The following is a 51,351-nucleotide window of genomic DNA, read 5'->3' on the forward strand; positions in this document are numbered from 1 at the left end:
GAGTTCTCCGCGCTGGAGACCAGCTGCATGGCGATCTCCTTCTTCGCCGGATCGTCGAGCCCGGCTTCCGGTCCGCCCCTGGCGGACCCGGCCGCCGAGCATCCGGAGAGCAGGGCGACGGCCGTGAGAGCGGCGGTGGCAGCGATGAGCAGCGGGCGAGGAGCGGTGATCATCCCTCAACCCTGCCAGGCCGCGGGTGAAAGGTCTTGGTTCATTCGGCTGTAGCGTCATGGGTATGGAAGATCAGTCTGTTGTGGATGTCGGCGATGTGCGGCTGGCGTATCGGACCTGGGGCGACCCCTTCGGCTCGCCCGTGGTCCTGCTGCACGGCCTCGGCGATTGTGCCGCGAGCTGGGAGGCGGCCGGGAGTCTGCTCGGCGAACAGTGGCGGGTGTACGCCATCGACCTGCGTGGTCACGGCGAGAGCGACTGGCCGGACGAGTACTCCGTCGAGCTGATGCGGGACGACGTCCTCGGCTTCCTCGACGAGTGCGAGCTCGACCGGGTGGGCCTGGTCGGCCACTCGATGGGCGGTGTCGTCGCCCATCTGCTCGCCCAGGAGCACGCGGACCGGGTGGAGCGGCTGGTGCTGGTGGAGACCCCGCCGCCGTTCCCGAGCGAGATGAAGCCGGCCCCCGAACCGGAGGGACCGGTGGACTACGACTGGGCCGTCGTCGCTCCCATCCGGGCCGAGGTGGCCGACCCCGACCCCGAGTGGGCGGCCGGCCTCGGCGAGATCGTCGCGCCGACGCTGATGATCGCCGGCGGCCCGGAGTCCACCATGCCCCAGGGGCGCCTGCAGGACATGGCCTCGCTGATCCCGGACTGCCGGCTGATCACGCTCGGGGGCGGTCACCGGGTGCATGAGATCCACCCCGACCAGGTCGCCCAGCAGATCACGGAGTTCTTCACCAGCTGACCGCGAAGGCTTGCGGCCCAGGACCTGGCAGCCGTGTGCTGCCCCTGGGGGCCGCGCACGGCCGGGAGCTGCGCCGGCCGTTCACCCGTGCCGCACGGGCGGCGACCGCATCGGCGATGCGGCCCGGCCGCTGGTCCCCGCGCTGGAGACTCTTGTCACCCTCGGCTCCGCCGCCCTCACCGAAGACCACCGCCGCCTGACGGCTCCTGCCGAACAGGATCTCCGGCTGACGGCCTCGGGCCTGGAATCGGGGATGGTCCCGGCCGACGAGCGACTGCGCGAGCAGGCACATGAGGCGGCGCGCATGCTGACCCGACCCGACCCGACCCGACCCGACCCGACCCGACCCGACCCGGCCCGGCCCGGATCCGGTCACCGGCCGTCCCGGCCCAGGGCCTCGGGCTGCTCCGGCCCCAGCCGCCCACCGCTCAGTCGCCGGCTGCTCAGTCGCCCGGCTGCCAGTCCGGGCGGCGGCCGCTCATGGCGACGGCCCGGTCGACCAGGGGTGCGTCGGCCGGAACCGGAACCGGCGGACCGAAGATGCGCTCGGACCGGGGGATGGTGTCGCTGGGGGTCAGCATGGCCAGCGAGACGCGAAGGCTCGCCTCGTCCGCCTCGTACTTCTGGCGCCAACGGACCACTGGTGTACACGGCACGCCGCCGAGGGCCGCCTACGCACGATCGCCTGCGCGATGAAGATCCGCGCAAAGCTGCCCGACGGCAAGTGGGGTGACTTCTCCGCCCGGCGCACGGTCGTCCTCGGCGGCTGACGGACCCACGGGCACGGCGTGCGGGGGATCGCACGGTAGGGTCCACCGATCCCGGAAACCTCACGTACGGGCACCACGAGGAGCAGGGGTTGTGCAATGGGCATCGGTTTCCAGGGGCGACACGCTGATGGACGGGCTCAAGGCGGATCCGGAGCGGCTCACGGCCATCCCGGCCGTCACGTGACCCCGACCATCGCTGCGGCCGGGTCCGGCCGGCTCACCGACGGTGCTGCCCACATGCGCGGCTCGGGATCACGACTCTGCTGCTGAGAGGCGGACGGCGAGGCCGAGTGGGACGATGGGGAGGATTGTTCCCGGCCTGTAGGGGGAGGAGCAGAGATGGAGATCAAGCCGCAGGCGGCCGTCATCCCCAAGGAGACCGACCATCTCGAGCAGGGGAAGTACGGCCCTGTTTTCCCGAAGACACCGGCGTGTTACGGGTTCACCATCATCGCGAAGGTCAAGCCGGGCCGGGCAGAGGCGGTGCGGGAGTACGGCTACGCCCTGGCCAGGGCGCTGGAGAGTAATCCTTATCTTCTCGCGCCGCTGAAGTTGCACTACTTGCGCTGGGTGCTCTTCGACGACGACACGCGCTTCATGTATCAGGGGATCTTCGACACGGATTTCGACAAGTACACCGAAGACGCCATCGCGCTTTTCAGTAAGGCGGGGGTGAGCACGGCGTTCGAGAACCTTGAAGGGTTCCCCGAGGACTGGAAGACCAACCCCGAGGCGTTCATCAGGTTCGTGCGTGAGCACCACTGCCCGAGCTTCATCGAGTACGGCGAGTATCCGTACGTCACCGCCGATGAGATCAAGAAGGCTCTGCGGATCAAGGGCGCCCTGTCGGAGATGCTCGACCAGCTGCAGTGAGGGCCCGCAGCCTGCAATGAGCAGGAGGCATTGCGCGTGCATGTGCCACTGCGGATCGGAGACGAGATGAGCGAGGTCAGGACCGCACGCACCTACAACCAGAACCATGCCCCGCGCGCATACACCCCTGGTCGACGGCGTGTGAGCATCTACGTCTCGTGGAGTTATCCGGCCGAGGCAGGCCGGAACCCGGCCGAGCTCGACAACCGGTTCTCCACCATGACCGAGGTCAGGCGAGCGGCCTGGCCTGCCTACGAGGACCCGAAGTGGTCCGACCCACTGCAGTTCCAGCAGGGCATCGCGGGTTCACTGGAGTTGTTCTTCTGGGCCTGGGTGCCGTTTCAGCAGTTCGTCGAGGAGACCACTGGGCACGCCGTCCCCGTATATCAGCGTATCGACCAGGCCGGTTTCCGTACCCCGCTCGACGAGCGGGTACTGGCCGACACCGACACCTTGTTCGTGTTCGGGCTGGATCACATGATCACCGGGCAGGGGGCCGAGCCCGGGGAGGTCGAGGCGCTGCGGGCCTTCCTCGGCCGGGAGGACGCTTGCCTGGTCCTCGGGCCCCACCACGACGTCGGGGCATCGGACGATCTCGCGGTGCGGGATATGGAGTACCGCCATCATGGCGATCCCCTGGTTCCCCGGCAGCAGCGGTTCGCCACCCACGTCCGGGACTTGATGCAGGGCCTCGGGGTGCCGGTCGAGAACCGCTACGGACTGCGTCCCGCCGTGCAGGAGTCGAACAAGATAGCCCCGTTGTCCACAGTCAGGGACCTGGACGCGAAAGGGTGGCTGGACGGGGTGACGAACTTCAACTTCCATATGCACCTACCGCACTACGCCGTGACGACGGACGAGCCGGATGCCATTCATGTGCTGGCCAGGCAGCCGATCGACACCGCCAGGCCGCATCCGTTCACCGAGGCCGGCAACACCGAGTTCAACATGTTCCTGTGGATGCCCCCCAGAGGTGAGCGGGCCGGCGACGTGCTGCTGGCGGACTCCACGATCTTCAGTTCGTTGTTCGGCGGCGACGAGAGTCTGCGGAACTTCTGGCGGAACCTGGTCACGAAGTAATGCCGCAGAGAGCCGGAAGGAGGCGAGAGGCGTGAGCGGGCACGCACGAGCCGCACTGGAGCTCGACGACATACAGCGCGGGGTTCTCAGTCCCCGGCCGACTCCCTATGCGGCGACGTACCTTGTGTTCCGCGTCGATGACCGGGCGCACGGGCGGGAGCTGATGCGGCGAGCGAGCGCGGTGGTGACTTCTGCCGCCGACCCGGACAGTCCCCTGGGGGAGACGTGGGTGAGTGTTGCGGTCACCCGCCACGGGATGGAGGCGCTGGGTGTGCCGCACGCGTCGCTGAAGACGTTCGCCTGGGAGTTCCGGCAGGGGATGACCGCCCGGGCCAGGGCGCTGGGCGACGTCGCCGAGAGCAGCCCCGAGCACTGGGAAGCGCCGCTGGGCACGGCGGATGTCCACGTGGTCCTCACGGCGGTCGCACCTGACGCCCCGCAGTTGGAGGCGGCCCTCGACCGAGCACGCCCCGCCTACGAACGCCTTCCCGGTGTGACCGCGATTTGGCGGCAGGACTGCTACGCGCTGGCCACCGAGAAGGAGCATTTCGGCTATCGCGACGGCGTCAGCCACCCCGCCGTCGCGGGCAGCGGCATCGCCGGGTCCAACCAGCTGGAGAAGCCTTTGAAGGCCGGCGAGTTCGTGCTCGGCTACCGGGACGAGATCGGTGGCATCCAGACTCCGCAGCCGGAGGTGCTGGGACGCAACGGCGGCTACGCGGTCTTCCGTAAACTTCACCAGCACGTCGCCGCATTCCGGCGCTACCTGCGGGACAACGCCACCGGCCCCGAGGACGAGGAACTGCTGGCAGCCAAGATCATGGGCCGGTGGCGCAGCGGAGCCCCGCTGGCGCTCAGCCCGGACCAGGACGACCCCGCTCTGGGCGCCGATGCGCAGCGCCGCAACACATTCCTGTACGAGCGTGATGATCCAGCCGGATTCATCACGCCCGGCGGGTGTCACATCCGCCGGGCCAACCCTCGTGACGCGTCGGTGGCGGGGGAAGTGCGTCTGCACCGCATGATCAGACGCGGCGCCGTCTACGGTGCGCCGCTGCCCGAGGGAGTCCTGGAGGACGACGGGGTGGACCGCGGCCTCATGTTCTCTTTCATCGGAGCCCATCTGGGGCGGCAGTTCGAGTTCGTCCAGTCCGAGTGGATGAACGACGGCGTCTTCTTCGGAGCGGGCAGTGCCAAAGACCCCGTCACCGGGTCCCACGACGGCGCCAGTGGCTTCACCATTCCCCGGCGGCCGCTGCGACGGCGCCTGCCCCCGTTGCCGCGGTTTGTTGTCACGCGCGGCGGTGAGTACTGCTTCCTGCCGGGCCTGCGTGCCCTGCGCTGGCTCGGTGACCTCCGGGACTGATCGTGCGATGAGGCCGCGCCGAGGCGCCGCACCGGGGCGCCACGCCCGCCCGAGGGGATCACCTCATGGACACCCTGCATCTGCTGTTCAACGCCGTCACCGTGATCTTCATCGCTGCCACCATGTTCGCCGCCGGTCTGGGGGCCACCGTCGAGGCGCTGCGGGGCGTCTTCACCGATGTCCCGCTGCTTGTGCTGGCCCTGCTCGCCAATACGGTGGTCGTCCCGCTGCTCGGCTGGGGAGTCGGTGCGTTGTTCGGCCTGCCTGCCGCGCCGTTCGTCGCGCTCGTCCTGATCGCCTCCTCCCCGGGCGGGCCCTTCGGGGCGAAGCTGGCCATGGTGCAGGACGGCGACGTCGTCGCGGGCGCGGCGATGCAGGTGCTGCTCGCCACCATCGGAAGCCTCACCTTCGCCCCGACTGTCAACGGCATTCTCACCGCCGCGAACGTTGGCAACAGCGTCTCCCTCGATGTGGCGGCGCTGGTGTGGACCGTGGCCCTGCTGCAGCTCGTACCATTCGCCATCGGCCTGCTGCTGCGCCGCTACGCGACACCCACCGCACGAGAGTGGCACCCCACTGCGGACGCGGTCTCGAACGTGACGTTCCTGATCGTGCTGGCGGGCATGCTCCTGGGCAGCTGGCGTGACGTCCTCGCGCTGCTCGGCTCGCTCGCCCTCCTGGCCGGTTTCGTGCTCGCAGTCGCAGCCTTCGCCGTCGGCACACTGCTGGCCACGGGTCCGCCGGTGCGCCGCACCACCATGGGAAGCGTCGCCGCAGTGCGCAACGTGGGGCCCGCTTTGGCCGCGATCGGCATCGCCTTCGACAACCAACCCGCCATCCTCGGCGCGCTCGCCGCAGTCCTGCTCAGCGGCCTGGCAGCAGCCCTCCCGATCGCTACGGTGTTCAGCCGCCGGAGAAACCGCCCCCCGCGAACCGGTGAGACGCGCTGACGAGGGGTACACACGGTTCAAGAGCATCGCGTCGCTGGAACACTCTCGGATCGGCCAGGCCAGGGGCGGATGTGCCGCCGCGTTGCACATCGTGGTCCACGTTTGCGTATACGCCCGGGCATCTCGATCACGTTGGTGCGAGCGTTCGCTCGGTCCAGATGGTCTTGCAGTCGGTCGAGCAGTGGGTCCCCCGGCCCGAGCGGGGTCGAAGGCGGCGCGAGTGGTCACGGCTTCAGGGCGCGGCCACCGAACCCGCCGTCGGCTGCGGCCCGTTGCCACCACGCGTCCAGCGTCGGCCCGTCCATCGAGCCCCAGTCCGGGGTGGCCTCCACCAGGGCGTGGCCCAGCCGCCGCCCCAGCCGCACCATGGCCCGGCCGGCCGCGGTGCGTTCGGAGTCGTACGCACGGAGCGCACCGGTCCAGTCGGATGTGGACCTGAGGGCGGACTCCAGTGCCGTCGCGTCCTGGAGCGCCTTGACCGCGCCCGCACCGGTGTGCGGGCGGGCCACGGTCGCGGCGTCGCCGGCCAGCAGCAGCCGGCCGATGGCATAGCGCGGCGCCGTGAAGTCGTACAGAGGCTGGACGAACAGCTCGTCCGGCGTGGTCAGGCCCACCAGGCGGCCCCAGTATCCCGGCAGCGACTGGGCGGCCACAGCGGCGATATGGGAGTGCAGGGCATCGGTGAGCGTGCCGGGCGGGAGACTCGTCGGAGTGTCCAGGGACAGTTCGAGGTCCGGGGGAGGGGCGGTGTAGAGCACCCAGTTCACCCGGTGACCGCCGGTGGAGCCCGGGATGCGGTAGACGATCACATGGCCGCCGGGGAAGACGATGTACGCACACTCCTCGACGTCCCACAGACGCTGGTCGGCGGCGGTCATCCTGGATAAGGGAAAGGCTCCGCGCCAAGCCAGATAGCCGGCGTACTCGGGACGCGGTGCGGCGGCGAGCCCGGCGCAGACCTCGGTGCGGACGAGGGAACGGTAGCCGTCCGCGCCGATGGCGAGATCGAACACCTCGGTGCGGTTGCTGCCGCCGACGCCCGTGGTACGCAGCTCGACCCCGTCCGCGCCGTGCTGCAAGGCGTCGACGGTGGTGCCGGTACGGAACTCGACCGCACCCGGAATCCGTCTGCGGAGCTCCTTCCAGAGCGGTCCCCAGTTGTACGAACGGAACGGGAAGGGCATCTCGCCGATCACCCGGCCGAGCCCTGCGCCGCCCTCGTCGCGTACGTACCAGCGCCGGCGTGTCAGCTGGATCCAGGGCATTTGCGAGTCCAGGTATCCGACCGACCGCAGCTCGTCGTAACGCTCGTTGTGCACCGCGAGTCCGACGCCCCGCTCCGCCAGTTGTCCCGGCGTACGCTCCAGGACCACGATCTCACCGGCGCCGCCCCGGTGCGCGGCGAGTGCGGCGGCGCACCCGGCGACGCTGCCGCCCACGACGACGACCCGGTCTCCACGCATCTGATGTCCCCCTCGTGTGCAAGCTGAGAGTGTCCCACAGGCCGCACCCTCAATTCCGCGCATTACGGCCTTCTTGCAAAACAACAGACCCGTATATCAACGGATATGACGAAGACTCAGTTAATTGGTCTGTACCTCTTGACGGCTGGGTCCGGACCATTTGGTTTCCCGTGTGCTCCATGGCGCCAGAACGCCGACTCCCCCTCAGGATCAGGCGTACCTGGATGAGCAGCGCGCCAAGCACGGGCTCTCGGCCGAGGACCTCAGGGCGTGACGGCCGGAGAAGAAGACTCGCGGCCGGGCGAAGAAGGCCGGCTGGGTCCCGCGTACAAGCGTGTACAAGAGGACGCCCCGCCGCCAGAACGCTCGGTGGCGGGGCGTTGCCGTCCGTGGGGCGGGTCAGCCCTGCGCGGCGAACTCCACGAAGGCCGCCCAGCCGCCAGGGGCGACAGAAAGGATCGGCCCCGCCTTGTCCTTCGAGTCGCGGACGTGGACGGTACCGGGGCAAGCCGCGACCTCGACGCACTCGCCGCCCGAGCCAGTGCTGTAGCTGCTCTTGAACCAGGCTCGCTTGGACACAGCCCGCCTGGGCTCTTCGACGTTCATGCTTCTCCTAGCAACTTTTCGACAAAGGCCAGCGATTCGCGCGGGGTGAGAGCCTGAGCTCGGAGGATCCCGTATTGCTCCTCAAGCTCCCTGACCGACGCCCGGTCTGTGTAGAGGCGGCTGTCCTTGTACGCCTCCACGTACGCGATCCTCTGTCCTTCCTTCGTCTCGATCAAGGTGAAGGGGGCTTCCAGCCCAGCATGCTCCTCCAGCTCGATCGGCATCACCTGGATTTCGAGATTGCGCCGCTGCCCGAGCGCCAGGATCTGCTCCAGCTGTCCTCTCATCACGGAGCGCCCGCCCAAAGGACGGCGCAACACGAACTCCTCGATGACGAAGCTGATCGTGGGCAACGGCTTGCGGGAGAGGATGGTCTGGCGCGCGATGCGCGCGGTCACACGTTGCCCGATCTCCTCTTCCGCCAATAGCGGTCGCCCCATGGAGAACACCGCTCGCGCGTACTCCTCCGTCTGCAACAGCCCTGGTACGGCCTTCGTCGCGTACACGTGCAGCTCAACAGCCTGCACCTCCAGCCGCGCCGCGTCCCGGAAGAACGCCGGATACTGCGCCCGAGAGACCTCCTCCTTGCTGGCCTTCAACACCCCGCCCGCATCCAGCAGTTCGTCCGCCTGGTCGATGAACTTCGGCTGTGGGATTCGGCGCCCCTGCTCGAACGACGCGATGGACGACGCCGCGTACCCCGTCATTGCTCCGAACTCCGCCCGTTCCAGACCGGCCCGTACCCGGAACAGCTTCAAGTGCTGCCCGAACACGTGCAAGATGCCCGACCCGACCTCGTACTCGTGCTCCGGCTGCTGTCGCTGATCGTCCACGTCCCACGCCTCCCGTACCATCCCGCGTAGCCCTGCCTGCCCCGAACGCCCGCACCTCTGAATCGGGCAACGCGGCCGACCGGAGCCGGTCACGCCCCGTGCCGCGTACAGCCCGCGTGCCGACGCGTACACGCGAAGTCGTCGGCGCGTATCTCTCTGGTCAACGGTAGGCACGGGCCCAGATCGTTTTCCGGATGAACCGTTCAGTTCCCCTGGACGTGCGAGCCCGCAGCCGCCCGAAGAGGTGTACGAGGGGCGCATCGCACCACTCGCCCCCGTGCAGCCGCACCCAGCCATCCCGGGGTGTTGCCCATTCCGCGAGCGACCCCCGGGTCGGCCCCGAAGCGCTGCCTGATCCAGCTCGCGTCCTGACGGGCAACAGACCGCCCGTTCGCCGCCTGCGGGGGAGCGGGCGCCACCCCCGAGGTCGCATATGCGCCACAGCCGCCTACGCACCGCGCACGGAGCTGGCTAGGGTGATCATTTCTGGCGGACCGGGACGAGGGGGCGGGCCGTATGGCGGCGAGCAGTGAACGACGGCGCAGGGCGGACATCGTGCGCTACTGGCGCGCGGTGGAGATGTTCAGCCCGCAGAAGGTGGAGAAGCCATCGCCGCCGAAAGGCATGTATCCCGTGGAATCCGGGAGCCCTCTGCCGTGGGAAGAGGGGCATCCCGTACGGCGGCGGAGCCCGGGCCGGAACATGGTCAGGCAACACACCGTCTACTGCGGCGTGTACCCGGTCGCGTCCGTCCGCGATGTCCTGCTCGATGTCTTCGGCAGCAGCGAGGAGGACCACGACGGCCGCGTGGACGGTGACAGCGCCCTGCTGGCCTTCGAGGTCACGGATGAAGGGCTGCTGGTCCAGGACTCCATCACCTTCTCCGCGTGCGCCTGGGCGACGGGGCGCAGCCGTAAGCCCGGCCCCGGGGCTCAGGGCTGGCTCGACGGTTTCGAGGCGGAAGCCGACGAGTGCGAAAGTGTTGTGCTGGGTGTCGGCGACGGCAAGGTGACGATCGCGGACACCGCGCCAGGGCGGCGGCAGCGGCCTTTCGCGGGGTTGCTGTGCGAGATCACGGTCGGCGCGGTTGGCGGTGCCTTGAACGCCGCGCTCGGACCGGTGCTCGGTGACCTGGCGGTCGGTGCCCTCTCCGGCGCCGTCGACGCAGTGGCCGACGGCGGTGCCAGGCGCTCCGCCAGGCGCGAGGACGACGGGCCGCTGGACGAGAGCCCGTTGGACGAGGGCAACGCAGCCGATGCGGGGGACGGCGACGAGGCTCCGCCCCGGCTCGGGGAGAAGCCGCTGACCGTGCGTGACCTGTCGGCTGTCACCCGCTGGGTCGCAGAACAGTTCGGCGTCACCGAAGACCTGCGGCCGGAGATGATTCGCGTCCAGTGCAGATCTGTGTCAAGGCGGAAGGCCGGCCGGTCGGGAGGGTCGGATTTCCTGAACAGCTTCATCGCGGCGGACCTCGGCCTGGTCGCAGGCAGCCTCGGCAAGGACGAGCCGGGGCCGGCGCTACGGGACTACCTGACCGCCTCGACCGCGCTGCGCGGCCGTGCGCGCGTCGACCTCAAACACGAACCCGGTGCGGTACTCGACGGCGTGCAGCCGGCCCACTTCCCACTCGGACGATGGCCGGCGAAGACGGAGCACCCGCTGGTGCTGAGCCAGCAGTTCGCAGTGAACCGGATCGTGGAGCAGCTCGCCGACACCGACGGCCTGTACGCGGTGAACGGTCCGCCCGGTACGGGTAAGACCACACAGTTGCGGGACCTCATCGCCTCCGTGCTGGTCATGCGGGCAGAGCGACTGTCCGAACTCCGGCGTCCCGAAGACGCGTTCACCGGCCAGGCGTACCGCTGGAGTACCGGCACCTACCAGCGGTCTGTCGCGTCGCTCAAACCGGAGCTGGCAGGTTACGAGATGGTGATCGCGTCGGCCAACAACGGCGCCGTCGAGAACGTCTCCAACGAGATCCCCGCGCTCGAATCCGTCGCCGCGGAGTGGCGGGAGGAAGCGTCCTTCTTCCCGGAACAGGGACGCCTTGTTCTCGACGGCGTACCGGCGTGGGGAACCCTCGCCGCGAAGCTCGGCAACAAGGGAAACCGTTCGGATTTCCGCAGCAAGTACTGGTTCGGCCCTCCGCGCGAGGAGCGGGCCGAGCGTGGCGAGGGCATGCGGGACGTCCTGAAGGCGGCTGCTTCGCGCGGCGGCGACCTGATGTCGTGGCGGGAGTCCGTAGCCCGCTTCCGGAACGCACGGCAGACGGTGCAGGCCCTGAGGGACGAGCGTCAGCGAGCGTATGAGGCACTCCTGGACTTCAGCGGCTCGCACGCGGCCGTAGCCACCGCCCAGGAGGCGGTTCTCAACGCCGAGCAGGACCTGGCTGCACTTCAGCAACCGGCCGCGGAGGCCCGTGCGGCTCGCGGCAGGGCACAGAGGGACCTCGCAGGCCCTGCGGGTCGAAGGGCGGAGCACCGTCGGCACCGTCCCGGTCTGACCGCGGGCATCTTCACACTCGGTGCGGCGCAGCGCGACTGGCAGGCGGAGGACCAGGTGCTGGCCGAAGCCGAGCAGGCAGCTCGGGCCGCGTACGAGGAACACACGCAGGCGGCCGCCGCGTACGACCGGGCCGAAGCGGCCCACAGGGGTGTCCTGGACGAGGCCGGGCGGGCGCTCGATGCGGCGGCGGGACGGCACGCACAACTCCTGGCAACCTTGGAGGCAGCCCTTGAGCGCTGGGGCACCTGCATTCCAGGCCAAGAAGAGCGCGGCGAGAGAACAGAGGAGGATGCGAGGGAGCTCTCCTCGCCCTGGTCCGACCCGGAATTCACCCGGGCCCGCACCCGGCTCTTTCTCGCCGCGATGGACCTGCACCGCGCGTTCATCGAAGGCGCGGCCGACCGGATGCGCAAAAATCTCGACGCGGCGATGGACGTCCTCTGCGGCGACGCACCCAAGACCCTGAAGCCCGAAGTGGTGCTGGCGGCCTGGCAGAGCCTGTTCCTCGCTCTGCCCGTCGTCTCCACCACGTTCGCCTCCCTGGACCGGATGTTCGCGGGGCTGGGACCCCGGTCGCTGGGCTGGATGCTGATCGACGAGGCCGGCCAGGCGACCGCACAGATGCCGGTGGGCGCCCTGTGGAGGGCGCGCAGAGGAGTCATCGTGGGCGACCCGCTGCAACTGGAGCCGGTGGTCACGCTGCCGCACACGGGGCAGCAGGCTCTTCGCCGTAGTTTCGGGGTGGCCGAGGAGTGGGAACCGTCCCTCACGTCGGCGCAGCGCGTGGCCGACCGGCTGAACCGATACGGCACATGGCTTCCCGCGCCTCAGGGATCGGAGGACGACCGGGTGTGGGTGGGGTCACCTCTGCGCGTGCACCGGCGCTGCGACGATCCGATGTTCACGATCAGCAACGACATCGCCTACGACGGGCTCATGGTGCACGGCGTACACCGGAACGACGACTACGCGGTGGCCCGTCGCAGCGTGTGGTGGCCGGTGCGTGGCGGACGGGCACCACAGGGAAAGTGGTCTCCGGACGAGGGGGACTGCGCCAACGTCATCGTGCACCGGCTCGTCGACCAGGGCTTGGACCCCGAGCGGGAGCTGTTCGTCATCAGCCCCTTCCGTGACGTCGTGGCCGGGCTGCGTCGCGGACTGTGCACCGTGGTTCCGCGCGACAGGGTGGGCACCGTGCATACGACCCAGGGCAAGGAAGCCGATGTCGTGCTGCTGGTCCTCGGGGCGGGAGGGGAGAAGCGAGGCCCCCGGACCTGGGCGGCCACGGCACCGAATCTGCTGAATGTCGCGGTGAGTCGCGCCCGCAGGCGGCTGTTCGTCGTGGGCGACCACGACGCGTGGAGCGGCCACCGGTACTTCGACGTACTCGCAGGGCAGCTGCCGTGCATGTCGGAGACCGAGCAGGCAGCCATGCGGGAGTTGGCCCCGCCGAGGCTGGCCGAGGGGTGTCGCTGCCGATAGGCAAGGGCGCGGTCCCACGCGTACGACCGGAGACGGCTGTCCATGCGTGCCAACCGCAGCGAGCCGCCGCACACTTCGCCGAGGACGCGATCTTCCACTCAGTGCCGGCCCCGCCACCCATCCCAGGAGGCGGGTCGGGCAGCGAACCCCTCCGTGGCACCCCGGAGGGGGGACTCAGCTCGCGGTCCTGCGGAAACTGTCGACCGGGCCACCCCAGCCGCCCTTGGGTCCCGCCCAGTCGATGACTAGGGCGTCGTCGCCCTTCATGCCGACCGTACCGACACCTCGTCCGCCGTCGTTGCCGCCTTCGCAAGACAGGGTGAGCGTCGGCGCGTCCTCGCCGCTCTTCTCGCCCGGCTTCAGCGTGCCTGTACAGTCCAGCTTGTCGCCCTTGGCGACCACCTTTCCGCCGGCCGTGACGGTGAGGGTCTGCAGGCCGTCGGCGGACTTCGCTGCGCCGATGGACTTCCAGGCTCCGGTCGCACGCTCGATGATGCCGCCCCCGGACGGGCTCGCGGACGGCCTCTGCTCGGCTGTTCCGGCACTGGCCTTCGGCTCCGCCCGTTCGCCGTCGCCGCCACTACAGCCGCTCAGCAGAACTCCTGCGATGACCGTCATGACCGCGGCCCGTGCAGCCTTGCGCACGTCGTCTCCTTGATGTTCGCGTACCAGGGGTGTGCCACCCTACCGGCCGAGCACGGGCTACGGACTGACGGAATGTCATACAGGACACGGCAACCCGCTCATATGACCGAGGAGTTCACGCGGCGCGCTCGGACCCTCAGCTTGACGGCGTACGGTCTTGAGCCGCCACGTCGGCAGGGCAGCGTGGGCACTGGAACCGATGACGAGGCGTCCGACGTCCTCAGGCCCAGTCTGCTTCCTCTCCCGGCCAACCGGTTGCGAGCCATCGACAGGCGCCACCGCAGGTTCCCGGAACCCGGAGCTGATAGTGATTCGTCCCGGGTAGGACGGTGAGCGTCAGGGACGTTCGCCGGGCTTGTCGACGACGCCCCAGGCGGCACGAGCGGAGACGATCACGGGCTTCTGCTCCACCCTCTTGTTCTCAGCAAGCGGCAGTTGCTCTCCCTTGTACGTGGGCGAGCCGGGCGTCTGCCCGACATCGCGCTTCTCCCCCAGGTACGCAAAGGTCTTCGGGTCGAAGAAGATCTCCTGCTTGCCCTGCCAACCCGCGGCAGTGCGCTCGGTGTAGTTGACGAAGACTCCGATCGCCTCGCGACCGATCGGATCCTTGACTCCCTTCTCCACGCGAGCACCGGAAACCTTTGCCAGCGCTCGGAACATACCCGCCTGCGCCTTGGGCGGGATCAGGATGGAGCGGTACAGGACGTCCAGTTCCCGCCAGTCTCGCTGTGCCCTCGTCTCGCCCTTGATCGTGCCTATGGCGTGCTCCTGGCGGATACGCCGCATCATCGCGCCGGGGTCTCCGGGCAGTGTCGTGAGAAAGCGGTAGAGCTGCGGTTGAGAGCGGTAGTCGGAGTCCGACTTGGCCGTCTTCTTCACCTCTTCCTTGGACCAGTAACGGACCTGAAGCTTGTTCGGATCAAAGGACTTGGGGTCGCCGTGCCAGGGGAGGCCGGGCAGGAGGGCTCCGCCGGTCCCGTCCCACCGTTGCCACGACTCCGTCGTCTGCGGCTTTCCGTCGGCGAAGTTCGTGCTCTTCTCATAGACCCATTGCTTCGGTCCGGGCTCGGTGGCGCCCTTGCTCTCCACCGTGGCCGCGGCCAGCTCGAGAGCCTCGGCGGAGGCCCGCGCCGACAGCACCCGGGGGCCGCCCGCGGTGGCGTCGCCCGGCAGGGTCGCGACGATGCCCCCCGTCACGGCGACGGCTGCCGCTGCCGCGGTGAGCAGGAGGACTCTGCGGCGCGGGAGCGCGCCGGTCAGGGCGGCCCAGGGCGCGGTTTTCCGCCCCGCGATACCGGTGCCGCTCTGCCCGGCCCGGACGAGCCGGGCCCGCTGCGAGGCCAGGCGTTCTTTGTCCGGCAACGGGCAGTCCCCTCGCAGGGCGCGTACTTCGGTCATCTCGTTCATGCGGTACCACCTTCGAGGACTCGTTCATCGATTACGGGACTGTGCTCGCCCAGCGCCGTGCGCACCTTCTTGCGGGCCCGGTTGAGCCGGGAGCGGACGGTCCCCACGGGGATCTCCAGGGCCTCGGCGATCTCCTGGTAGGAGAAGTCGGCCCAGGCGAAGAGGAGCAGCACGTGACGATCGCCCTGTGAGAGGCGGGCCAACGCGGCGGCCAGTGGCCGGGAAGCCGCCTGTGCCGCGACACGGTCGTCGGCGTGCTCGGTCCAGGTCTCCGCCACAGGATCGTGACGGGTGCGGGCGAGGAGCTTCAGAGCCTTCACTTCGTCACGGCGGTGCCGGCTGATCAGTTTGGCGGCGATTCCGTGGAGCCAGGGACGTATCGAGGCTCGGTCCGGGTCGTAACGGTCGCGTATGCGGAAGGCTGTCAGGAAGGTTTCCGCGGTGACGTCGTCGGCTGCGTCACGGCCGAGGCGACGCGCGACGTACTGGTGGATCGCAGGCGAATGGCGGTCGAAGAGGTCCGCGAACCGCTCCGGCTCGGCGAGCGAGGTACTGACCAGCCAGGCATCGTCATCCGCGGTGGCGCCTTGTGACGCGTCGGCTCTCACCGAGGGCCGGCACGGTGTGTATGTCATCGGCAGTCCGTTGAGTTGGGTCTGACGAGACCGGAGCACCGGCCGGAATCGTCCACGGTGCCGGATATCACCTGAAGCTCACCACGAGCGAGGGCCGGATCACCGCACTCCACCTGGCGGGGGCCGCTTCGGACGGTACCGACCAGGAAATCCTCCGGTACCGCTACACCGACGGCCACCTCACCGAGGTCATCAACTCATCAGGGCTCCCACTCCGGTTCACCTACGACGACCGTGACAGGGTCACATCCTGGACCGACACGAACGACAGCCGGTACGAGTATGCCTACGACGACCGGGACCGGTGCATAGCCGAGGGCGGCGCCGCAGGTCACATGGCACTGCGCCTGGATTACGACGGAACCGATCCCGAAAGCGGGATGCGCGTCACCACCGCCACCAGCAGTGGAGCCGTCCACCGCTACGTCATCAATGACAGCTACCAGGTGGTTGCCGAGGTCGACCCGCTGGGCGCGACCACCCGCTTCGAACGCGACCGCTACAACCGCCTGCTGTCCCGCACGGACCCGCTCGGCCGCACCAACCGCTTCGCGTACGACGAGGCAGGACAGCTGACCTCTGCGGTCCGCGCGGACGGCCGGGAAATGTCCGCCGAGTACAACGACCTTCGCCTGCCGGTCCGCGTCACCAACCCGGACCGGACCGTCGTCCGCCAGGAGTACGACGAGCGCGGCAACCGTCTCGCTGTCATCGACCCGTCCGGTGCCGTGACCCGTACCACCTACAACGAGGCCGGCCACGCAACCTCGGTGACGGATGCGCTCGGCAATACGACCAGCATCCGCAGCAACGCGGCCGGTTTGCCGCTTGAGATGACCGATCCGCTCGGCGCCATGACATGCATCACCCGGGATGCCTTCGGCCGACCGGTCACCCTTACCGACCCGCTCGGTGTGGTCACTCGCCTGGAATGGACTGTGGAGGGCAGGCTGTCCCGGCGCACAGACGCGGACGGCACCACGCAGTCCTGGACGTACGATGGCGAGGGCAATTGCCTCACCCACACCGATGCCATGGGCGCTGTCTCCCGCTTCGAGTACACGCACTTCGACCTCATGACGGCCCGCACCGGCCCCGACGGCGTGCGCTACGAATTCGCCCACGACCACGAACTCCGCCTCACACAGGTCCTCAACCCCCAAGGACTGACCTGGAACTACACCTACGACGCCGCCGGGCACCTCGTCTCCGAAACAGACTTCGACAACCGCACCCTGGCCTACGACCGCGATAGGGCAGGCCGCCTGACCGCCCGCACTGACGCCCTCGGCCAGGCCATCTGCTACGAGCGGGACGATCTGGACCGGATCGTCTCCAAGAACGCCGCAGGTGCTGTCACCACCTTTGCCTACGACTTCTCCGACCAGCTTGCCGAGGCCGTCAACGCGGACGCCACCATCACGTACCTGCGTGACCGCTATGGCCGTCTCCAGTCTGAAACCGTCAACGGCCGGAAGATGACGTACCAGTACGACCGGCTCGGACGCCGCACCGGCCGCACCACCCCCAGCGGCGCGGTCAGCACCTGGACGTATGACGCGGCAGGCCGACGCACCTCACTGACCACTTCGGGCCGCGTCCTCAGCTTCGAACACGACGCGGCGGGTCAGGAGATAGCCCGCCACATCGGCGACAGCGTCAGCCTGACCTCACAGTTCGACACGATGGGCCGCCTCACCACCCAGCAGGTCACCGGAGCAGGCCGCAGCATCCAACGCCGCGACTACACCTACCGCGCCGACGGCAACTTGGTGGCACTCACCGACCAACTCATTGGCTCCCGTACTTTCGACCTCGACGCGGCCGGCCGTGTCACTGGTGTCCATGCGGCTGACTGGACCGAGCGCTACGCCTACGACGAGGCAGGCAATCAGAGCGAGGCTTCCTGGCCGGCCTCGCACCCCGGGCAGGAAGCCCTCGGCACACGTGAGTACACCGGCACGACCATCAATCGCGCGGGCAACATCCGCTACGAACACGACGCCCTCGGCCGCATCACCGTTCGTCGGAGGGTGCGTCTCTCCCGTAAACCGGACACTTGGCGCTACGAATGGGATGCCGAGGATCGTATGCGCTCAGTCACCACGCCGGACGGCGTGGTGTGGCGCTACCAGTACGACGCCCTCGGCCGTCGCACGGCGAAGATCCGCTTCGCGAAGGACGGTGAAATGGTCGTTGAACAGGTGCACTTCACATGGGACGGTACGACACTGTGCGAACAGACGACCGGGGCACGTACGCTACCTAACCCGGTGACTCTCACCTGGGACCATGATGGCCTGCGACCCATCTGTCAGACGGAACGCATTACCGCGGACGAGACTTCGCAGCGCGAGATCAACTCCCGCTTCTTCGCCATCGTTACCGATCTCGTTGGTGCTCCCAGCCAACTCGTCGACGAAAGAGGCGACGTCACGTGGCACACCCGTAGCACTCTATGGGGCGCAACGGCCTGGACAGCAACAAGCTTGACGTACACACCGTTGCGCTTCCCCGGTCAGTACTTCGACTCGGAAACAGGACTCCACTACAACTACTTCCGCTACTACGACTCCGAATCCGCCCGTTACCTCACCGCTGACCCCCTAGGACTGGCACCGTCACCGAATCCCGCGACCTACGTGAGTAACCCCCATGAGTGGAGCGATCCGCTGGGTCTTGCACCGCGATGCCTGAACGAAACCGGCAAGGAAGGCAAGCAGGCAAATGAGAACTTCATCGCCGGTTCAGCCGAAGCGGAACGGCTTGCTGATCGATTGCGCGGTGAATCAGCGGGATCCATGTTCAATGAAGACGGATGGCTCACTCTGCAGGCCAGAGCAGAGTCTCGGCGCGTCATCGCAGGAGAGGACATCGGGAATCCTGCCGTGCGTGAACTCATGACCGCGGACGGCAGCAACCTCAGCGATTGGGGCAAGTACACCACCAAGACCCACCAGTCGCCTTACGGGGACTTCCAGGTCCATTATTACTACAACCCCGAGACCGGCAGGCTTCTCAACTATGACTACAAAGTCATCATGAATAGAAGGTGATTTACTTGCGTGCTCGATTCACACTTCCGCAGACCGCGGACCCTCGGATTCTTCAGGGTCTTGACTCGCTCAAGGAGGGGCTGGAATACGTAGTTCTCGAGGTGTTCGCACAATACGAAAAAGGTGTACAGTTCCGCGTCGAAGTAGTCGGGGAGGACAGTGCGCTTTTTAATAGCAGGGCGTTCGTGGTGACGTCGCACTCCCTGCCGCCGACCTGGAAATACTTTCAGTTCGAAACGGGATCTTTCGCCCTGCGTCCGGAGTCATGGAATCAATTGGGCTTCTGGGAGTCCTACTATGATCGCGAACCGAAAGCGGTTGAGATTTACGAGGCAGAGAAGCGGAAGATTTTGTCCGCTTCATGATTCCAGCACAGTTGCGTTTACTTCCGTGAGCGTTCGCAAGGAACTGTGAAACGTTCGGCTCTGTCTCACATCCGGTGGTAACGCACGGTGAGCGCGATTGCTGACGGTAGTGCATCAGGTCGGGGCGGGTCTTCGCGGTTGACTGGCTCCACCCCTCGGACCGGTCGTGCTGCCGACGCAGCGCATCAACGACTGCTGGATCCGTCTGCGGGAGGAGATCAGTCCGCAGGCATGGAAGCAGGCCCTCGCCGATTCCTCCGGGCACTTGGCGCTCCCCGAGATCGATGCGCGGGCGCTGAAGGGACTCAAGTTCGCCGAGGCTCTGCCGGCCCGGCTGGCGGAGGCAACACTGGCGCTCAGGTTCTCCGACTGTGCAGGGCGCGCAGGCTGTGCTGGAGGAGGCGGCACGGTTCGTGTCCCTGCCGGGCTCCTGACGGCACTCAACGGTTTATGGGGCAGACCGGAGTGAAGAAGGTCGCTCACGGCGGTGTTCGGCGACCTCGGCGCAGGAGGGGTCGGACCCGGCCCCTGCAGCATGGCTCTCTCGTACGGGCTCGGGGTGCTCGCGAACGACCCTCTGGTGCGGGCCGTGGTGTGTTTCGGCCGCATGGTCGCCGTAGACCTGCTCGCATGCCGGAGGCGTCGTACCCCGGCGCGGTGGCACGCAGGGGTACGGCGCCTGAGCCCGTTTCAGACCAGCTGCTCGTACGCCGGCAGCGTCAGGAAGTCCGCGTAGTCCTGGTCCAGGGAGACCTGGAGCAGGAGGTCGTGGGCCTGTTGCCATTTGCCGGATGCGAATGCCTCGTCGCCGATCTCGGTGCGGATCGCGGTGAGTTCCTCGGCCGCGATCTCGCGGGCCAGGTCCGCCGTGGCGTGTGCGCCGTTTTCGAAGACCACGTCCGCGTTGATCCACTGCCAGATCTGTGAGCGCGAGATCTCGGCGGTGGCCACGTCCTCCATGAGGTTGAAGATGGCGACGGCGCCCATGCCGCGCAGCCAGGCCTCGATGTAGCGGATGCCGACCGCGACGGCGTTGCGCAGGCCGTCGTATGTGGGCTTGGCGTCCAGGGTGCCGATGGCGATCAGGTCGCCGGCGGCCACCGAGACGTCCTCGCGCAGGCGGTCCTTCTGGTTCGGCCTCTCGCCGAGGACCGCGTCGAAGGAGGCCATGGCGATCGGGACCAGGTCCGGGTGCGCGACCCAGGAGCCGTCGAAGCCGTCGTGCGCCTCGCGGTCCTTGTCGGCCTTGACCTTCTCGAAGGCGACCTTGTTGACCTCCGCGTCGCGGCGGGACGGGATGAAGGCCGCCATGCCGCCGATGGCGTGTGCGCCGCGCTTGTGGCAGGTGCGGACGAGGAGTTCGGTGTACGCGCGCATGAACGGAGCGGTCATCGTCACCGCGTTGCGGTCCGGGAGGACGAACTCGGCGCCGCCGTCACGGAAGTTCTTGACGATGGAGAAGAGGTAGTCCCAACGGCCCGCGTTCAGCCCGGAGGCGTGGTCGCGGAGCTCGTACAGGATCTCCTCCATCTCGTACGCGGCGGTGATCGTCTCGATGAGGACGGTCGCGCGGACCGTGCCCCGAGGGATGCCGACGTAGTCCTGGGCGAAGACGAAGATGTCGTTCCAGAGGCGGGCCTCCAGGTGCGACTCCGTCTTCGGGAGGTAGAAGTACGGGCCCTTGCCGAGGTCGATGAGGCGCTGGGCGTTGTGGAAGAAGTAGAGGCCGAAGTCGACCAGTGCGCCCGGCACCGGGACGCCGTCGAGCTGGAGATGACGCTCATTCAGATGCCAGCCGCGTGGGCGGGTGACGACCGTCGCGAGCTCGGCGGCGGGCTTCAGGGCGTACGACTTACCGGACCCGGGGTCTGTGAAATCGATGTTGCGGGTGTAGGCGTCGATCAGATTGAGCTGGCCGACGATGACGTTCTCCCATGTGGGGGCGGAGGCGTCCTCGAAGTCGGCGAGCCAGACCTTGGCGCCCGAGTTCAGGGCGTTGATGGTCATCTTGCGGTCGGTCGGACCGGTGATCTCCACCCGGCGGTCGTTCAGCGCGTCCGGGGCCGGTGCGACTTTCCAGGAGTCGTCCGCGCGGATCGCCGCAGTCTCGGGCAGGAAGTCCAGCGTGGAGGTACGGGCGATCTCGGCGCGGCGCTCGCCCCGGCGGGCGAGCAGCTCGTCACGGCGGGGCGTGAACTGCCGGTGCAGCTCGGCCACGAACGCGAGGGCCGCGTGGTTAAGGACCTCGTCCTGCCGGGGCAGGGGCTCGGCATCGACGATGACCAGTGCGGACATGAGCTGTCACTCCTTCAGCAGGCGGTACGGGCGGCTTCTCACGGCCGCCGGGTCCCCTGAAACGGACGTGGCGGGCCCAGGGCTCCGGGATGCGGCCGTGGGTGCCGTCTGGGACGGGGTGCAGAGGGCTTCTGGTTAGTGGATAGTAGTTTTCTCATGGTGGAAGTTCAATGCGTTGTTGATGTCGAGATTCTCCGGGTCGACAGAAGTGGAACGCTGTTGGCACCGGGTGCCGCACCGTTCACTCAAGGTGCTTCAGGTCCTCCACCGTGTCGATGTCGTACGCCTGAGCCACATCGGAACACTCGACGAGCGTGATCGCATCGCGGTGCGCCCGCAGATACGCCCGAGCGCCCTGGTCGCCCACCGCTCCCGCCGCGATGTCCGCCCACCGGTCGGCCCCGAACAGCACCGGATGGCCGCGTTCCCCGTCGTACGAGGCGGCCACGAGACTCGTCCGGGAGCGGTACGCCGATCGCACCCGTGCCACCGCGTCCGGGCCGATGCCCGGCTGGTCGACCAGGAGGACGAGCGCCGCGTCCGCGCCCGTACCGGAGAGCGCCCCGAGCCCCGCCCGCAGCGACGAGCCCATGCCCTCGGTCCACTCGGGGTTGACGGTCACCGTGCAGCCGGCGAGGTCGGCGCGTGCTCGTACCTCTTGCGCCGCCGCGCCCAGGACCACATGGACGCGGTCGCAGCCGCCCTCCCGCAGCACACGTACCGCGTGCTCCACCAGCGGCCGGCCGCGGTGTCCGAGCAGAGCCTTGGGCCGCCCGCCGAGTCGCCGTCCGCCGCCCGCGGCGAGCAGCAGCCCGGCGACCACCGGGGTCTTTGTTGTCCGATTCATGCGGACTGGATACCTCAGATGTCCCCTCTTCGCGCAAGCGGGCACAGGCGGGGCAGGGGAGGGTGGCGCCGTCCATGGAGACATATGTGCGTCACCCTTTCGGGACACCCTGAATTCTGTCCGCGGAGTGGTGCTCGATACCTGTCATGGCGTTAACTTGCGCGCATCCCCGGACACTTGATCGCGGTCCGGGGACCGGTCGAAGCACTGGCACAAGGATGCGTGAGGGGGAGTGCTTTGTTGCGAAGCATGGGGCAGACGCGGGTGACCGGCAGTGGTGAGGATCCGAGGGTGACGGAGCTGCGTACGGCCGTCTCCCGGCTCCGCCGAGAGCTGGCGGGGCATCCCGCGGAGTTCCCGGACCGGGGGATCGCCGAGGACGAGCTGGCCGCGCTGGATGCGATGGCCGTCAGGGGCGCACCCGAGATTCCGCGTCTGCGCCGTTCGCTGCTGCTGATCGCGGGGGCGATCGGCTCGGTCAGCGCACTGGCCTCCGCACTCAGGGACGTACGCGTCGCCGTGGATCTCTTCGGCGAGCCGCCGCGCCGCTGAATTACGCCGGCGGGAAGTCAGCGGCGGATCAGCCGACGCGCCGTCGCCGCAGCGACCGCCGAGGTGCGGGAGTCCACGCCCAGCTTGGCGTAGATGTGCACCAGGTGGGACTTCACCGTTGCCTGGCTGAGAAAGAGCTTCTTGCTGATCTGCAGGTTCGACAGGCCCTCGCCGACCAGCTGCAGAACTTCCAGTTCGCGCTTGGTCAGGGCCTCGGCCGGGGTCCGCATGCGGTCCATCAGCCGGTGGGCCACGGCCGGGGCGAGTGCGGACCGGCCGGCCGCAGCCGTGCGTACCGCCGCCGCCAGCTCCTCGGGCGGGGCGTCCTTCAGCAGATAGCCGGCGGCGCCCGCTTCGACCGCGGCCAGGATGTCGGCGTCCGAGTCGTACGTGGTGAGAATCAGCACTCTGGGCGCGCCCGCCTGCGCTGTGATGGCCGCGGTGGCCTGCGAGCCGTGCATGCCGGCACCGAACTGCAGGTCCATGAGGACGACGTCGAACTCGCCGGTCGCGGCGAGCGCGACGGCCCGCTCGGCAGTGGCCGCCTCGGCGACCACAGAGAAGTCGGGTTCGGCGTCGAGCACGGCCCGTAGCCCCGCCCGTACCACCGGGTGGTCGTCGGCGAGCAGCAGCCTGATGGGGATGGTCATGCGGCGTCCTGTCCTGGCCGGCCGTCGTGGAGCGGAAGGGGAAGCGGAAGGGTGAGGGCGACCGCCGTGCCCTGGCCGGGCGCGGACTCGACACTCAGCGTGCCGCCCAGCGAACGGGCCCGCGAACGCATCGCGGGCAGGCCGAAGCCGCCGGTGCCGGTGTCCGCCGCGACCGGCCCGCTCCCCGGGGTGAAACCGCGGCCGTCGTCGACGACGTCCAGCGACACCGAGGTGTCCATGAAGCTGAGAGTGATCTCGGCGCGCCGCGCCCCGGCGTGCTGCACCGTGTTGGCCAGCGCCGACTGGGCGGTACGCAGCAGCGCCACCTCGTAGGGGGTGGGCAGCTCCACCGGAGTGCCGCTGACCGCGAACTGCACCGTCAGGCCGGGGGCCGTGGTGCGGGACGAGAGGCGTTCCAGGGCGGCTGCCAGGGAGCCGTTCTCCAGGTCGGGCGGCGACAGGGCGCGGACGAAGCGGCGGGCCTCGGCGAGATTGTCCTGCGCGGCCTCGCGGGCCCGGAGGACATGCGCGGTGGCGGGGTCGTCGGCGGGCAGCGTGCGTTCGGCGGCACGCAGCAGCAGCTGGATGCTGGACAGGCCCTGCGCCAGCGTGTCGTGGATCTCGCGGGCCAGCCGCTCACGTTCGGCGAGCGTGCCCGCCGTACGTTCCGCCTCGGCCAGCTCCGCCCGCGTCGACACCAGTTCTTCGATGAGCTCGCGGCGCCGTTCGCTCTCCCGGAACAGCGCCTCGTACCCGAGGACCGTCGCGACCGCGACCGCCGCCCCGAGCACCGGGCCGATGAACGTGCCGGGATTGACGGCCTGGCCGTGCAGCACGAAGCTTGCGATGCCGACCGCCGCGGTGACGGCGACGGTCGGCAGGGACCAGCGCGTCGGCAGCAGATGCAGTTGCAGGAAGTAGAGAGGGAAGGCCACCCACAGGGCGTCGGGCGACAGGACGAGCAGTACCAGCCAGACAGCGCCGAGCAGCGCCAGCCACAGGGCGGCCGCGCGGTTGTGCGGCTGTACGGCGTCGGCGAGCGCGCCCGCCGCGTACACGCCGGCCATCACACAGCTGACCACGACAACGGCGGTGGCGTGCGGTGTGCCGTCACTGACGGCGCGTAGCGCCGCGAGCGCGAGCAGCCCCACCAGCAGTGCATGCAGACACATCCGCAGCGCGACGGCGACCGGGGGGTGGGCACGGGTTTCCATAATTCTTCCAGCGTAGACGGACGGTGCCCGCGGCCGGTCAATCGAAAGGTTGATGTCATTACCCACCGCCGAGCGATGTTTCCGAGGGCCCGTGCGCCGAAGCTGGAAGCATGTTCGTCGCATGGAGAGATCTCCGGTTCGCCAAGGGCCGGTTCGCGCTCATGGGCACGGTCGTGGTGCTGATCACGCTGCTGGTGGGCCTGCTGTCCGGTCTCACGGCCGGTCTGGCCCGGGAGAACACCTCGGCCGTCACGGGGCTGAACGCCGACCACCTCGCGTTCGCCGCCCCGCCCGACGGCCAGTCGGTGTCCTTCACCAATTCGACCGTGAAGGAGAGTGCCTGGCGGAGCTGGGCGAAGCAGCCCGGTGTGAGCGCCGCGGAGCCGCTCGGTATCCGTACCCTCAACGCCGCCGCCGCCGACGGGAAGCACACGGCCGCGGTGTCGGCGTTCGGTGTCGAGCCGGACGGGCGTCTGGCGCCCGACGGCGGTGCGCCGGTCGCCAAGGGGAAGGTGGTGCTGTCCGAACAGGCCGCCGACGACCTGGGCGCCGAAACCGGAGACCGGCTGCGGCTCGGCGGCACCGAGGTCACCGTCGCGAGGGTCGCGGGAGACGCCTCGTACAGCCATACCCCGGTCGTGTGGACCTCGCTCGACGACTGGCAGCGATTCGGGGCCGACGGCTCCGGCCGGGCACTGCACGCCACGGTGATTGCGCTGACCACCACCGGCGACGCCGACCTCCCCGCGGGCGACAGGGCGGCGGACACCAGCACGCTCTCCCTCGAAGGCTCCCTCACCGCCATCGGCTCCTACCAGGCCGAGAACGGCTCGCTCCAGATGATGCGCGGCTTCCTCTACGCCATCTCCGCCCTGGTCATCGGTGCCTTCTTCACCGTCTGGACGATCCAGCGCAGCGGCGACGTCGCCGTCCTCAAGGCCCTCGGCGCCTCCACCCCGTATCTGCTGCGCGACGCACTCGGCCAGGCCGTCGTGATGCTCGCCATCGGCACGGGGGTGGGCACCGCGCTCGCCTCCGGCATCGGTGCGCTGGTCAGCGGCGGGGCCGTGCCGTTCGTCCTCGACGCGGCGACCGTCCTGGTCCCGGCGGCCGTGATGATCGTCCTCGGTGCCGTCGGGGCGGCCCTGTCCATCCGGCGGATCACCGCCGTCGACCCGCTCACCGCACTCGGGAGTGCCCGATGACCCTCACCCTCGCCGATGTCACCCTCACCTACCCCGACGGCGACGGCCGGCTCACCGCCCTGGACCGGGTCTCGCTGGATGTGCCCGCGGGTTCGCTCACCGCGGTCGTCGGACCGTCCGGCTCCGGCAAGTCCAGCCTTCTGGCGGTGGCCGCGACCCTGGTCACCCCGGACGAGGGACGGGTCGTCGTCGCCGGTACGGACACCGCAATCCTCGGCCGCGCCGAGAAGGCGGCGCTGCGCCGCGAACGCATCGGCATCGTCTTCCAGCAGCCCAATCTTCTGCCGTCCCTCACCGCGGCCGAACAGCTTCAGGTGATGACCCATCTGTCGGGCGGCGCCGTACGTGCAGCCCGCGGCCGGGCGCTGGAGCTGCTGGACGCGGTCGGCCTCGCGGACAAGGCCGACCGCAGGCCCCACCAGCTGTCGGGCGGACAGCGTCAGCGGATCAATATCGCGCGAGCCCTGATGAGCGACCCGGCGGTCCTGCTCGTCGACGAACCGACCAGCGCACTCGACCACGAGCGGGGTGCGGCGGTTCTCGAGCTGCTGGTCACGCTGACCCGACAGCGGTCGACGGCGACGGTGATGGTCACCCACGACAGGGCCCATCTGGACCGGGTGGACTGCACAGTCACGATGGACGACGGCCGTCTGACGGTACCTGCACCGGCCTGAGATGTGTGGGAGGGGTGGCGTCGGCCGTCCCTCCCACACATCTCAGCCGGTGGAACCGTTGCTGGCCAGCGCGTCGGAGAGTTCCTTCGCGGCCATCTGCAGAATCGGCACGATCCGCTCCGTTGCCGCGTCCGTCAGCCGGCCCGCCGGGCCGGAGATCGAAATCGCGGCCGAGGTGGGGGAGTTGGGTACGGAGACCGCCAGGCAGCGCACCCCGATCTCCTGCTCATTGTCGTCGACCGCGTAGCCGACCCTGCGGACCTGCTCCAGGGCGTCGATGAAGCCGTCAGGGGTGGTGATCGTCTTCTCGGTGGCGGCCGGCATTCCGGTACGGGTGAGCAGTGCTCGTACCTCCTCCGGGGGGGTGTGCGCCAGCAGTGCCTTGCCGACCCCCGTGGAGTGGGGGAGCACCCGGCGGCCCACCTCGGTGAACATGCGCATCGAGTGCTTGGACGGCACCTGCGCCACGTACACGACCTCGTCCCCGTCGAGCAGCGCCATGTTCGCGGTCTCGCCGGTCTCCTCGACCAGGCGCGCGAGATACGGGCGGGCCCAGGTGCCCAGCAGCCGGGACGCGGACTCGCCGAGCCGGATCAGACGCGGGCCGAGCGCATAGCGCCGGTTCGGCTGCTGGCGCACATATCCGCAAAGCACCAGCGTGCGCATCAGGCGATGAATGGTCGGCAGCGGAAGTCCGCTGCTCGCGGAGAGTTCGCTCAGCCCGACCTCGCCCCCGGCATCGGCCATCCGCTCCAGCAGATCGAAGGCGCGCTCAAGGGACTGCACACCACCGCTGGAAGCGGCGGGCTTGGAGTCGGATGTGCTGGCGTGGGACGGCGGCACGTCAACGGTCCTTTCGAGGCGGAGCGGAAGAGCGGGTGCCCCGCCCGGCGAGGCACCCAGCAGCCTACCGGGCGGTTCCCGATCGGCCCACTGCTCCGGTTACGGCGTCCTGGCCGGTCAGAGCCTGTTTGTCCCGGTGCCTGCAATCGGCGGGGAAGTTCTGTGGCTCCGCATTGCTTCCGCGTTACGTTCCACTCTACGAAATCGTTCTTTTACGTTGTGAAAATCTTCAGCCGCAGGTGTGGGTGGTTCACCGGCCGACCGGCGAGGAGAGTGGGGTCTTGACGGGCCTGAATCCCGAGTGAAAACTCCTTCAACAGTTCGTTGAATTTGCCGGTGGTCGAAAATCCGAAGTGAGGAGCACGGGTGTCCGGTGCGGACGTGAATCTGGTACTGCGCTCGACGCGCGTCGTCACCCCGGACGGGACGCGCCCCGCAGCGGTCGTCGTCGCAGACGGGACAATCGAAGCCGTCCTGCCGTACGACACCGAGGTGCCGGCCGGTGCCCGGTCGCAGGACTTCGGTGACGACGTCCTGCTGCCCGGACTCGTCGACACCCATGTCCATGTGAACGACCCCGGCCGCACCGAGTGGGAAGGCTTCTTCACCGCCACCCGCGCCGCCGCGGCGGGCGGCATCACCACCCTGCTCGACATGCCCCTCAACTCCCTCCCGCCGACCACCACCGTCGGCCATCTGCGCACCAAGCAGCAGGTGGCCGCCCCCAAGGCGCACATCGACACCGGATTCTGGGGCGGAGCGATCCCGTCCAACGCCAAGGACCTGCGCCCGCTGTACGAGGCCGGGGTGTTCGGCTTCAAGTGCTTCCTCTCGCCCTCCGGCGTCGACGAGTTCCCGGAGCTCGACCAGGAACAGCTGGCCAGGTCCATGGCCGAGATCGCCGGCTTCGGCGGGCTGCTGATCGTGCACGCGGAGGACCCGCGCCATCTGGCCTCCGCACCGCAGCGCAGCGGGCCCGCGTACGCCGACTTCCTCGCCTCCCGGCCCCGTGGCGCCGAGAGCGCCGCGATCGAGGGACTCATCGCGCACGCCAGGCGGCTGAACGCCCGGGTTCACGTGCTGCACCTTTCCTCCGGCGACGCGCTGCCGATGATCGCCGCCGCCAAGCGCGAGGGCGTACGGATCACCGTCGAGTCCTGTCCGCACTTCCTCACCCTCACTGCCGAGGAAGTACCGGACGGTGCGACGGAGTTCAAGTGCTGCCCGCCGATCCGGGAGGCCGCCAACCAGGACGCGCTGTGGGACGGGCTGGCCGACGGGACGATCGACTGCGTCGTCTCCGACCACTCGCCGTGCACCAGCGAGCTCAAGACGCCGGACTTCGCCTCGGCCTGGGGCGGCATCTCCTCCCTCCAACTGGGGCTCCCCGCCATCTGGACCGAGGCCCGCAAGCGCGGCCACTCGCTCGACGACGTCGTCCGCTGGATGTCGGCCGCCCCCGCCGAACTGGCCGGGCTCACCCACAAGGGCGCCATCGAGGCCGGCCGCGACGCCGACTTCGCCGTCCTCGCCCCGGACGAGACCTTCACCGTCGACCCCGCCGAACTCTTCCACCGCAACCAGGTCACCGCCTATGCCGGAAGGACCCTGCACGGAGTCGTGAGATCGACCTGGCTTCGCGGCGTACGGATCGCGGCGGACGGCGTCGTCGCCGAACCCACCGGACGCCTTCTTGAAAGGAACCGCTGACCATGGCGGCGACAGCCCGCTTCATCCGAAGGGCAACTCGGCAGGCTGGGCGAGCCTTTCCGTCCGCGACGGGGAGAGCGGCGACTGGATCGAGGTATTGCCCCGGACACGGCTGCAGCCGGACACGAACCACCGCTTCGTCCTGCCGGAGGCGGTGCGGGCCACGCGCATCCGGATCGGCATCTTCCCCGACGGCGGCATCTCCCGGCTGCGGGTGTTCGGCTCACCGGCGGAGGAGGGTGCCACACGAATGGCCGAGCGCCTCCGTGTGGGGGCGACCAGGGCGCCGGACGGGCCGGGGTTCGGCCCATCCGGCGTCACCGGGTGTGCCCGATCAATCCGTATCCAAGGCATATGGGACCCTAGGGCCATGATCTTCATCGCCGTCAAATTCACCGTCCACAGCGCCGACCGCGACAACTGGCTCCCGGCCGTCGAGGACTTCACGCTCGCCACCCGGAAGGAGCCCGGCAATGTGTTCTTCGAGTGGTCGTACAGCGTCGAGAACCCGGATCAGTTCGTCCTGCTGGAGGCCTTCGCCTCCCCCGAGGCAGGGGAGGCCCATGTGAAGTCGCAGCACTTCGCGGCGGCGATGGACACGATGGCGGGTCTCGTCGCCGAGACTCCGGAGATCATCAACGTCGAGGTGCCGGGCGAGGGCTGGTCCCGGATGGCGGAGCTCACCCCGCGCCCGCGGTGACCCGGACATCGGTGGCTGGGAGGCGGCTTCGGTATCCGGGCCCGGCTGCCCTGGTCGCCCTGACCGCAGGGCGGACCGGAGTGGCCGCGAGGGTCCCGGCGCGTGTGGCCCCTCGGGCCTGGACGGGTTGACGGCGGGGAGGGACTGCGGACCCGTCCCGATGCTCCGGAGATCATCGTCCTGACGACGTTCCACGCCGACGAACAGGTGCTGCAGGCCATCCGCGCCGGAGCCGCCGGCTTTGTCCTGAAGGACACCCCTCCGGCTCAGATCGTCGACTCGGTGCGGCGGGTGGCGGCCGGTGATCCGGTGCTGTCGCCGGCGGTGACCCGCAGGCTGATGGCCCGCGCCGCCGGGACCGGGTCCGGAAGCGGCCGGGTCGACAGGGTGGACCGGGCGCGGCAGCGGATCGCCCCGCTCGCCGACCGGGAACGCGAGGTCGCGATCGCCGTCGGACGTGGCCGCTCCAACGCCGAGATCGCCGCCACGCTCTATCTGAGCGTGGCGACCGTGAAGACGCAGGTGTCCCGGATCCTGGCCAGATTCGATTTCAACAACCGTGTCCAGATCGCGCTGTTGGTGCACGACGCGGGCCTGCTCGACGACGACGGCGCCGGCCCGGCGGCATAGGCTGAACCCGTCGATCGCACGCGATCGAGCCGATCAGACCGGGAGGGGCGATCCCATGTCCGATGCCAGTAACCACGTCGATGTCGATCTGCGCGGGGTCAAGGACTTCACCGCGAATCCCTATCCGTACTACAAAAAACTGCGCGCCGCAGGTCCCGTGCACACCATCCGTACCGACGAATTCGAGCGGATCTGGCTCGTGGTGGGATACGACGAGGGCCGCGCGGCTCTCGCCGACCAGCGGTTCGGCAAGGAGTGGCCGGGGCTGGTGGTCCGGCGCGAGGGGGACGACCCGATCTTCGCCAACATGCTGGAGCTGGACGCACCTCATCACACCCGGCTGCGCAAGCTCGTCACCAGGGAGTTCACCGCACGCCGGGTCGAGGCCCTGCGCCCGCGCGTCCAGCAGATCACCGATGAACTCCTGGATGCGATGGTGCCCGCCGGGCGCGCCGATCTCGTGGACGCGCTCGCCTTCCCGCTGCCGATGACCGTCATCTGCGAACTGATCGGTGTATCGGACCTGGACCGGAACACCTTCCGCGCACTGTCGAACGGGGTCGTCACCCCGACCACGCCGGAGCAGGAGAGCGAGGCGGTGGCCGCCATGGGGGCGTACCTCGCCGAACTCATCGAGGACAAACGGTGCTCGCCCGGTGACGACTTGATGAGCGCGCTTGTCAGGTCACGCGACGAGGAGGGGGACGGGCTGTCGCCCGACGAGCTCGTGGGCATGGCCTTCCTGCTGCTCGTCGCCGGCCATGAGACCACGGTCAACCTGATCTCCAACGGCGTACGGGCCTTGTTCCACCACCCGGAACAACTGGCCGCACTCCGCGCGGACTTCGGCCTGATCGACGGCGCGGTCGAGGAGATGCTGCGCTACGACGGACCGGTGGAGACCGCCACGTTCCGCTTCTCCCGCGAACCGGTCGAGATCGGGCAGAAGGTCATTCCGGCGGGCGAGCCGGTTCTGATCTCCCTGGCGGGCGCCGACCGCGACCCCGGCCGCTACCCGGAACCGGAACGCTTCGACATCCGCCGCGACGCCCAGGGCCATCTGGCTTTCGGGCACGGCATGCACTTCTGCCTGGGTGCGCCGTTGGCCCGGATGGAGGGCCGGATCGCGATCCGTACGCTGCTGGAGCGGTGCCCCGCTCTCGCACTGGACGCGGACGCCGGGGAGCCTGACTGGCTCCCGGGGATGCTGATCCGTGGGGTCCGCGAGCTGCCCGTCCGCTGGTGAGGTAAGAAGTTCTGTCATGACCGGACTTGATTTGCAGATGGCGCAGCAGGTCCTCGACAGCCAGCCGTTCAGCGGGCTCGTCGGGGCGCGGATCACCGCCTTCGGGGACGGCGCCGCCACACTCGAAGTGGACATCCGTCAGGAACTCCAGCAGCAGAACGGCTTTCTGCACGGCGGAGTCCTGGCCTACGCCGCCGACAACTCGATCACCTTCGCCGCCGGGACGACCCTCGGCCCGGCCGTGCTGACCGGCGGTTTCTCCATCCAGTACATACGGCCCGCCACCGGCCGCACGCTCATCGCCCACGCCGATGTCGTGCACACCGGCCGCCGTCAGGCCGTGGTCCGCTGCGAGCTGTTCGCCGCGGGGGAGGACGGGGCGAAGGCCCTCTGCGCGGTCGCCCAGGGGACCGTACTGTCCGCCACACCGTCCTGAAGTACCTTGACCGCGCCCCGGCGGCCGGGGCGCGGCAGTTCATCCCGCGGCGCGAGCGCCGGACCGGGCGGCTGCTGCGTCGGCGACCTCCGCGATCTCCACGGGGCGCCGCTCCCGGCGGGACACCTCGCACGCCTCCGCGATCAGCAGCGCGTGCCAGGCTTCCCGCCCGTCGCACGGATTGGGCAGTTCGCCCCGCACCACCCGTACGAACGCGTCCAGTTCCGCCTCGTACGCGGGGGTGAACCGCTCCAGGAAGCCCGGCCAGGGGCTGAGCGGTGCGGCGGGGCCCTGCGGCTCTGCCGAGGTGACCGGCGTACGGTCGTCCAGGCCGACCGTGATCTGGTCCAGTTCGCCCGCCAGTTCCATCCGTACGTCGTAACCGGCGCCGTTGCAGCGGGTGGCCGTCGCCGTGGCCAGGGTGCCGTCGTCGAGGGTCAGCAGGGCCGCCGCCGTGTCGACGTCGCCGGCCGCCCGGAACATCTCGGGCCCGGCATCCGATCCGGTGGCGTACACCTCGGTCACCTCACGGCCCGTCACCCACCGCAGCATGTCGAAGTCATGGACCAGACAGTCCCGGTACAGCCCCCCGGAGAGCGGCAGATACGCGACGGGCGGCGGTGCGGGGTCCATGGTCATCGCCCGTACGGTGTGCAGCCTGCCCAACTGCCCTGCCCGCACGGCGGCGCGCGCCGCCGTGTACCCCGCGTCGAATCTGCGCATGAAGCCCAGTTGGAGGACGCTCCCCGCCCGGTCGACCTCGCACAGCGCGCTCAGTGTCCCCGGCAGGTCCAGCGCGATCGGCTTCTCGCAGAACGCGGGCAGTCCCGCCTGTGCGGCCTGTCTGATCAGTTCCGCGTGCGCCGAGGTGGCCGAGGCGATCACCACGGCGTCCACCCCCGCGCCGAACACCTCGGCGGCGCTGTCCGCGGCCGTCGCGCCGATGCGGTCCGCGACCTCGGCCGCCCGCGCCCGGTCGGTGTCCGTCACCACCAGGGTGTCCACGTCGCAATGGCGGGCCAGCACGCCCGCGTGGAAGGAACCGATCCGGCCGGTGCCGATGAGTCCGATACGCATGGACCCAACGTGCCGCCCACCGACTGCGCTGTCAACTATATGTCCTGACAAATTGAGGATGTTCGGTATTCATGCTGTCCGGACAATAGAACGACCTGACTACCGGAGGTTCCGACGTGGGGATACCCTCCACGCGTGCCCAAACCCACCACCGACCCCGCCGCACTTGAACTCGGCGTGGACCGCTCCAGCCCGGTTCCCCTGTACTACCAGCTGGCCCAGCAACTGGAAGCGGCCATCGAGCAGGGCCGGCTCGCCCCCGGCAGCCTTCTCGGCAACGAGATCGAACTCGCGGCCCGGCTCGGCCTGTCCCGGCCCACCGTCCGCCAGGCCATCCAATCACTGGTCGACAAGGGGCTGATGGTCCGGCGCCGCGGCGTCGGTACCCAGGTCGTGCACAGCAGGGTCAGGCGCCCGCTCGAACTGAGCAGCCTCTACGACGACCTGGAGGCCGCGGGCGGGCACCCCACGACCCGTGTCCTGCGCAACACCGTCGAGCCCGCCGACGCCTCGGTCGCCGACGCACTCGGAGTCGCGGAGGGCACCGACGTACACCTCGTCGAGCGGCTGCGGTACGCGCACGACGAGCCGCTGGCGCTCCTGCGCAACCACCTGCCCCTCGGGCTCATCGACCTGGACACCGAACGGCTGGAAACCACCGGCCTCTACCGGATGATGCGCAGCGCGGGCATCACCCTGCACAGCGCCCGCCAGACCGTCGGCGCCCGGCTCGCCACCGCCGCCGAGGCGGCCGGACTCGCCGAGGCCGAGGGGGCCGCGCTGCTGACGATGGAGCGCACCACCTTCGACGACACCGGGCGGGCGGTGGAGTTCGGCTCCCACATTTACCGGGCCTCGCGCTACTCCTTCGATTTCCAGCTGCTCGTACGGTGACGACGGGCATGTGGCCCCGTTGACGTCTGGTGTGCCCACCGCTAAAACTCCCCCCAGCCGCACTGGGGCGGCCGGGAGAGAAGGCGGACCCACCATGCGTACCCCTCGCAAGGCAGCAACCCTGATCACCGTCGCCGCCATGGGCATCGGTCTCACCGTCACCGGATGCAGCAGCTCCGGCGGCAAGAGCGCCGAGGAGAAGCCCCAGGGCGCAAGCGGCAGCGGGGGCAAGGCGGCATCCACCCCCCGGATGAAGATCGCGATGGTCACGCACTCCGGGGAGGGCGACACCTTCTGGGACATCGTGCAGAGCGGCGCGAAACAGGCGGCGGCCAAGGACAACGTCGAGTTCCTGTACTCGGCGAACAAGGAGGGCAAGGAACAGGCCCAGCTCGTCCAGGCCGCCATCGACCAGAAGGTCGACGGCATCGTTGTCACCCTCGCCAAGCCGGAAGCGGTCAAGGACGTCGTCGCCAAGGCCGTGAAGGCCGGCATACCTGTCGTAACCATCAACTCGGGCGCGCGGTTCTCCAAGGAGATCGGCGCGCTCGGGCATATCGGGCAGGACGAGAGGGTCGCGGGTGAGGCCGTCGGCGAGGAGCTCGACGCGCGGGGCCGTAAGAAGGCCGTCTGCGTCATCCACGAGCAGGGCAATGTGTCGCTGGAGGAGCGCTGCGCAGGGGTGCGGAAGACCTTCAGCGGCACCGTCGAGAACCTCAACGTGGAGGGCACCAACATGCCCGCCTCCACTTCCTCGATCGAGGCGAAGCTTCAGGCCGACAAGGGCATCGACGCGATCGTCACGCTCGGCGCCCCCTTCGCAGCCGCCTCGGTCAAGGCCAAGGAGGGCTCGGACAGCCGGGCGGAGGTCGACACGTTCGATCTGAACGCCGAGGTCGTCAAGCGGCTGAAGGCGCAGGAGGTCGGCTTCGCCGTCGACCAGCAGCCCTACCTCCAGGGCTATCTCGCCGTCGACGAACTGTGGCTGAACAAGACCAACGGAAACGTCATCGGCGGCGGAAAGCCGGTGCTCACCGGCCCGGCGATCGTCACCGCCGACGACGTGCCGCAGCTGGAGGAATACACCGCGCGCGGCACCCGATGACCGCCCCGCGCGCCGCTGTGCACACCCGGTGCCGGCACACGTGCCCCGCCCCTGCCGGGTGGCGCCGTCGGCGGCTCGGGGATACTTGGCCAGCCGGGCAGGGTGCGATCCGTCCCCGGCCCCACCAAGCAGCACAGCGAGCAGCACAAGAAGGGCACGGCGTCGTGGCAAGGGTTCGGACAGGGGTACGTGCGATGGGCGTCGTGCTTGCGGCGGTGCTCGGGGCTTCCCTCGTGGGATGCAGCAGCACCGGCGGCAAGCGGGCGGAGGAGCGCGCGGCCAGGGCCGCAGCCGAAGGCCGGTCCGCGGTGAACACGCCCCGCTGGACCTTCGCCATGGTCACCCACTCGGGCGACGGCGACACCTTCTGGGACATCGTCCAGCGGGGCGCCGAGCAGGCGGCCGTCAAGGACAACATCAAGTTCCTGTACTCGCACAACGACGAGGCGCAGCAGCAGGCCCAGCTCGTCCAGGCCGCCATCGACAAGAAGGTCGACGGGCTGATCGTCACACTCGCCAAGCCCGACGCGATGAAGGACGTCGTCGCCAAGGCCACCAAGGCCGGTATCCCGGTGATCACGGTGAACTCGGGCTCCGCGGAGTCCAAGCAGTTCGGCGCGCTCACCCATATCGGCCAGGACGAGTCGATCGCGGGTGAGGCCGTCGGCGAGGAGCTCAACGCGCGGGGCCGCAAGAAGGCCCTGTGCATCCTGCACGAGCAGGGCAATGTAGGCCACGAGCAGCGCTGCGCCGGAGCGAAGAAGACGTTCGACGGGCAGATGCAGAACCTGTACGTCGAAGGCACCAACATGCCCGACGTTCAGGCGTCCATCGAGGCCAAGCTCCAGGCCGACAAGAACATCGACGCGGTCGTCACCCTCGGGGCGCCGTTCGCGGACGCCGCCGTCAAGGCGAAGAAGACCGCGGGCAGCAAGGCCGAGATCGACACCTTCGACCTGAACGCCAAGGTCGCCACGGCCCTCCAGGACAAGACCCTCGGCTTCGCGGTCGACCAGCAGCCCTACCTCCAGGGGTACGAGGCCGTGGACCTGCTCTGGCTGTACCGATTCAACCGCAATGTGCTCGGCGGTGGACGCCCGGTCCTCACCGGCCCGCAGATCATCACCTCGAAGGACGCCGCCGAGCTTGCGGAATACACGAAGCGGGGGACCCGATGAGCACGGTTGCAGGGCCATCCGCCCCGGCCGGGGCCGACGAGCGGCTGCTGCGCACCTCGCCGCTGCGCAAACTGCTCGGCCGCCCCGAGCTCGGCTCGGTGGTCGGTGCCGCGGCCGTCTTCATCTTCTTCTCGATCGTCGCCGACAGCTTCCTGCGCGCCTCCAGCTTCGGCACGGTGCTGTACGCGGCCTCCACCATCGGGATCATGGCCGCGCCCGTGGCGCTGCTGATGATCGGCGGCGAGTTCGACCTCTCCGCCGGCGTGCTGGTCACCAGCTCCGCGCTGATCTCGTCGATGTTCAGCTATCAGATGACGGCCAACGTCTGGGTCGGCGTCTTTGTGTCGCTGCTGGTCACGCTGGCCATCGGGGCGTTCAACGGCTTCATGCTGACTCGTACCAAACTGCCGAGCTTCATCATCACGCTCGGTACGTTCCTGATGCTGACCGGCCTCAATCTGGGCTTCACCAAGCTGATCAGCGGGACCGTGTCGACGAAGTCCATCAGTGACATGGAGGGCTTCGGCTCGGCCCGTCAGGTCTTCGCCTCGCAGTGGACCATCGGCGGCGTCGAGCTCAAGGTCACCATTCTGTGGTGGGCCGCGCTCGTCGCGATCGCCACCTGGATCCTTATCCGCACCCGCTTCGGCAACTGGATCTTCGCGGTCGGCGGCGAGGCCGACGCGGCCCGCGCGGTCGGCGTCCCGGTGATCCGTACCAAGATCGGGCTCTACCTCGGGGTCGCCTTCGCCGCCTGGGTCTCCGGGCAGCATCTGCTGTTCTCGTTCGACGTGGTGCAGTCCGGCGAGGGCGTCGGCAACGAGCTGATCTACATCATCGCGGCCGTCATCGGCGGCTGTCTGATCACCGGCGGCTACGGCTCCGCGATCGGCTCCGCGGTCGGTGCCTTCATCTTCGGTATGACCAGCAAGGGCATCGTGTACGCGGAGTGGAACCCGGACTGGTTCAAGTTCTTCCTCGGAGCCATGCTGCTCCTGGCCACCCTGCTCAACGCATGGGTACGCAAGCGCGCGGAGGCGACGAAATGACGGCCCCCCAGGCACCGGCCGACCGGGAGACGTCCCACCGGGCGCTCGTCGAGCTGGATCACGTCAGCAAGTTCTACGGCAACATCAAGGCCCTGACGGACGTCTCGCTGGAGGTGCACGCGGGGGAGATCTCCTGCGTCCTCGGTGACAACGGCGCCGGCAAGTCCACCCTGATCAAGATCATCGCGGGACTGCACCGGCATGACGCGGGGACCTTCCTCATCGAGGGCGAGGAGACCACCCTCGCCAACCCGCGCGACGCCCTGGACCGCGGCATCGCCACGGTCTACCAGGACCTGGCCGTCGTCGCCCTGATGCCGGTCTGGCGGAACTTCTTCCTCGGCTCCGAGCCGACCACCGGCGCGGGCCCCTTCAAGCGCCTCGATGTGCGGCTGATGCGCGAGACGACCCGCTCCGAGCTGCTGCGCATGGGCATCGACCTGCGCGATGTCGACCAGCCGATCGGCACGCTCTCCGGCGGCGAGCGCCAGTGCGTCGCCATCGCGCGGGCCGTCTACTTCGGCGCCAAGGTCCTCGTCCTGGACGAGCCCACCGCCGCGCTCGGCGTCAAGCAGTCCGGGGTCGTCCTCAAGTACGTCGCGGCAGCCCGCGACGCGGGTCTCGGCGTGGTCCTCATCACGCACAACCCGCACCATGCGTATCTCGTCGGTGACCGGTTCGTCCTGCTCAAGCGGGGCGCCATGTCCGGCAGCCACACCAAGGCGAGCATCACTCTGGACGAGTTGACCCGCCAGATGGCGGGCGGCAGCGAGCTGGAGGAGCTCAGCCACGAGCTGGAGCGGGCCCCGGGTCCGACTCATCTGGGTGGCCACCCGGTCGCCGACGGCCCCCAGTAGCCCGGGCCGATACCGGCCTTCGAGAACCGGGTGCGCCAGCCGCGGTGCCTTGGCAGTGGCAGAATCGAGCCCGACGGGCGCAGTCCGCCGCCGGGAGCACCGCCTCCGGCCCCCCAGACCCCGCAGGGACGATGAGCACGTACCGCGACTTCACACACCGCGGCTCCGCCCGCGCCACCGTCCTGCGGACCGTGGGCACCCGGGAGCGGCGCTCGCACCTCACGGCGCCGCGGGTACCCACGGTCGGCATCGACATCGGGGGTACGAAGGTGATGGCCGGCGTCGTCGACGCCGACGGCAACATCCTGGAGCAGCTGCGCACCGAGACGCCGGACAAGTCCAAGAGCCCCCAGGTCGTCGAGGACACCATCGTCGAGCTGGTCCTGGACCTCTCAGACCGGCACGATGTGCACGCCGTCGGCATCGGGGCGGCCGGCTGGGTCGATGCGGACCGCTCCAAGGTGCTCTTCGCCCCGCACCTCGCCTGGCGCGACGAACCGCTGCGCGACGCCCTCGCCTCCCGCCTCGTCGTCCCCGTCATGGTCGACAACGACGCCAACACCGCCGCCTGGGCGGAGTGGCGCTTCGGAGCGGGCCGCGGCGAGGACCATCTCGTCATGATCACGCTCGGTACTGGTATCGGCGGCGCGATCCTGGAGGACGGTCAGGTCAAGCGCGGCAAGTACGGCGTCGCCGGTGAGTTCGGCCACATGCAGGTGGTGCCCGGCGGGCACCGCTGCCCCTGCGGGAACCGCGGCTGCTGGGAGCAGTACAGCTCCGGCAATGCCCTGGTCCGCGAGGCCAAGGAGCTGGCCGCGGCCGATTCCCCGGTGGCGCACGGCATCATCGAGCGGGTCAAGGGGAACATCCCCGACATCACCGGGCCCCTGATCACCGAACTGGCCCGCGAGGGCGACGCGATGTGCGTCGAGCTCCTCCAGGACATCGGCCAGTGGCTCGGCGTCGGCATCGCCAATCTGGCCGCCGCGCTCGACCCCTCCTGCTTCGTCATCGGAGGCGGCGTCAGCGCCGCCGACGACCTGCTGATCGGCCCCGCCAGGGACGCCTTCAAACGCCACCTCACCGGCCGTGGCTACCGCCCCGAGGCCCGGATCGCAAAGGCGCAGCTCGGCCCGGAGGCAGGCATGGTCGGCGCCGCAGACCTGGCCCGGCTGGTGGCCCGCAGGTTCCGCCGTACCAACCGTCGCCGCGTCGAGCGGTACGAGCGGTACGCGCAGATCTACGACCAGGCCGCGAGCACCATCCGTAACACGCGCAACACTCGCACCTCCTAGGGATCTCCAGAGAAATGACCGCAGCCGAGCACCCCGTCCTGCCGCGCCAGTCCTCGCCGCCCGACGACGACAAGCCGCCGCAGGACCGGCGCCGGGTGATCCGCCGCCGCCTGATCACGGCGACGATCATCGTGCTGCTCATCGGCATTCCGGCCGGCTATCTGCTGATCTCCGCGGGGCAGAGCCGCCGCTCCGGCCAGAACAAGGAGGCCGAGGCCTCCGCACAGGGGCTCAGGGAGGGCTGGCCGTCCCGGATGCAGCGCCGGATCTTCGAGCTGCCGATGCCAGGCAACGCCCTGGACATGCAGTACTACGAGACCAACAACTGGAAGGCCAGCCGGCTGTACGTGGAGTTCCGCACCACGTCCGCCGGGCTCGACCGGTTCCTGAGCCGGCTGGGCAGCGGTCGCGCCGCCCTGGAGACCGGCAAGGTCAGCATCGGCGACCGCGACCAGAAGATCTCGGGCTGGAGCTTCGGCCCCGGGGGCGAGTGGGCGGGCACCACGCACACCAACAAGGACCCGCGGCCCACCCAGGACATCACCGTGAACATGTCCGATCCGATGAACCCTGTCGTATATGTCGTATCTGCGGCGACCCCCTGACCGGAAGCCGACAGACCGCGCTGGAGCAAGTGAGCGACGCCGGCGACATGAATACCCCGCATCCCGCACAGGCCCCGCAGCCCGCACCGCAAGGACTGCCAGTACCCGTCGCACCACAAACAGTCGGCGAACCAGGGGCAGCCGGCCGAGCCCGCGGCACCCGTGCCTCCCGCACAGATCCCGGCTGCGGCCCAGGCCCTGCCCGTGCACACCCTGCGGTACCGAGTAGTGGGTGGGATTCGCCGGTTTGCAGCATCAGGAAGTACCGGCGCAGGATGTTGGTGCGGTGCTCGCGTCCGGTCCACGTCCCTCGCCGGATGCGGAATCTTTTGTAGGCGTCGGGATCGAGCGTGGGCGAGTCGGGTGAGCACGGCCGGGCGGGAGCGGAGTCGGGGTCCCAGCACACGGACTGTGAGCTGGGGCCGGATGGCTCTGGTGACACCTGTTCGGCACCATGCTGCGGCCGGGATCGGGCTTTCCTGGGCGAGGACGGACGGCGCGAGCACGCGGCCGCGCGATTGAAGGGTGCCGTTTCCGCCTTTTCATCCGGGTACTTGTCCACGGACTCGCACCACTCACACGAAAATCCCAGGACACCGGGGTCGGCGCCCCCGGCGTCGGCTGCGGAGAGATCACCGCCGGTCTGTCCTGGGCCGGGTTCGAGCAGGGGAGAGACGCTGTGCGGGCGACCTTTACGCTGGGGCGGATCGCGGGGGTCCGGATCGGGGTCCACTGGAGCGTGCTGTTCATCTTCGGTATCATCGCGTTCGGCCTCGCGCAGAGCCGTCTCCCCCAGGTGTATCCGGGCCATGCCCCGGTGGTCTACTGGCTGGCGGGCCTCGGAGCTGCCGTAGTCTTCTTCGCCTCTCTGCTCGCCCACGAATTGGCGCACGCCGTGGTGGCGCGGCGCAACGGGGTGGTCGTGGACGACATTGTGCTGTGGCTGCTGGGCGGGGTCGCCCGGCTGAAGTCGGAGGCTTCGAGCCCGGGGGCGGAACTGCGGATCGCGGGTGTCGGTCCACTGGTCAGCCTTCTGCTGGGCGGGCTCTTCGTGCTGGGCACCTGGCTGCTCACCCTGGCGTCCGCGCCCGGACTCCTGGTTGAGGTGGTGGCCTGGCTTGCGGGCATCAACCTATTGCTCGCCGTCTTCAACGCCCTTCCCGCTGCTCCGCTCGACGGTGGGCGGCTGTTGCGCGCCTTCCTGTGGTGGCGTACGGGAGACCGGCTGCGGGCGACCGCCGGGGCCACCACGGCGGGACGCGTCCTTGGCTGCCTGCTCGTCGTGCTGGGGCTTGTGGTGTTCATGAGGGGCGGCGGGTTCGGCGGGCTCTGGCTGGCCCTGATCGGCTGGTTCCTCATCGCGGTCGCCAGCGCTGAGGGACGGCAGGCGCAGATGCGCGGTGTGCTTGCCGGCGTCCCGGTGCGTGACGTCATGACAAGGGATCCGCTCACGGTGCCCGCAGCCCTGACGGTCGCGGACCTGCTGGCCGACCCGCTGTACCGGTACCGGCACTCGGCTTTCCCGGTGACCGGTGTGGACGGGGCATTGGTCGGGCTGGTGACGCTGGACGGTGCCAGGCAGGTGCCGCTTGAGAAGAGCGGGGCGGTGACGGTGGGTGAGGTGATGGTGCCGCTGTCGCGGACCACCGTCGCGGGTCCGGACGACTCAGTGGCGGATCTGCTGCCCCGCATAGAGCCCGGCGCCGAGCACCGCGTCCTGGTGATGGACGAGGGCAGACTCATCGGGATCCTGTCGCTGTCGGACATCAGCCGTACGGTGACCTGGCTGACGAACGCCGCCCCGAGGCGGTAGGAAGTCGACCGAGAAGCTCCCGGCCAGCTGGTCCGGCGGGTGCCGGGACCCCTTCCCATGAGAAATTGTGAGATATGGGAGCGTGAGCGGGTGAGTGAGACGACGACTGAAACCCTGCAATACCGCTTTGACGGGCCAGAAGAAGCGCCGACCCTGGTGATCGGCCCCTCCCTCAGTACTGCATGGCACAGGTTGTAGATCGTGTCTTGTGTGGTCCGGATGGTTCAAGTGAGTCGCGTAAGCGCAGGTCAGGTACCTGTGGTCCAGGTGCGTCGACGCTGTTGGTGAGAGGCATGTGAGAGGTGGCGTACCCGCGTCGGCCGGAGCCGACGGCCGACACCGTCACCACCGCGATCGGAATCTTGCCCCCGCCGGGGCCCGCCGACCTCGTCGGCACCATCGGCGGGGCCGTCCTCGACGCCCTGAACCCCGAGGCCCACCTGCACCCCAAGGGGCAGACCAGAATGGCGGCCCTCATCTCCGCGGCCGCCGCCGGGGCGCAACTGGTTGTCGAGACCCACAGCGACCACGTCCTCAATGGCGTTCGCCTTGCCGTCAAACGGGGGGACTTGCAGCCGTCCCATGCTGGGCGTAGGAGGTGGGTTGGTGCTGCTGGTGAGCCGGTTGTTCTTGTCGTAGTAAGGAGGTGACCGTCTTGTTCGCGGCGTCGGTGATCTTGGCGCCGACGAGTCACCCCACACGGGGCGCCGCCTGAACGTAGGGGTGCCCCCTACGTCAACTACCGTGATAAACATATGACGTGATCTTGGGGGCGGTGTCGGGCTTATCCCGGTCGCCAGTAATTGAGTACACGGAAATTTAGGGAAAGAATCGTCGGCACATGGGTGAACAGCGAGAAAACAGCGCATGGATGCGCCGATTCCACCCAGCTCCGGAGAGTGGCGTCCGACTATTGTGTCTGCCGCACGCCGGAGGCTCCGCGCCCTTCTACTTCCCGATGTCCAAGTCGCTCTCCCCGGCTGTTGACGTCCTGTGCCTCCAGTACCCCGGACGTCAGGACCGGCGGCTGGACCCGGGCATCGACAACATCCCGGACTACGCGGACGCCATCGCCGCCGAGTTGAAGCCCTGGCTCGATATGCCGACGGCATTCTTCGGCCACAGCATGGGCGCCGTCCTCGCATACGAGGTGGCGCTGCGCCTGGAGCGTGACGGGCTTCCCGGCCCGATCGCCCTGTTCGCGTCCGGCCGCCGCGCACCGTCCCGTTACCGCGAAGAGAACGTGCACCGCCGCGACGACGACGGCATCGTGAAGGAGATGCAGCTTCTGAGCGGCACCGACTCCCGCATCCTCGGCGACGAGGAGATCCTGCGGATGGTGCTGCCGGCGATCCGCAGCGACTACACGGCCATTGAGACCTATCGCTCCGATGCCGGAGCCGCGGTGCGTGCCCCGATCACGGTCTTCACCGGCGACAACGACCCCAGGACAAGTCTCGAAGAGGCCGAGGCGTGGCGCGCCCACACCACCGGCGAATTCGACATCCAGGTTTTCCCTGGCGGTCATTTCTTCTTGGCCAACCACTCGGAGAAGATCATTGAGATCATCTCCACGAGGATCTCTGCGGTCGGCCGGCAGCAGTCCTGACCGGACCGCGAATTCACAATCAACGTACCATTCCTGCGGTCCGGCGTGACTTCCGGACCGCAGGTCAGGGTTTTTGGGGACGAACTCACCTTGCCTGCCAAACTTTTCGAACGTGATAGTCATCTCGCGACGCTGAACGACATGCTGTGCAGCGCGAAACAGGGGAGGGGGCGGCTGGCGCTCATCAGCGGCGCCGTCGCCAGCGGAAAGACCGACCTGCTCGACAGGTTCGCGGAGCGGACCCTGTCCAGCGACGCGCTGTTACTGGAGACCGCCGGATCCCGATCGGAGCGCGAACTGCCCTTCGGGCTGTTGAAGAAGGTGTTCGACAACGCCACGATGTCGCCCCAGGCCCGTGCCGAGGCGATCGCGCTGCTGGACGGCGCGGACACCGACGAGGAGAGCGACGCCCCCGCCCGGCTGCGCACGATGTCCCGCGTCTCCTCGGTTCTCCTGCAACTGGCCGAGGGCCGCCCGCTCGTCATCACGGTCGACGATGTGCACTGGGGTGACAGGCACTCCCTCCAGTTCCTGCTCCACCTGGCCCGCCGGGTACGTCAGGCCAAGGTGCTGGTGGTGCTCACCGAGTCCACCCGGCTGCGCCAGGAACAGCTGGTGTTCCACGCCGAGTTGCTCCGTCAACCCAACTGCGGCCAGCTGCGGCTTCACATGCTCACCGAGGCGGGCGTCGCGCGCGTACTCAACGCCTATGTCTCCAGCACCGTCGCCGCCCGGCTGGCCCCCGAGTGCCACCGGCTCACGGGCGGCAACCCGCTGCTGCTGCGCGCTCTCATGGAGGACTGGCGGGCCGACGGCGAACACGGCGAATCCCTGCAACGGCCCGTCCCCGGTGAGGCGTACGCCCAGGCTGTGCACGGCTGCCTGCACCGTGGCGTCCCCGATGTGCTGACCATCGCCCAGGGCATCGCGGTCCTGGGCGATGCCGACTGCCCGGTGCTGCTGAGCGAACTGCTTGGCCTCAACACCGGCGCCGTCGAGCAGGGCGTACAGGACCTGCACCAGAGCGCGCTGCTGGAAGGCGGAGCCTTCCGCAGCCCTGCCACGCGCACCGCCGTGCTCGACGCCATCCCCGCCGTCACCCTCGCCACACTGCACCGGCGCGCCGCCCGGCTGCTCCACAGCGACGGCGCCGCCGTGCTCGAAGTCGCCCGGCACCTGGTCGCCGCCCGATGGGATGTCGAGCGCTGGGCCGTGCCCGTGCTGCGTGAGGCGGCCGAGTACGCGCTCGCAGAAGAGGACCCGGAATTCGCGCTGCGCTGCCTGGAACTCGCCCATGCCGCCTGCCAGGACGGGCCTGCGCGGGCCGCCCTGAAGACCCGTCTGGTCAGCGTCGCCTGGCGGCTGGGCCCGATGTCGGCCGAGGTTCACCTCCCGCAGCTCGTCGCCGAGTTGGAAGCCGGCCGTGTCGCCTCCCGCGACCTGGCGCTGTCCGTCTCGTACCTCCTCTGGTCCGGCCGCCTGGAGCAGGCGGCGCACGCCGTCGCCCGGTTGTCCGCCGCCGAGCGGACCGCCTCGGGTGGGTCGGACACCTCCGGCGGCGAGGATGTGCGGGGCGCGGCCCTGGCTGCCACCGCACAGTGGCTGACCGCGGTCAGCCCGCCGCTGCGCTCCCGCATCCCCACCGTCGGCGTCGCGGCCCAGGCGACCGCCACCGGCCCGCGCGACCTGACGGGCGAGGCGTACGCGCAGTCCGCGGCCTCCTTGACCGCCGTCCTCAGCGGAGGCCAGGCGCACCGCGCGGTGATCGAGGCCGAACGTGTCCTCCAGCGCTACCACCTGTCCGACAACGCCCTGCAGCCGCTGGCGTTCGCCCTGATGGCCCTCGTCTACGCCGAACGGATCGACCTCGCCCAGACCTGGTGCGAACGGCTGCTGGGCGAGTGCGCGGGCCGGCAGGTACCCACCTGGCAGGCGGTGCTGTCCGCCGTACGGGCCGAGATCGCGCTGCGGCAGGGCGATCTGACGGTCGCCACACACCAGGCGCGGAGCGCGCTCTCCCGGATATCCCCGGCTGGCTGGGGTGTGGCCATAGCCCTGCCACTGGCCACCTTGATCGAGGGCGAGACCGGCATGGGCCGCTACGACGAGGCCATGGCGCTGCTGGAACATCCGGTCCCCGACGGGCTGTTCCAGACCCTGCTGGGACTGCACTACCTGCGCGCCCGCGGGCGCTACCACCTGGCAACCGGCCGATTCCACGCCGCCCTTGGCGACTTCAATGCCTGTGGTGACCTGATGACCGCCTGGCGGGTGGACACCCCGCAGCTGGTGCCGTGGCGGCTGGACGCCGCCGAGGCATGGCTGGCCCTGGACGAGGCCGAGCGGGCGCACGCGCTCGCCGAGGAGCAGATGCGGCGCAGTCCGGGGAATCGGGGGCTGCGCGGTGCACTGCTGCTGATCCTGGCCCGGGGCGACGACCTCCGGCGCCGGCTTCCCCGCCTCAAGGAGGCCGTCGAGATCCTGGAGAACGGCGACGACCGGCTTCAGCTCGCGTGTGCGCTCGGCGAACTCGGCCGCGGTTACCGCGCGTTGGGTGACTTCAACCGCGCGCGGGTGCTGGTGCGCAAGGCGTGGCACGTCGCCAAGGCGTGCGGGGCGGAGCCGCTGTGCCGCCAGCTCATCCCCAGCCATGGGGACGGGGCAGAGGCGGCTGCCCCGGCCGGGCAGGCAGGCGGCGACGCCGCTCAGCCGGAGGTCGACGCGCTCACGGAGGCGGAGGCACGGGTCGCGCTCCTGGCCGCGCACGGCAATACGAACCGGGAGATCGCTTCCAAGCTGTGCGTCACCGTGAGCACGGTGGAGCAGCATCTCACCCGGATCTATCGGAAGTTGAAGGTGAAGCGGCGGCGAGACCTGCCTGCGAAGCTTGCGGACAGCAGCCTCGCCGGGATCGCCTGACAGTTCGACCCATGGGTGAGCCCTGAGGCTGTGGGTTGCGTCCGGCCCGCCGTCCCAGGGCCCCACCGTCCTGTGTCTCCCCGCCGCGGGGCTCAAAAGAGGCCGGACAAGCCCCTTTTGAGCCTCCGTTCGGCCGAGGGAGCGTGCCTCAGGACAGCAGGCCGCGCTCCATCGCTGTCATGACCGCCGCCGTGCGGTCGGATACGCCCAGTTTCTTGAACGAGCGCAGCAGATGTGTCTTGACGGTGGCCTCGCCGATGAAGAGGCGGGTGCCGATCTCGGCGTTGGTCAGGCCCAGGCTGACGAGACCGAGGACTTCGCGTTCGCGGCCGGAGAGCGGGGAGGGCTCGACGACGCGGGGGCGGAAGAGCTTGCCCGCGAGGGACGGGGTGAGGACGGTCTCGCCGCGGGCGGCGGTGTGGACGGCGTCGACGAGCTCCTGGCGGGAGCTGCCCTTGAGGAGATACCCGGAGGCGCCAGCTTCGACCGCGCGGAGGATGTCGGTGTCGTCCTCGTAAGTGGTGACGATGACGATCTTGGTGCCGGGGCAGAGGCGCAGGATCTGGCCCGTGGCGGCCACGCCGTCCATGCCGCCCATGCGCAGGTCGAGCAGGGCGATGTCGGGGCGCAGAGCGGTGGCCTGGACGACGGCCTCCTCACCGGACCCGGCCTGACCGACGACGCTGATGCCTTCGGCGGACTCCAGCATGGCGCTCAGGCCCTCGCGTACCACCGGGTGGTCGTCGGCCAGCAGCACCCTGACCGTCGTTGTCTCAGTCACTGAACGCCTCCTGGCCGACCGCGCCCAGTGGGGCGGTCACTTCGATCGTGGTGCCCCGGCCGGGGCTGCTGCTTACGGTGGCCGACCCGTTGATCTCCATGGCCCTGGCCTGCATGCCGCGCAGCCCGTATCCGTCCTGGTCCCCGTCGGGGGTGAAGCCCTGGCCGTCGTCGCGGACGACGAGGCGGACGGTGTCCTCATCGTAGGCGACGATCACCTCGACCGTACGGGCCCGGGTGGCGTGCTTGCGCACGTTGGCGATGGCCTCCTGCACCGAGCGCAGCAGGACGACGCTGACGGCCATCGGCAGCGGCTTCTCGGAGCCCTCGACGGTGCAGCGCACATCCAGGCCGGTCTCGGCGACCAGGCCGTCCGCCTGCCTGCGCACGGCCTGCACCAGGGAACTGCCGCGCAGCGAGGGCGGGGTGAGAGCGGTGACGAAGTCCCGCGCCTCGGCGAGCGACTCCTTGGCCACCCGGCCGGCCAGCGCCAGATGGGCGCGGGCCAGATGGGGGGAGTGGTCCAGCTCCGAATCGACCGTCTGGACCAGGCCGATGATGCTGGTCAAGCCCTGGGCGATGGTGTCGTGGATCTCCCGCGCCAGCCGTTCGCGCTCGGCGGAGATCCCGGCCTCGTGGGAGAGCCTGGCCACCCGTTCCCGGCTGCGCTGGAGCTCCTCGATGAGTCCACCGCGCGCCTTGCTCTGGCGTACCACCCGCTTGATCCACATCCCGAGCAGTGTGGACAGCCCGATGCTCAGCAGCGCGATGGGCAGCACCTGGAGCACCCCCAGGCCCAGGTTCTCGCCGCGTACCCACACCACCAACACCGGCCAGAGATTGGCCACGATGACCAACGTGACCGCCTGCGGCATCGACAGGCTCATGATGAGCATGGGGACGACGGCGAACATCGCGAAGCAACCGGACAGGTTGAACGACGTGGCCACGGCGAACAGCAACAACAGGACACCCGCGAAGACCAGATTCCGCGGCCCGGCCGCGTCGCCGATCATCAGAGGCCGGCCGAGCCCCGCGTACCAGGGCACGATCAGGGTCAGCGCGCCGATGGCCACGGCAGGAGTGCCGGAGCTGATCAGCAGGGTGGCCGTGACGAGATAGGAAATTGCGAAGAAGCTGTCCCACAGACCGAACCAGCGGGTCCCGGACTCGGGTCCGTAATACGCGCCGGCCTGCGACGTGTCGTGCTGAGCCTGTGGAACGTCACGTCGAAAATAAGTGCGCACGCCCCTAGTCCTACCACGCGTGTCCACCGTGTCCACCGTCCGGTGGACAGCCGGAACCCACCGTTCAGTCGTCTCCGCGACCGGTGCCGCGGGCCTAGCGTAGGAACCCAGGACGCCGCCGAAGCGGCGCGCCACAGTCAAGAGCCGAGCCGCGCAGGAGACATTGCACATGAGCCAGTTGAGCCAGTTCGTCACCGCTCTCATCGCAAGCGGCACGATTCTGATCATTATCCTGGCCACCGATATCGGCCGCCGCCAGATCACCACCATGCGTATGGTGCGCTCAGTGCTCGCCGTTGCTGTCATCATCGCCATTTTCGTGCACTCGTTCCCCACCGTCGGGAACGACGTCTCGTTCCAGTGCGTGGGTATCGGAATCGGAGTGATCGCCGGTCTCATCGCCGGTGCGCTGCTGCCCGCCTACCGTCATGAGTCCGGTCAGATCTACACCATCGGGGGGATCGGCTATGCGCTGGTGTGGGTTGTACTTTCCAGTGGGCGCGTGCTCTTCGCCTACGGTGCCGAGCACTGGTTCACGGCGGATCTCGTCCGCTTCTCCATCGACTACAAGATCAGCGGACCGGACACCTACGCCAACGCGTTCGTCTTCATGTCCCTGGCCATGGTCCTGACCCGTACCGCCGTCCTGCTGACCAAGATGCGAAAGCTGCGTGTCACCGAGGCGGCGCAGAACGTGGTCCCGGAGTCGCAGAGCAACAGCGGCGCGGCGCTCTGATACGGGAGGGTGCTGGGGATCTCGGCCCGGCCGAGATCCCCAGCACCCTCCTCGCTGGACAACATGACATCTCATCAGCTCGGCAATCTGCCTTGACGTTAAGAACTTGGGTGAAGCAGCAGTGGAAAGCATGGAAGATGTGAGGCTCCGGCCGCCCCGGCACCGGGTGGGGAGCCGCGCGATCGGCTGGTGGACAGTGCAGTCGGCGCTGCTCGCCGTGCCGCTTCCGCTCACCTTCGGAATCCTGTGGGCCTCCATACCTCCCACTCGTGAATTCTTCATGTGGGCGACACTGATTTCGCTGCTGCCCGGCCTGATCTACACGGCCGTGATGCCGACCTGGCGCTACCGGGTGCACCGCTGGGAGGTCACCGACGAGGCGGTCTACGCGGCTTCCGGCTGGCTGTGGCAGCAGTGGCGCGTGGTCCCGCTGTCCCGGGTACAGACGGTGGACACCCTGCGTGGACCGGTCCAGCAGATGTTCGGTCTCTCCGGAGTCACCGTGACCACCGCCTCCGCCTCCGGCGCCGTGAAGATCAAGGGTATCGAGCACCAGGTCGCCGAGGACCTGGTGGAACATCTGACCCGATTCACCCAGGCCACCGCAGAGGACGCCACATGAGCGGCGAGAACGCCGTACGGCGGGCGGCGCACGCCGCTCCGCAGTGGGGTCGGCTCAACTCTCGGCTGATCCTGGTCAATCTGGCCGTCCTGGCCGCACCGGTGGCGATGTTCCTGGCGACCTTCCTGATCACCGGGAAGGCCAACCTCCAGGTACTGATCAGCCTCGGCTCCCTTTTCCTCACCTTCCTGGTCATCAGCGGCATCAGCCTGATGCGGCTGTTCACCACCCGCTACCGGGTCACCGACGACCTGGTGGAGCTGCAGTCGGGGCTCCTGTTCCGCAGCCGTCGCTCGATTCCGATCGACCGCATACGCAGTGTCGACCTGACCGCCAATCCGCTGCACCGGCTCTTCGGTCTCACCAAGCTCACCATCGGCACCGGCGAGCAGAGCGTCTCCGCGGGCCAGCGGCTGGCGCTGGACGGTATCGGCAGGGCGGACGCCGCCGAGCTGCGCCGGCAGCTGATCGAGCGCCGGGACGCCAGGCGCGGCCTGGCCACCGTCGCCGCGGACGACGGCCCGATCAGCGAACTGGACTGGTCCTGGCTGAGGTACGGCCCGCTGAGCGTCTGGGGCGTCGGCGGCGTCTTCATCGCCGTGGCCAGCGTCTACCGCACGCTGCGCGAGCTGAAGGTGGACCCGCTGGAGCTCGGGATCGTCAAGGATCTCCAGGACCGCTTCGGCTCGGTCCCGCTGTGGTACGGGATCCTGGTCGTCCTGGCCGTCGTGGTGGCCATCGGCATCGTCGGCTCCACCGCCACCTTCATCGAGAGCTGGTCCGGCTATCAACTGGCGTGCGAGGAAAGCGGAATGTTCCGCATCCGTCGCGGACTGTTCGTCACCCGCTCCGTCAGCATCGAGAAGCGGCGGCTGCGCGGCGTGGAGCTGGTCGAGCCGATCCCGCTGCGCTGGGCCAAGGCGGCCAAGCTCAACGCCATTGCCAGCGGCCTGGGCAACCGGGAGGACAACCGCAGGCGGAGCGTCCTGACCCCGCCCGTGCCCCGCGCCGAGGCCCGCCGAGTGGCCGCCGAGGTGCTGGGCGAGCACCTCTCGCTGACCGTCCGGGACGGGTTGATCCGGCACCCCCGGGCCGCCCTGCGGCGCCGGATCAACCAGGCACTGATCTGGTCGGTGCTGATCGCCGCCGTACCCTTCGGCCTCGGTCTGTGGTTCGGCCACGGACTGACGTCCGTCGGCTGGATCACCGGTGCGGTCCTGGTGCCGGTCCTGTCGGCCTTCGCGTACAACGCCTACCGGACCCTCGGCCACGGCATCCGCGGCGGCTATCTCCTGGCCAGCGCGGGGACGTTCGTGCACCGCACCGTCGCCCTCCAGCGGGACGGAATCATCGGCTGGAAGATCACCCGGACGCCTTTCCAGCGCCGCGCCGGGCTGTTCACCCTCGGTGCCGCCACGGCCGCCGGTGAAGGCGTCTACAAGGTCCGCGACGTCTCCACGGGCCAGGGCATCGCCCTCGCGGAGGAAGCGGTACCGCAGCTCCTCCTTCCGTTCCTGGAACGGGCACCCCGGTCCGCCCGTCGCGGCTGACCGACCACAGACCAACTGGCGATCCCCCGAGAGGTGGAGGGTCGGCCGAAAGGCC

General features: G+C 69.0%; 45 protein-coding genes and 3 pseudogenes. 32 read left to right on the top strand and 16 right to left on the bottom strand.

What is annotated here, in order from left to right:
* The first annotated feature begins 235 nt into the window (after positions 1 to 235).
* The gene (locus ABTZ94_RS10265) at positions 236 to 919 is read left to right on the top strand and encodes an alpha/beta fold hydrolase (RefSeq protein ID WP_351199430.1); all 684 of its coding nucleotides are present in this window, start codon (positions 236 to 238) and stop codon (positions 917 to 919) included.
* Here ABTZ94_RS10265 and ABTZ94_RS10270 read toward each other — a convergent pair.
* Positions 909 to 1,211, bottom strand: coding sequence for a hypothetical protein (locus ABTZ94_RS10270; RefSeq protein ID WP_351199432.1), 303 nt, complete (start codon positions 1,209 to 1,211; stop codon positions 909 to 911). The two genes, ABTZ94_RS10265 and ABTZ94_RS10270, sit on opposite strands and share 11 nt — an antisense overlap.
* A 151-nt stretch (positions 1,212 to 1,362) precedes the next feature.
* Complete coding sequence (locus tag ABTZ94_RS10275; protein ID WP_351199434.1) at positions 1,363 to 1,575, bottom strand: hypothetical protein; 213 nt, start codon at positions 1,573 to 1,575, stop codon at positions 1,363 to 1,365.
* 453 nt (positions 1,576 to 2,028) lie between these two features.
* Between ABTZ94_RS10275 and ABTZ94_RS10280 the strand changes: the two genes are divergently transcribed.
* The 4 genes from ABTZ94_RS10280 (at position 2,029) to ABTZ94_RS10295 (ending at position 5,958) form a co-directional block, all read left to right on the top strand.
* Complete coding sequence (locus ABTZ94_RS10280) at positions 2,029 to 2,562, top strand: hypothetical protein (RefSeq protein WP_351199436.1); 534 nt, start codon at positions 2,029 to 2,031, stop codon at positions 2,560 to 2,562.
* Positions 2,563 to 2,628: 66 nt separating this feature from the next.
* Positions 2,629 to 3,642 (top strand): hypothetical protein, encoded by a 1,014-nt coding sequence (locus ABTZ94_RS10285; protein WP_351199438.1) that lies wholly within the window; start codon positions 2,629 to 2,631, stop codon positions 3,640 to 3,642.
* A 31-nt stretch (positions 3,643 to 3,673) separates the two neighbouring features.
* The gene (locus tag ABTZ94_RS10290) at positions 3,674 to 5,008 is read left to right on the top strand and encodes a Dyp-type peroxidase (RefSeq protein ID WP_351199440.1); all 1,335 of its coding nucleotides are present in this window, start codon (positions 3,674 to 3,676) and stop codon (positions 5,006 to 5,008) included.
* A 65-nt stretch (positions 5,009 to 5,073) separates the two neighbouring features.
* On the top strand, positions 5,074 to 5,958 hold the full coding sequence (locus ABTZ94_RS10295) for a bile acid:sodium symporter family protein (protein ID WP_351199442.1): 885 nt from the start codon (positions 5,074 to 5,076) through the stop codon (positions 5,956 to 5,958).
* Positions 5,959 to 6,182: 224 nt separating this feature from the next.
* Here ABTZ94_RS10295 and ABTZ94_RS10300 read toward each other — a convergent pair whose 3' ends face one another.
* The 3 genes from ABTZ94_RS10300 to ABTZ94_RS10310 form a co-directional block, all read right to left on the bottom strand.
* A complete protein-coding gene (locus tag ABTZ94_RS10300; RefSeq protein WP_351199444.1) occupies positions 6,183 to 7,421 on the bottom strand; it encodes an FAD-dependent monooxygenase in 1,239 nt (412 codons plus the stop codon).
* A gap of 399 nt (positions 7,422 to 7,820) precedes the next feature.
* Positions 7,821 to 8,027, bottom strand: coding sequence for a DUF397 domain-containing protein (locus ABTZ94_RS10305; RefSeq protein ID WP_351199446.1), 207 nt, complete (start codon positions 8,025 to 8,027; stop codon positions 7,821 to 7,823).
* A complete protein-coding gene (locus tag ABTZ94_RS10310; RefSeq protein ID WP_502967216.1) occupies positions 8,024 to 8,881 on the bottom strand; it encodes a helix-turn-helix domain-containing protein in 858 nt (285 codons plus the stop codon). Before ABTZ94_RS10310 ends, ABTZ94_RS10305 begins: the two co-directional genes overlap by 4 nt.
* A 495-nt stretch (positions 8,882 to 9,376) precedes the next feature.
* Here ABTZ94_RS10310 and ABTZ94_RS10315 point away from each other — a divergent pair, with 495 nt between their 5' ends.
* Positions 9,377 to 12,847 (top strand): DEAD/DEAH box helicase, encoded by a 3,471-nt coding sequence (locus tag ABTZ94_RS10315; RefSeq protein ID WP_351199450.1) that lies wholly within the window; start codon positions 9,377 to 9,379, stop codon positions 12,845 to 12,847.
* A gap of 174 nt (positions 12,848 to 13,021) precedes the next feature.
* Here ABTZ94_RS10315 and ABTZ94_RS10320 read toward each other — a convergent pair whose 3' ends face one another.
* From ABTZ94_RS10320 to ABTZ94_RS10330, 3 genes are all read right to left on the bottom strand, one after another.
* Positions 13,022 to 13,492, bottom strand: a complete 471-nt coding sequence (locus tag ABTZ94_RS10320) for a hypothetical protein (protein WP_351199452.1) — start codon at positions 13,490 to 13,492, stop codon at positions 13,022 to 13,024.
* A gap of 336 nt (positions 13,493 to 13,828) precedes the next feature.
* Positions 13,829 to 14,899: a CU044_5270 family protein gene (locus ABTZ94_RS10325; RefSeq protein WP_351199454.1), complete on the bottom strand. Its 1,071-nt coding sequence runs from the start codon at positions 14,897 to 14,899 to the stop codon at positions 13,829 to 13,831.
* The gene (locus ABTZ94_RS10330) at positions 14,896 to 15,534 is read right to left on the bottom strand and encodes an RNA polymerase sigma factor (RefSeq protein ID WP_351199456.1); all 639 of its coding nucleotides are present in this window, start codon (positions 15,532 to 15,534) and stop codon (positions 14,896 to 14,898) included. The genes ABTZ94_RS10325 and ABTZ94_RS10330 overlap by 4 nt, the downstream gene beginning before the upstream one ends.
* Positions 15,535 to 15,557: 23 nt before the next feature.
* Between ABTZ94_RS10330 and ABTZ94_RS10335 the strand changes: the two are divergent.
* From ABTZ94_RS10335 to ABTZ94_RS10345, 3 genes and pseudogenes are all read left to right on the top strand, one after another.
* Positions 15,558 to 18,221 (top strand): annotated as a pseudogene (locus tag ABTZ94_RS10335) (RHS repeat-associated core domain-containing protein); the annotation flags it as partial.
* A gap of 374 nt (positions 18,222 to 18,595) precedes the next feature.
* Entirely contained in the window at positions 18,596 to 18,955 is a 360-nt protein-coding gene (locus tag ABTZ94_RS10340; RefSeq protein WP_351199458.1) for a hypothetical protein, read from the top strand.
* A 166-nt stretch (positions 18,956 to 19,121) separates the two neighbouring features.
* Complete coding sequence (locus tag ABTZ94_RS10345; protein ID WP_351199459.1) at positions 19,122 to 19,424, top strand: hypothetical protein; 303 nt, start codon at positions 19,122 to 19,124, stop codon at positions 19,422 to 19,424.
* 221 nt (positions 19,425 to 19,645) lie between these two features.
* On the opposite strand, the gene aceB is transcribed toward ABTZ94_RS10345, so the two are convergent.
* On the bottom strand, positions 19,646 to 21,250 hold the full coding sequence (aceB, locus tag ABTZ94_RS10350; RefSeq protein ID WP_351199461.1) for a malate synthase A: 1,605 nt from the start codon (positions 21,248 to 21,250) through the stop codon (positions 19,646 to 19,648).
* Positions 21,251 to 21,491: 241 nt separating this feature from the next.
* Positions 21,492 to 22,097, bottom strand: a complete 606-nt coding sequence (locus ABTZ94_RS10355; RefSeq protein WP_351199463.1) for a nucleotidyltransferase family protein — start codon at positions 22,095 to 22,097, stop codon at positions 21,492 to 21,494.
* A 249-nt stretch (positions 22,098 to 22,346) separates the two neighbouring features.
* On the opposite strand from ABTZ94_RS10355, the gene ABTZ94_RS10360 reads away from it, so the two are divergent.
* Positions 22,347 to 22,649: a DUF5955 family protein gene (locus ABTZ94_RS10360; RefSeq protein ID WP_351199465.1), complete on the top strand. Its 303-nt coding sequence runs from the start codon at positions 22,347 to 22,349 to the stop codon at positions 22,647 to 22,649.
* A 17-nt stretch (positions 22,650 to 22,666) separates the two neighbouring features.
* Here the strand turns inward: ABTZ94_RS10360 and ABTZ94_RS10365 are convergent, their stop codons facing one another.
* Together ABTZ94_RS10365 and ABTZ94_RS10370 are read right to left on the bottom strand one after the other, a co-directional pair.
* The gene (locus ABTZ94_RS10365; RefSeq protein WP_351199467.1) at positions 22,667 to 23,299 is read right to left on the bottom strand and encodes a response regulator; all 633 of its coding nucleotides are present in this window, start codon (positions 23,297 to 23,299) and stop codon (positions 22,667 to 22,669) included.
* Positions 23,296 to 24,513, bottom strand: coding sequence for a sensor histidine kinase (locus ABTZ94_RS10370; protein ID WP_351199469.1), 1,218 nt, complete (start codon positions 24,511 to 24,513; stop codon positions 23,296 to 23,298). The genes ABTZ94_RS10365 and ABTZ94_RS10370 overlap by 4 nt, the downstream gene beginning before the upstream one ends.
* 110 nt (positions 24,514 to 24,623) lie before the next feature.
* Here ABTZ94_RS10370 and ABTZ94_RS10375 point away from each other — a divergent pair, with 110 nt between their 5' ends.
* Positions 24,624 to 25,718 carry an ABC transporter permease gene (locus ABTZ94_RS10375; RefSeq protein ID WP_351199471.1) on the top strand — a complete coding sequence of 365 codons (1,095 nt, stop codon included), beginning with the start codon at positions 24,624 to 24,626 and terminating at the stop codon, positions 25,716 to 25,718.
* Positions 25,715 to 26,395 carry an ABC transporter ATP-binding protein gene (locus tag ABTZ94_RS10380; RefSeq protein WP_351199473.1) on the top strand — a complete coding sequence of 227 codons (681 nt, stop codon included), beginning with the start codon at positions 25,715 to 25,717 and terminating at the stop codon, positions 26,393 to 26,395. Before ABTZ94_RS10375 ends, ABTZ94_RS10380 begins: the two co-directional genes overlap by 4 nt.
* Positions 26,396 to 26,437: 42 nt before the next feature.
* On the opposite strand, the gene ABTZ94_RS10385 is transcribed toward ABTZ94_RS10380, so the two are convergent.
* Complete coding sequence (locus ABTZ94_RS10385; RefSeq protein WP_351199475.1) at positions 26,438 to 27,238, bottom strand: IclR family transcriptional regulator; 801 nt, start codon at positions 27,236 to 27,238, stop codon at positions 26,438 to 26,440.
* A gap of 366 nt (positions 27,239 to 27,604) precedes the next feature.
* Between ABTZ94_RS10385 and allB the strand changes: the two genes are divergently transcribed.
* The 6 genes and pseudogenes from allB (at position 27,605) to ABTZ94_RS10415 (ending at position 31,960) form a co-directional block, all read left to right on the top strand.
* Positions 27,605 to 28,948, top strand: a complete 1,344-nt coding sequence (allB, locus tag ABTZ94_RS10390) for an allantoinase AllB (protein WP_351199477.1) — start codon at positions 27,605 to 27,607, stop codon at positions 28,946 to 28,948.
* Between the two features lie 28 nt (positions 28,949 to 28,976).
* A pseudogene (locus ABTZ94_RS10395) lies at positions 28,977 to 29,210 on the top strand (allantoicase); the annotation flags it as partial.
* Between the two features lie 108 nt (positions 29,211 to 29,318).
* Positions 29,319 to 29,648: a putative quinol monooxygenase gene (locus ABTZ94_RS10400; protein ID WP_351199516.1), complete on the top strand. Its 330-nt coding sequence runs from the start codon at positions 29,319 to 29,321 to the stop codon at positions 29,646 to 29,648.
* Between the two features lie 118 nt (positions 29,649 to 29,766).
* Positions 29,767 to 30,278, top strand: a pseudogene (locus ABTZ94_RS10405) (LuxR C-terminal-related transcriptional regulator); the annotation flags it as partial.
* A gap of 55 nt (positions 30,279 to 30,333) precedes the next feature.
* On the top strand, positions 30,334 to 31,524 hold the full coding sequence (locus ABTZ94_RS10410) for a cytochrome P450 family protein (protein WP_351199479.1): 1,191 nt from the start codon (positions 30,334 to 30,336) through the stop codon (positions 31,522 to 31,524).
* A gap of 16 nt (positions 31,525 to 31,540) precedes the next feature.
* Positions 31,541 to 31,960, top strand: coding sequence for a PaaI family thioesterase (locus ABTZ94_RS10415; protein ID WP_351199481.1), 420 nt, complete (start codon positions 31,541 to 31,543; stop codon positions 31,958 to 31,960).
* Positions 31,961 to 31,999: 39 nt separating this feature from the next.
* On the opposite strand, the gene ABTZ94_RS10420 is transcribed toward ABTZ94_RS10415, so the two are convergent.
* Positions 32,000 to 33,037 (bottom strand): Gfo/Idh/MocA family protein, encoded by a 1,038-nt coding sequence (locus ABTZ94_RS10420; protein ID WP_351199483.1) that lies wholly within the window; start codon positions 33,035 to 33,037, stop codon positions 32,000 to 32,002.
* Positions 33,038 to 33,172: 135 nt separating this feature from the next.
* Between ABTZ94_RS10420 and ABTZ94_RS10425 the strand changes: the two genes are divergently transcribed.
* The 11 genes from ABTZ94_RS10425 to ABTZ94_RS10480 all read left to right on the top strand — a co-directional run bounded on the left by ABTZ94_RS10425 (position 33,173) and on the right by ABTZ94_RS10480 (position 46,361).
* Positions 33,173 to 33,931, top strand: a complete 759-nt coding sequence (locus ABTZ94_RS10425; protein WP_351199485.1) for a GntR family transcriptional regulator — start codon at positions 33,173 to 33,175, stop codon at positions 33,929 to 33,931.
* Positions 33,932 to 34,025: 94 nt separating this feature from the next.
* A complete protein-coding gene (locus tag ABTZ94_RS10430) occupies positions 34,026 to 35,036 on the top strand; it encodes a sugar ABC transporter substrate-binding protein (protein WP_351199487.1) in 1,011 nt (336 codons plus the stop codon).
* A gap of 164 nt (positions 35,037 to 35,200) precedes the next feature.
* Entirely contained in the window at positions 35,201 to 36,214 is a 1,014-nt protein-coding gene (locus ABTZ94_RS10435; RefSeq protein ID WP_502967217.1) for a sugar ABC transporter substrate-binding protein, read from the top strand.
* Entirely contained in the window at positions 36,211 to 37,263 is a 1,053-nt protein-coding gene (locus ABTZ94_RS10440) for an ABC transporter permease (RefSeq protein WP_351199490.1), read from the top strand. Before ABTZ94_RS10435 ends, ABTZ94_RS10440 begins: the two co-directional genes overlap by 4 nt.
* A complete protein-coding gene (locus tag ABTZ94_RS10445; RefSeq protein WP_351199492.1) occupies positions 37,260 to 38,120 on the top strand; it encodes an ATP-binding cassette domain-containing protein in 861 nt (286 codons plus the stop codon). Before ABTZ94_RS10440 ends, ABTZ94_RS10445 begins: the two co-directional genes overlap by 4 nt.
* A 131-nt stretch (positions 38,121 to 38,251) precedes the next feature.
* On the top strand, positions 38,252 to 39,415 hold the full coding sequence (locus ABTZ94_RS10450; protein WP_351199494.1) for an ROK family glucokinase: 1,164 nt from the start codon (positions 38,252 to 38,254) through the stop codon (positions 39,413 to 39,415).
* A 14-nt stretch (positions 39,416 to 39,429) separates the two neighbouring features.
* Entirely contained in the window at positions 39,430 to 40,020 is a 591-nt protein-coding gene (locus ABTZ94_RS10455; protein WP_351199496.1) for a hypothetical protein, read from the top strand.
* A gap of 679 nt (positions 40,021 to 40,699) precedes the next feature.
* Entirely contained in the window at positions 40,700 to 41,833 is a 1,134-nt protein-coding gene (locus tag ABTZ94_RS10460) for a site-2 protease family protein (protein ID WP_351199498.1), read from the top strand.
* 302 nt (positions 41,834 to 42,135) lie between these two features.
* Positions 42,136 to 42,483, top strand: a complete 348-nt coding sequence (locus ABTZ94_RS10470; RefSeq protein WP_351199500.1) for a hypothetical protein — start codon at positions 42,136 to 42,138, stop codon at positions 42,481 to 42,483.
* 191 nt (positions 42,484 to 42,674) lie between these two features.
* Positions 42,675 to 43,442: a thioesterase II family protein gene (locus ABTZ94_RS10475; RefSeq protein ID WP_351199502.1), complete on the top strand. Its 768-nt coding sequence runs from the start codon at positions 42,675 to 42,677 to the stop codon at positions 43,440 to 43,442.
* A 90-nt stretch (positions 43,443 to 43,532) separates the two neighbouring features.
* Positions 43,533 to 46,361: a helix-turn-helix transcriptional regulator gene (locus ABTZ94_RS10480; RefSeq protein WP_351199504.1), complete on the top strand. Its 2,829-nt coding sequence runs from the start codon at positions 43,533 to 43,535 to the stop codon at positions 46,359 to 46,361.
* 148 nt (positions 46,362 to 46,509) lie between these two features.
* Here ABTZ94_RS10480 and ABTZ94_RS10485 read toward each other — a convergent pair whose 3' ends face one another.
* Positions 46,510 to 47,142 carry a response regulator transcription factor gene (locus tag ABTZ94_RS10485; protein ID WP_351199506.1) on the bottom strand — a complete coding sequence of 211 codons (633 nt, stop codon included), beginning with the start codon at positions 47,140 to 47,142 and terminating at the stop codon, positions 46,510 to 46,512.
* On the bottom strand, positions 47,135 to 48,388 hold the full coding sequence (locus tag ABTZ94_RS10490) for a sensor histidine kinase (RefSeq protein WP_351199508.1): 1,254 nt from the start codon (positions 48,386 to 48,388) through the stop codon (positions 47,135 to 47,137). Before ABTZ94_RS10490 ends, ABTZ94_RS10485 begins: the two co-directional genes overlap by 8 nt.
* A gap of 169 nt (positions 48,389 to 48,557) precedes the next feature.
* On the opposite strand from ABTZ94_RS10490, the gene ABTZ94_RS10495 reads away from it, so the two are divergent.
* From ABTZ94_RS10495 to ABTZ94_RS10505, 3 genes are all read left to right on the top strand, one after another.
* Complete coding sequence (locus tag ABTZ94_RS10495; protein WP_351199510.1) at positions 48,558 to 49,124, top strand: hypothetical protein; 567 nt, start codon at positions 48,558 to 48,560, stop codon at positions 49,122 to 49,124.
* A 130-nt stretch (positions 49,125 to 49,254) separates the two neighbouring features.
* Complete coding sequence (locus tag ABTZ94_RS10500; protein ID WP_502967218.1) at positions 49,255 to 49,746, top strand: PH domain-containing protein; 492 nt, start codon at positions 49,255 to 49,257, stop codon at positions 49,744 to 49,746.
* Positions 49,743 to 51,296 (top strand): PH domain-containing protein, encoded by a 1,554-nt coding sequence (locus ABTZ94_RS10505; protein WP_351199514.1) that lies wholly within the window; start codon positions 49,743 to 49,745, stop codon positions 51,294 to 51,296. The genes ABTZ94_RS10500 and ABTZ94_RS10505 overlap by 4 nt, the downstream gene beginning before the upstream one ends.
* Positions 51,297 to 51,351 lie beyond the last annotated feature (55 nt).

This window comes from Streptomyces sp. NPDC002785 (assembly GCF_040295565.1).
In the GTDB taxonomy this organism is placed as follows: Bacteria; Actinomycetota; Actinomycetes; order Streptomycetales; family Streptomycetaceae; genus Streptomyces.

Bases quoted from the DNA above. Each gene is read 5' to 3' on its own strand.
- ABTZ94_RS10495 (WP_351199510.1), top strand. From the start codon at position 48,558: ATGAGCCAGTTGAGCCAGTTCGTCACCGCTCTCATCGCAAGCGGCACG.
- ABTZ94_RS10415 (WP_351199481.1), top strand. From the start codon at position 31,541: ATGACCGGACTTGATTTGCAGATGGCGCAGCAGGTCCTCGACAGCCAG.
- ABTZ94_RS10300 (WP_351199444.1), bottom strand. From the start codon at position 7,421: ATGCGTGGAGACCGGGTCGTCGTCGTGGGCGGCAGCGTCGCCGGGTGC.
- ABTZ94_RS10400 (WP_351199516.1), top strand. From the start codon at position 29,319: ATGATCTTCATCGCCGTCAAATTCACCGTCCACAGCGCCGACCGCGAC.
- aceB (WP_351199461.1), bottom strand. From the start codon at position 21,250: ATGTCCGCACTGGTCATCGTCGATGCCGAGCCCCTGCCCCGGCAGGAC.
- ABTZ94_RS10295 (WP_351199442.1), top strand. From the start codon at position 5,074: ATGGACACCCTGCATCTGCTGTTCAACGCCGTCACCGTGATCTTCATC.
- ABTZ94_RS10475 (WP_351199502.1), top strand. From the start codon at position 42,675: ATGGGTGAACAGCGAGAAAACAGCGCATGGATGCGCCGATTCCACCCA.
- ABTZ94_RS10500 (WP_502967218.1), top strand. From the start codon at position 49,255: ATGGAAGATGTGAGGCTCCGGCCGCCCCGGCACCGGGTGGGGAGCCGC.
- ABTZ94_RS10265 (WP_351199430.1), top strand. From the start codon at position 236: ATGGAAGATCAGTCTGTTGTGGATGTCGGCGATGTGCGGCTGGCGTAT.
- ABTZ94_RS10380 (WP_351199473.1), top strand. From the start codon at position 25,715: ATGACCCTCACCCTCGCCGATGTCACCCTCACCTACCCCGACGGCGAC.
- ABTZ94_RS10505 (WP_351199514.1), top strand. From the start codon at position 49,743: ATGAGCGGCGAGAACGCCGTACGGCGGGCGGCGCACGCCGCTCCGCAG.
- ABTZ94_RS10330 (WP_351199456.1), bottom strand. From the start codon at position 15,534: ATGACATACACACCGTGCCGGCCCTCGGTGAGAGCCGACGCGTCACAA.
- ABTZ94_RS10325 (WP_351199454.1), bottom strand. From the start codon at position 14,899: ATGAACGAGATGACCGAAGTACGCGCCCTGCGAGGGGACTGCCCGTTG.
- ABTZ94_RS10375 (WP_351199471.1), top strand. From the start codon at position 24,624: ATGTTCGTCGCATGGAGAGATCTCCGGTTCGCCAAGGGCCGGTTCGCG.
- ABTZ94_RS10445 (WP_351199492.1), top strand. From the start codon at position 37,260: ATGACGGCCCCCCAGGCACCGGCCGACCGGGAGACGTCCCACCGGGCG.
- ABTZ94_RS10455 (WP_351199496.1), top strand. From the start codon at position 39,430: ATGACCGCAGCCGAGCACCCCGTCCTGCCGCGCCAGTCCTCGCCGCCC.
- ABTZ94_RS10365 (WP_351199467.1), bottom strand. From the start codon at position 23,299: ATGACCATCCCCATCAGGCTGCTGCTCGCCGACGACCACCCGGTGGTA.
- ABTZ94_RS10285 (WP_351199438.1), top strand. From the start codon at position 2,629: ATGAGCGAGGTCAGGACCGCACGCACCTACAACCAGAACCATGCCCCG.
- ABTZ94_RS10310 (WP_502967216.1), bottom strand. From the start codon at position 8,881: ATGGTACGGGAGGCGTGGGACGTGGACGATCAGCGACAGCAGCCGGAG.
- ABTZ94_RS10410 (WP_351199479.1), top strand. From the start codon at position 30,334: ATGTCCGATGCCAGTAACCACGTCGATGTCGATCTGCGCGGGGTCAAG.
- ABTZ94_RS10430 (WP_351199487.1), top strand. From the start codon at position 34,026: ATGCGTACCCCTCGCAAGGCAGCAACCCTGATCACCGTCGCCGCCATG.
- ABTZ94_RS10270 (WP_351199432.1), bottom strand. From the start codon at position 1,211: ATGTGCCTGCTCGCGCAGTCGCTCGTCGGCCGGGACCATCCCCGATTC.
- ABTZ94_RS10370 (WP_351199469.1), bottom strand. From the start codon at position 24,513: ATGGAAACCCGTGCCCACCCCCCGGTCGCCGTCGCGCTGCGGATGTGT.
- ABTZ94_RS10420 (WP_351199483.1), bottom strand. From the start codon at position 33,037: ATGCGTATCGGACTCATCGGCACCGGCCGGATCGGTTCCTTCCACGCG.
- ABTZ94_RS10315 (WP_351199450.1), top strand. From the start codon at position 9,377: ATGGCGGCGAGCAGTGAACGACGGCGCAGGGCGGACATCGTGCGCTAC.
- ABTZ94_RS10360 (WP_351199465.1), top strand. From the start codon at position 22,347: ATGGGGCAGACGCGGGTGACCGGCAGTGGTGAGGATCCGAGGGTGACG.
- ABTZ94_RS10280 (WP_351199436.1), top strand. From the start codon at position 2,029: ATGGAGATCAAGCCGCAGGCGGCCGTCATCCCCAAGGAGACCGACCAT.
- ABTZ94_RS10440 (WP_351199490.1), top strand. From the start codon at position 36,211: ATGAGCACGGTTGCAGGGCCATCCGCCCCGGCCGGGGCCGACGAGCGG.
- ABTZ94_RS10305 (WP_351199446.1), bottom strand. From the start codon at position 8,027: ATGAACGTCGAAGAGCCCAGGCGGGCTGTGTCCAAGCGAGCCTGGTTC.
- ABTZ94_RS10450 (WP_351199494.1), top strand. From the start codon at position 38,252: ATGAGCACGTACCGCGACTTCACACACCGCGGCTCCGCCCGCGCCACC.
- ABTZ94_RS10355 (WP_351199463.1), bottom strand. From the start codon at position 22,097: ATGAATCGGACAACAAAGACCCCGGTGGTCGCCGGGCTGCTGCTCGCC.